General features: G+C 61.9%; 42 protein-coding genes and 3 pseudogenes (1 of these 45 only partly in view). 23 read left to right on the forward strand and 22 right to left on the reverse strand.

What is annotated here, in order from left to right:
• Positions 1–58: 58 nt before the first annotated feature.
• The 7 genes and pseudogenes from purU to LOY31_RS26810 form a co-directional block, all read right to left on the reverse strand.
• Positions 59–916 carry a formyltetrahydrofolate deformylase gene (gene purU / locus LOY31_RS26780; protein ID WP_007959808.1) on the reverse strand — a complete coding sequence of 286 codons (858 nt, stop codon included), beginning with the start codon at positions 914–916 and terminating at the stop codon, positions 59–61.
• Between the two features lie 13 nt (positions 917–929).
• Positions 930–1,562 carry a sarcosine oxidase subunit gamma gene (locus LOY31_RS26785; RefSeq protein WP_064599941.1) on the reverse strand — a complete coding sequence of 211 codons (633 nt, stop codon included), beginning with the start codon at positions 1,560–1,562 and terminating at the stop codon, positions 930–932.
• Positions 1,563–1,709: 147 nt separating this feature from the next.
• Positions 1,710–4,727 carry a sarcosine oxidase subunit alpha gene (locus LOY31_RS26790; RefSeq protein WP_221534087.1) on the reverse strand — a complete coding sequence of 1,006 codons (3,018 nt, stop codon included), beginning with the start codon at positions 4,725–4,727 and terminating at the stop codon, positions 1,710–1,712.
• Complete coding sequence (locus LOY31_RS26795) at positions 4,724–5,053, reverse strand: sarcosine oxidase subunit delta (RefSeq protein WP_007959805.1); 330 nt, start codon at positions 5,051–5,053, stop codon at positions 4,724–4,726. The genes LOY31_RS26790 and LOY31_RS26795 overlap by 4 nt, the downstream gene beginning before the upstream one ends.
• Before the next feature lie 13 nt (positions 5,054–5,066).
• The gene (locus LOY31_RS26800; RefSeq protein WP_003206307.1) at positions 5,067–6,317 is read right to left on the reverse strand and encodes a sarcosine oxidase subunit beta; all 1,251 of its coding nucleotides are present in this window, start codon (positions 6,315–6,317) and stop codon (positions 5,067–5,069) included.
• 20 nt (positions 6,318–6,337) lie between these two features.
• On the reverse strand, positions 6,338–7,591 hold the full coding sequence (gene glyA / locus LOY31_RS26805; RefSeq protein ID WP_007959804.1) for a serine hydroxymethyltransferase: 1,254 nt from the start codon (positions 7,589–7,591) through the stop codon (positions 6,338–6,340).
• A 156-nt stretch (positions 7,592–7,747) separates the two neighbouring features.
• Positions 7,748–8,458 (reverse strand): annotated as a pseudogene (locus tag LOY31_RS26810) (TraX family protein).
• A 128-nt stretch (positions 8,459–8,586) separates the two neighbouring features.
• Between LOY31_RS26810 and LOY31_RS26815 the strand changes: the two are divergent.
• From LOY31_RS26815 to LOY31_RS26825, 3 genes are all read left to right on the forward strand, one after another.
• Complete coding sequence (locus LOY31_RS26815) at positions 8,587–9,627, forward strand: low specificity L-threonine aldolase (protein ID WP_007959802.1); 1,041 nt, start codon at positions 8,587–8,589, stop codon at positions 9,625–9,627.
• 330 nt (positions 9,628–9,957) lie between these two features.
• A complete protein-coding gene (locus LOY31_RS26820; protein WP_258712465.1) occupies positions 9,958–10,491 on the forward strand; it encodes an REP-associated tyrosine transposase in 534 nt (177 codons plus the stop codon).
• A gap of 237 nt (positions 10,492–10,728) precedes the next feature.
• Positions 10,729–11,553 (forward strand): NAD(P)-dependent oxidoreductase, encoded by an 825-nt coding sequence (locus LOY31_RS26825; protein ID WP_007959799.1) that lies wholly within the window; start codon positions 10,729–10,731, stop codon positions 11,551–11,553.
• A 53-nt stretch (positions 11,554–11,606) separates the two neighbouring features.
• On the opposite strand, the gene gbcB is transcribed toward LOY31_RS26825, so the two are convergent.
• Positions 11,607–12,707: a glycine-betaine demethylase subunit GbcB gene (gene gbcB / locus LOY31_RS26830; RefSeq protein WP_011336281.1), complete on the reverse strand. Its 1,101-nt coding sequence runs from the start codon at positions 12,705–12,707 to the stop codon at positions 11,607–11,609.
• Between the two features lie 281 nt (positions 12,708–12,988).
• Here gbcB and gbcA point away from each other — a divergent pair, with 281 nt between their 5' ends.
• Positions 12,989–14,281: a glycine-betaine demethylase subunit GbcA gene (gbcA, locus tag LOY31_RS26835; RefSeq protein ID WP_127800304.1), complete on the forward strand. Its 1,293-nt coding sequence runs from the start codon at positions 12,989–12,991 to the stop codon at positions 14,279–14,281.
• A 106-nt stretch (positions 14,282–14,387) separates the two neighbouring features.
• Here gbcA and LOY31_RS26840 read toward each other — a convergent pair whose 3' ends face one another.
• From LOY31_RS26840 to LOY31_RS26880, 9 genes are all read right to left on the reverse strand, one after another.
• A complete protein-coding gene (locus LOY31_RS26840) occupies positions 14,388–15,632 on the reverse strand; it encodes a metallophosphoesterase (protein WP_207984170.1) in 1,245 nt (414 codons plus the stop codon).
• A 25-nt stretch (positions 15,633–15,657) separates the two neighbouring features.
• Entirely contained in the window at positions 15,658–17,526 is a 1,869-nt protein-coding gene (locus tag LOY31_RS26845) for a hypothetical protein (protein ID WP_221534081.1), read from the reverse strand.
• Between the two features lie 140 nt (positions 17,527–17,666).
• Entirely contained in the window at positions 17,667–21,119 is a 3,453-nt protein-coding gene (locus LOY31_RS26850) for a GMC family oxidoreductase N-terminal domain-containing protein (protein ID WP_258712473.1), read from the reverse strand.
• Between the two features lie 994 nt (positions 21,120–22,113).
• Positions 22,114–22,884, reverse strand: a complete 771-nt coding sequence (locus LOY31_RS26855; RefSeq protein ID WP_064380237.1) for an electron transfer flavoprotein subunit beta — start codon at positions 22,882–22,884, stop codon at positions 22,114–22,116.
• 9 nt (positions 22,885–22,893) lie between these two features.
• On the reverse strand, positions 22,894–24,114 hold the full coding sequence (locus LOY31_RS26860) for an electron transfer flavoprotein subunit alpha/FixB family protein (RefSeq protein WP_258712474.1): 1,221 nt from the start codon (positions 24,112–24,114) through the stop codon (positions 22,894–22,896).
• The gene (gene dgcB / locus LOY31_RS26865) at positions 24,114–26,063 is read right to left on the reverse strand and encodes a dimethylglycine demethylation protein DgcB (protein ID WP_085608911.1); all 1,950 of its coding nucleotides are present in this window, start codon (positions 26,061–26,063) and stop codon (positions 24,114–24,116) included. The genes LOY31_RS26860 and dgcB overlap by 1 nt, the downstream gene beginning before the upstream one ends.
• Before the next feature lie 159 nt (positions 26,064–26,222).
• Entirely contained in the window at positions 26,223–28,283 is a 2,061-nt protein-coding gene (gene dgcA, locus LOY31_RS26870) for a dimethylglycine demethylation protein DgcA (RefSeq protein WP_011336289.1), read from the reverse strand.
• A 15-nt stretch (positions 28,284–28,298) separates the two neighbouring features.
• Entirely contained in the window at positions 28,299–28,829 is a 531-nt protein-coding gene (locus LOY31_RS26875; RefSeq protein WP_253417936.1) for a DUF5943 domain-containing protein, read from the reverse strand.
• Positions 28,830–28,906: 77 nt separating this feature from the next.
• On the reverse strand, positions 28,907–29,884 hold the full coding sequence (locus tag LOY31_RS26880) for a dipeptidase (RefSeq protein WP_007959776.1): 978 nt from the start codon (positions 29,882–29,884) through the stop codon (positions 28,907–28,909).
• Between the two features lie 234 nt (positions 29,885–30,118).
• On the opposite strand from LOY31_RS26880, the gene LOY31_RS26885 reads away from it, so the two are divergent.
• The 3 genes and pseudogenes from LOY31_RS26885 (at position 30,119) to LOY31_RS26895 (ending at position 31,204) form a co-directional block, all read left to right on the forward strand.
• Positions 30,119–30,520: a lysozyme inhibitor LprI family protein gene (locus LOY31_RS26885; RefSeq protein ID WP_039768003.1), complete on the forward strand. Its 402-nt coding sequence runs from the start codon at positions 30,119–30,121 to the stop codon at positions 30,518–30,520.
• A 16-nt stretch (positions 30,521–30,536) separates the two neighbouring features.
• Positions 30,537–30,755: pseudogene (locus tag LOY31_RS26890) on the forward strand (helix-turn-helix domain-containing protein); the annotation flags it as partial.
• 32 nt (positions 30,756–30,787) lie between these two features.
• Entirely contained in the window at positions 30,788–31,204 is a 417-nt protein-coding gene (locus tag LOY31_RS26895; RefSeq protein WP_258712475.1) for a DUF3010 family protein, read from the forward strand.
• On the opposite strand, the gene LOY31_RS26900 is transcribed toward LOY31_RS26895, so the two are convergent.
• Entirely contained in the window at positions 31,205–32,377 is a 1,173-nt protein-coding gene (locus LOY31_RS26900; RefSeq protein WP_258712476.1) for an ATP-binding protein, read from the reverse strand. It abuts the gene before it with no gap.
• Positions 32,378–32,445: 68 nt separating this feature from the next.
• A complete protein-coding gene (locus tag LOY31_RS26905; protein ID WP_011336294.1) occupies positions 32,446–33,390 on the reverse strand; it encodes a GlxA family transcriptional regulator in 945 nt (314 codons plus the stop codon).
• Positions 33,391–33,583: 193 nt separating this feature from the next.
• On the opposite strand from LOY31_RS26905, the gene choX reads away from it, so the two are divergent.
• From choX to LOY31_RS26935, 6 genes are all read left to right on the forward strand, one after another.
• The gene (gene choX, locus LOY31_RS26910; RefSeq protein WP_169432236.1) at positions 33,584–34,528 is read left to right on the forward strand and encodes a choline ABC transporter substrate-binding protein; all 945 of its coding nucleotides are present in this window, start codon (positions 33,584–33,586) and stop codon (positions 34,526–34,528) included.
• Between the two features lie 75 nt (positions 34,529–34,603).
• Positions 34,604–35,491: a 3-keto-5-aminohexanoate cleavage protein gene (locus LOY31_RS26915; protein WP_064380223.1), complete on the forward strand. Its 888-nt coding sequence runs from the start codon at positions 34,604–34,606 to the stop codon at positions 35,489–35,491.
• Positions 35,492–35,632: 141 nt separating this feature from the next.
• Positions 35,633–36,598, forward strand: coding sequence for an L-carnitine dehydrogenase (locus LOY31_RS26920; protein ID WP_007959763.1), 966 nt, complete (start codon positions 35,633–35,635; stop codon positions 36,596–36,598).
• A 125-nt stretch (positions 36,599–36,723) separates the two neighbouring features.
• Positions 36,724–37,200 (forward strand): thioesterase family protein, encoded by a 477-nt coding sequence (locus LOY31_RS26925; protein ID WP_064380221.1) that lies wholly within the window; start codon positions 36,724–36,726, stop codon positions 37,198–37,200.
• A gap of 24 nt (positions 37,201–37,224) precedes the next feature.
• A complete protein-coding gene (locus LOY31_RS26930) occupies positions 37,225–38,388 on the forward strand; it encodes a gamma-butyrobetaine dioxygenase (RefSeq protein WP_258712477.1) in 1,164 nt (387 codons plus the stop codon).
• Between the two features lie 358 nt (positions 38,389–38,746).
• Positions 38,747–39,007 (forward strand): hypothetical protein, encoded by a 261-nt coding sequence (locus tag LOY31_RS26935; RefSeq protein ID WP_007959758.1) that lies wholly within the window; start codon positions 38,747–38,749, stop codon positions 39,005–39,007.
• Positions 39,008–39,085: 78 nt separating this feature from the next.
• Here the strand turns inward: LOY31_RS26935 and LOY31_RS26940 are convergent, their stop codons facing one another.
• Complete coding sequence (locus LOY31_RS26940) at positions 39,086–40,189, reverse strand: GlxA family transcriptional regulator (protein ID WP_007959756.1); 1,104 nt, start codon at positions 40,187–40,189, stop codon at positions 39,086–39,088.
• Positions 40,190–40,713: 524 nt separating this feature from the next.
• Positions 40,714–42,090, reverse strand: a complete 1,377-nt coding sequence (locus LOY31_RS26945) for an L-serine ammonia-lyase (protein WP_007959754.1) — start codon at positions 42,088–42,090, stop codon at positions 40,714–40,716.
• 434 nt (positions 42,091–42,524) lie between these two features.
• On the opposite strand from LOY31_RS26945, the gene LOY31_RS26950 reads away from it, so the two are divergent.
• From LOY31_RS26950 to choV, 3 genes are all read left to right on the forward strand, one after another.
• Complete coding sequence (locus tag LOY31_RS26950) at positions 42,525–43,475, forward strand: choline ABC transporter substrate-binding protein (RefSeq protein ID WP_127800322.1); 951 nt, start codon at positions 42,525–42,527, stop codon at positions 43,473–43,475.
• A gap of 76 nt (positions 43,476–43,551) precedes the next feature.
• Positions 43,552–44,397, forward strand: a complete 846-nt coding sequence (gene choW, locus LOY31_RS26955; protein WP_007959749.1) for a choline ABC transporter permease subunit — start codon at positions 43,552–43,554, stop codon at positions 44,395–44,397.
• Positions 44,394–45,572: a choline ABC transporter ATP-binding protein gene (choV, locus tag LOY31_RS26960; RefSeq protein WP_007959747.1), complete on the forward strand. Its 1,179-nt coding sequence runs from the start codon at positions 44,394–44,396 to the stop codon at positions 45,570–45,572. The genes choW and choV overlap by 4 nt, the downstream gene beginning before the upstream one ends.
• Before the next feature lie 226 nt (positions 45,573–45,798).
• Here the strand turns inward: choV and LOY31_RS26965 are convergent, their stop codons facing one another.
• The gene (locus LOY31_RS26965; protein WP_223290698.1) at positions 45,799–47,739 is read right to left on the reverse strand and encodes a BCCT family transporter; all 1,941 of its coding nucleotides are present in this window, start codon (positions 47,737–47,739) and stop codon (positions 45,799–45,801) included.
• Between the two features lie 482 nt (positions 47,740–48,221).
• On the opposite strand from LOY31_RS26965, the gene betI reads away from it, so the two are divergent.
• From betI to dbpA, 7 genes and pseudogenes are all read left to right on the forward strand, one after another.
• Entirely contained in the window at positions 48,222–48,815 is a 594-nt protein-coding gene (gene betI / locus LOY31_RS26970) for a transcriptional regulator BetI (RefSeq protein ID WP_007959743.1), read from the forward strand.
• Positions 48,816–48,923: 108 nt separating this feature from the next.
• Positions 48,924–50,396, forward strand: a complete 1,473-nt coding sequence (gene betB / locus LOY31_RS26975) for a betaine-aldehyde dehydrogenase (RefSeq protein WP_258712478.1) — start codon at positions 48,924–48,926, stop codon at positions 50,394–50,396.
• A gap of 178 nt (positions 50,397–50,574) precedes the next feature.
• The gene (gene betA / locus LOY31_RS26980; protein WP_258712479.1) at positions 50,575–52,278 is read left to right on the forward strand and encodes a choline dehydrogenase; all 1,704 of its coding nucleotides are present in this window, start codon (positions 50,575–50,577) and stop codon (positions 52,276–52,278) included.
• Positions 52,279–52,541: 263 nt separating this feature from the next.
• Complete coding sequence (locus LOY31_RS26985; RefSeq protein ID WP_258712480.1) at positions 52,542–53,984, forward strand: TldD/PmbA family protein; 1,443 nt, start codon at positions 52,542–52,544, stop codon at positions 53,982–53,984.
• Positions 53,984–55,320, forward strand: a pseudogene (locus LOY31_RS26990) (TldD/PmbA family protein). The gene LOY31_RS26985 and the pseudogene LOY31_RS26990 overlap by 1 nt, the downstream one beginning before the upstream one ends.
• Before the next feature lie 143 nt (positions 55,321–55,463).
• Positions 55,464–56,891 carry a multidrug transporter subunit MdtD gene (mdtD, locus tag LOY31_RS26995; RefSeq protein WP_236188362.1) on the forward strand — a complete coding sequence of 476 codons (1,428 nt, stop codon included), beginning with the start codon at positions 55,464–55,466 and terminating at the stop codon, positions 56,889–56,891.
• A gap of 57 nt (positions 56,892–56,948) precedes the next feature.
• Positions 56,949–57,671, forward strand: partial view of an ATP-dependent RNA helicase DbpA gene (gene dbpA, locus LOY31_RS27000; protein ID WP_007959732.1) — the 5' portion only. The gene runs 663 nt beyond the window's last position; only the first 723 of its 1,386 coding nucleotides appear in the window; the start codon lies at positions 56,949–56,951; its stop codon lies beyond the right edge, outside the window.

Consider the following 57,671-nt stretch of genomic DNA (forward strand, 5'->3'; position numbering starts at 1 on the left):
AGGCAGGCAGCGCGTTAAGTGCTCGGGTTATTGCTTGTTGGTTTTGCGTTGTTATGACTTAAAGAACGACGGTGCGATTGGCGTTCAAAAACACCCTCCGCTCAATGTGATACCCGACGGCCCTGGCCAGGGTCAGGCCTTCGATGTCGCGGCCCTTGGCGATCAGGTCTTCGGGGTAATGACTGTGATCCACCGCCTCGACGCCCTGGGCGATGATCGGCCCCTCGTCGAGGTCGTTGTTGATGTAGTGCGCGGTGGCGCCCACCAGTTTCACGCCCTTGTTGTAGGCCTGGTGATACGGCTTGGCGCCCTTGAAGCCCGGCAGCAGCGAGTGATGAATGTTGATCGCCTTGCCATCGAGCTTGCGGCACAGCTCCGGCGACAGCACCTGCATATAGCGGGCGAGGATCACCAGTTCGGCGCCGGCCTCCTCGATCACCTGCCACACCTGCCGCTCCTGGGCCGGTTTGTCGTTGGGGTCGAGGGGGAAATGGTAGTAGGGAATCTGGTGCCAGTCGGCCAGCGGCTTGAGGTCCGGGTGGTTCGACACCACCGCCGCCACGTCCATCGACAACTGGCCGATGCGCTGGCGGTAGAGCAAGTCGTTGAGGCAGTGATCGGCCTTGGAGACCATGATCACCACTTTTGGCCGGTAGTTCGGCGCGGTCAGCTCGAAGATCATGCCGAACGCCTGCCCGCGTTCGGCGAGGCCGGCGCGGAAGGATTGCTCGTCAAAACCGTCGGGCTGACGGAATTCCACGCGAATGAAGAAACGCCCCGAGAGGCGGTCATCGAACGAGTGGTGCTCGGTCACGTAGCAACCCTGCTCGAACAGAAAACGCGTCACCGCGTCCACGGTGCCGAGAACGCTGGGGCAGTCGGCGGTCAGAATCCATGTATCCGGGGCGCGGCTCATCGTTTTCTCCTGATCAGGCCTGAACGCTAAGGCCGTATTCGGCGGACGCATCCTGCAACCACAACCACCAGTAATCCGAGAAGCTGCGACGGATCAGCAGTTCCCAGGTGTCTTCGGCGGTGTGGCGGATCATCAGCTGCGACTTGGCGAACACCGTGCCGACAGCCTTGCCGACCGGGAAGTTGTTCGGGTGCACGTCGTAGCTGGTGGATTTCATCAGCACCTGACGCACGTTCGGGCCGCTCAACTCCAGCACCTGCTGGCCGCCGCTGACGTTGACGATTGCGATGTGCAGATCGCCCAGCGCTTCGCGCAGTTTCTGCTCGGCAGCGAACTCTTCACCGCTCGGCACGATCAGCAGCCACTCGTCAGGGCCCATCCATTGCAGGCTGGTTTCGCCTTTGACGATCACGCTCAGGGCGCCCGGCAATTCAATGCCCAGCGCCTTGTGCACACCGGCGGCGAATGCGGCATCGTGGCCGTCGCCACGGATGGTCAGATGGCCGAGGAGTTTCTTTTCGCGCACGGTCACGCCGGCGGTCTTGCGGCCCTTGCCGACCAGGCTGGCGAGGTCGGCGTGATGCAGCGACGACTCGGCCTTGGCCCCGGTGGTCGGGCGTTGTTGGTAAACGTTGGCTGCGGTCATAAAGCACCTATTCTTTTGTTTGATCGTTCCCACGCTCTGCGTGGGAATGCCGCCATGGACGCTCTGCGTCCGCTCTTGGGACGCGGAGCGTCCCGGGATGCATTCCCACGCAGACGGTTCGACGCCTCGACGTGGGAACGATCAGTGTCAAATGTTCTGGCGATCGCCTTTCGGATCGAAGAACACCGAAGAAACGATTTCCGCCTCGATCACGCTGCCATCCGCCAGCGGTGCGAACACCCGCTCGCCCAGACGCTTCAGACCGCCCTTCACCACGCCCATGGCAAACGAATAGCCGAGGGAGTTGTGCGCGTAGCTGGAGGTCACGTGGCCGACCATGGTCATCGGGATCGACTGCTTGGTGTTGAACACCAGCTGTGCACCTTCCGGCAGCCATACGTTCGGATCGATCGGCTTCAGGCCGACCAGCTGCTTACGCTGGTCACGCACGCAGTCTTCACGGTTCATGCCGCGCTGGCCGATCCACGAGAACGGTTTGGTGCGACCGACACACCAGCCCATGTTCAGATCGTCCGGGGTCATCGAGCCATCGGTGTCCTGGCCGACGATGATGAAGCCCTTCTCGGCCCGCAGGACGTGCATGGTTTCAGTGCCGTACGGCGTCAGGTTGTACTGCTTGCCCGCCTCGACGATTTTTTCCAGCACGCCCATCGCGTAGTCAGCCTGGACGTTGACTTCGTACGACAGCTCACCGGTGAACGAGATGCGGAACACCCGCGCCGGCACACCGCCGACCAGACCTTCTTTCCAGGTCATGAACGGGAACGCTTCGTTGGCCAGGTCGATGTCGGTCACGGCGCTGAGCAGCTTGCGGCTGTTCGGGCCGGACAGGGTCATGGTCGCCCAGTGGTCGGTGACGGAGGTGAAGTAGACCTTCATGTCCGGCCATTCGGTCTGGTGGTACAGCTCCAGCCACTGCAGGACGCGAGCCGCGCCGCCGGTGGTGGTGGTCATGACGAAATGGTTGTCGGCCAGACACGCCGTCACACCGTCGTCGAAGACCATGCCGTCTTCCTTGCACATCAGGCCGTAACGGGCCTTGCCCACGTCGAGCTTGGTCCAGGCGTTGGTGTACACGCGGTTGAGAAACTCGCGGGCGTCCGGGCCCTGGATGTCGATCTTGCCCAGGGTCGAAGCGTCGAGCAGACCGACGCTGTCACGCACGGCCTTGCATTCGCGTTTGACGGCGGCATGCATGTCTTCGCCGTTTTTCGGGAAGTACCACGGACGTTTCCACTGACCGACGTCTTCGAACTCGGCGCCGTTTTTCAGGTGCCATTGATGCAGTGCGGTGTAACGCACCGGTTCGAAGATGTGCCCGCAGTGACGGCCGGCTACCGCGCCGAAAGTCACCGGCGTGTAGTTCGGACGGAACATCGTGGTGCCCATCTGCGGGATGGTCACGTTCAGCGAACGGGCGGCAATCGCCAGGCCGTTGACGTTGCCGAGCTTGCCCTGATCGGTGCCGAAGCCCAGCGCGGTGTAGCGTTTGACGTGCTCGACCGACTCGAAACCTTCGCGGGTCGCCAGTTCGATGGCGGCGGCGGTCACGTCGTTCTGCAGGTCGACGAATTGCTTCGGCGCCCGTGCAGTGGCTTTTTCGTGCGGCACCTGGAACAGCGCCAGCGTCGGTTCTTCCAGACGGCTCAAGGCTTTCGGCAGGACCGCTTCGACGCTCTGGAACCCGGCTTCGGACGCAGCGCGCACGCCGCCTTCAAAACCGTCGGCCAGGGAATCGCCGAGACCGTAGACGCCGTTGATGCCACCGACGCACACGCGTTTCTGCGGTGCTTCGCCCGGTACGAAACCGAGGATGTCTTCGCGCCAGATCGGCTTGCCGCCGAGGTGCGACGCCAGGTGAACCACCGGGCTGTAACCGCCGGAGCTGGCGATCAGGTCGCAGTCGAGCCATTCGCCCGGGCTGGTGACCTTGTGGCCTTTGACATCGATCGCCGCCACGCGGGCAGCGGTGACGTGCTTGCTGCCACGGGCCTCGATCACGGCGCTGCCGGTGAGGATGCGAATGCCTTTGGCGCGCGCTTCTTCCACCAGCGCACCACGCGGGTTGCTGCGGGCGTCGGCGATGGCGACGACTTGCAGACTTGCGTCGAGCCAGTCCAGCGCCACGCGATAGGCGTGATCGTTGTTGGTCGACAGCACCAGTTTTTTGCCCGGTGCCACACCATAACGGCGCACGTAAGTCGATACCGCGCCGGCGAGCATGTTGCCCGGCACGTCGTTGTTGCCGTAGACCAGCGGACGCTCGTGAGCACCGGTGGCCAGCACCACACGCTTGGCGCGGACGCGGTGGATGCGCTGACGCACCTGACCGATCGGAGCGCGGTCGCCGAGGTGATCGGTGAGGCGTTCGTGAATGGTCAGGAAGTTGTGGTCGTGGTAACCGTTGACCGTGGCGCGCGGCAACAGCAGCACGTCCGGAGTGTTCTTCAATTCGGCAACGACACTGGCAACCCACTCCACGGCTGGCTTGCCGTCGAGGCTTTCGCGGGAGTCGAGCAGGCTGCCGCCGAACTCTTCCTGTTCATCGGCGATGATCACCCGGGCACCGCTGCGCGCAGCGGCCAGTGCAGCGGCCAGACCGGCCGGGCCGGCGCCGACGATCAGCACGTCGCAGTGCTGGTTCATGTAGTCGTAGGTGTCCGGATCGTTCTCGGTCGGCGAACGACCTAAACCTGCGGCCTTACGAATGTACTTCTCGTAAGTCATCCAGAACGATTGCGGATACATGAAGGTTTTGTAGTAGAAGCCCGGCGGCATCAGCTTGCCGCCGACCTTGCCGAGAATCCCCATCATGTCGTTGTTGACGCTCGGCCAGCCGTTGGTGCTGGTGGCGACCAGGCCCTGGTACAACGCCTGTTGCGTGGCGCGCACGTTAGGGATCTGAGTGGCTTCGGTCGCACCGATCTGCAACACCGCGTTCGGCTCCTCGGCACCGGCGGCGAAGATGCCGCGCGGACGCGAATACTTGAAGCTGCGGCCAATGATGTCGACACCGTTGGCCAGCAGGGCTGCGGCCAGCGAGTCGCCTTCAAACCCTTTGTAGGTCTGACCGTTGAAGGTGAAGCTCAGCACTTTGTTGCGGTCGATCCGTCCACCGTTGGACAGGCGATTGGTCTGGCTCATACCTTCTCTCCCAGCGCCGTCGTGGCTGTTTTCGCAGTGTCAGCCTTGTCGGTGAATTGCGGCTTGGTGCCGATCTTGTAGGTTTCGAGAATCTCGTAGGTCACGGTGTCGCGGGTGACGTTGAAGTACTGGCGGCAACCGGCGACGTGATCCCACAACTCGTGGTGCAGACCGCGCGGGTTGTCGCGGAAGAACATGTAGTCGCCCCACTCCTCGTCGGTGCAGCTTGCAGGGTCCAGCGGGCGCGGGATGTGCGCCTGGCCGGATGCGTGGAATTCCTCTTCGGAGCGCAGTTCGCCGCAGTGAGGACAGAAGATATGCAACATGGGATTTCTCCTGTTAGTGGGCGACAGCCGCAGCGCCGTGTTCGTCGATCAACGCACCGTTGTGGAAACGGTCGATGGAGAAAGGTGCGGCCAGCGGGTGCATTTCACCCTTGGCCAGGCTTGCGGCAAACACGTTGCCCGAGCCAGGTGTTGCCTTGAAGCCACCGGTGCCCCAACCACAGTTGAAGAACATGTTCGGCACCGGGGTTTTCGAAATGATCGGGCAGGCGTCCGGCGTGGTGTCGACGATGCCGCCCCACTGACGGTTCATGCGCACCCGAGACAGCACCGGGAACATCTCGACGATGGCCTGAATGGTGTGCTCGATCACCGGGTAGGAACCGCGCTGACCGTAGCCGTTGTAGCCGTCGATACCGGCGCCGATCACCAGGTCGCCCTTGTCGGACTGGCTGATGTAGCCGTGCACGGCGTTGGACATGATCACGCTGTCGATGATCGGCTTGATCGGCTCGGACACCAGCGCCTGCAGCGGGTGGGATTCGATCGGCAGACGGAAACCGGCGAGCTTGGCCATGTGCCCGGAGTTACCGGCGGTGACCACGCCGACGCGCTTGGCGCCGATAAAGCCCTTGTTGGTTTCGACACCGATGCACACGCCGTTTTCCTTGCGGAAACCGATCACTTCGGTCTGCTGGATCAAGTCCACGCCGAGGGCGTCGGCGGCACGGGCAAAGCCCCACGCCACGGCATCGTGACGGGCCACGCCGCCGCGACGCTGAACGGTTGCGCCCATCACCGGGTAGCGGGTGTTTTTCGAGCAGTCGAGGTACGGAATTTCGTCCGCGACCTGCTTGGCGTTGAGCAGTTCGCCGTCGACGCCGTTGAGGCGGTTGGCGCTGACCCGACGCTCGGAATCACGAATGTCCTGCAGGGTGTGGCACAGGTTGTAGACGCCACGCTGGGAGAACATCACGTTGTAGTTCAGGTCCTGAGACAGGCCTTCCCACAGTTTCATCGCGTGTTCGTACAGGTGCGCCGACTCGTCCCACAGGTAGTTGGAGCGAACGATGGTGGTGTTGCGCGCGGTGTTACCGCCGCCCAGCCAGCCCTTCTCGACCACGGCCACGTTGGTGATGCCGTGCTCTTTGGCCAGATAGTAGGCCGTCGCCAGACCGTGCCCGCCGCCGCCGACGATGACCACGTCGTAGACCTTTTTCGGGGTCGGCGTGCGCCACATGCGCTGCCAGTTTTCGTGGTGGCTGAGGGAGTGTTTGAAGAGGCCGAAGCCCGAATAGCGTTGCATAGTCATGTACTCCAGAACGCTCAGCGATAAACCGGGAAGTCAGCGCACAGGGCAGAAACCTGCTGGGCGACGTTGGCCTCGACATCGGCATCGCCGAGGTTGTCGAGGATGTCGCAGATCCAGCCGGCCAGCGTCACGCACTGGGTCACCTTGAAGCCGCGAGTGGTCACCGCCGGGGTGCCGATGCGCAGGCCGGAGGTCACGAACGGCGACTGCGGGTCGTTCGGTACGGCGTTCTTGTTGACGGTGATGTGCGCGCGACCGAGCGCAGCGTCTGCGTCCTTACCGGTGAGGCCCTGACGGATCAGGCTGACCAGGAACAGGTGGTTGTCGGTGCCGCCGGACACTACATCGTAGCCACGTTTGATAAATACGCTCGCCATCGCCTGGGCGTTGTCGATCACTTGTTGCTGATAGGCCTTGAAGCCAGGCTCCAGCGCTTCCTTGAAGCACACGGCTTTACCGGCGATGACGTGCATCAGCGGGCCGCCCTGGGCGCCGGGGAATACTGCGGCGTTGAGCTTCTTCTCGATTTCTTCGTTGGACTTGGCCAGGATCAGCCCGCCACGCGGACCGCGCAGGGTCTTGTGGGTGGTGGTGGTGACCACGTCGGCATACGGCAGCGGGTTCGGGTACAGACCGGCAGCCACCAGACCGGCGACGTGGGCCATGTCGACGAACAGCAGCGCACCGACCTTGTCGGCGATCTGACGGAAGCGCGGGAAGTCGAGGGTTTTCGAGTAGGCCGAGAAACCGGCGACGATCATCTTCGGCTTGCACTCGACAGCCAGACGCTCGACTTCGTCGTAATCGATCAGGCCAGTCTTGGTGTCGATGCCGTACTGCACGGCGTTGTACAGCTTGCCCGAGGACGAGACCTTGGCGCCGTGGGTCAGGTGACCACCGTGGGCCAGGCTCATGCCGAGGATGGTGTCGCCTGCTTGCAGCAGGGCCAGGTACACGGCGCTGTTGGCCGAAGAACCGGAGTGCGGCTGGACGTTGGCATAATCGGCGCCGAACAGTTGCTTGGCGCGTTCGATGGCCAGCGCTTCAACCTTGTCGACGTGCTCGCAGCCACCGTAGTAGCGCTTGCCCGGATAGCCTTCGGCGTATTTGTTGGTCAGGCCGCTGCCTTGCGCTTCCATCACGCGTTTGCTGGTGTAGTTCTCCGACGCGATCAGCTCGATGTGATCTTCCTGACGTTGCTCCTCGGCATTCATCGCCGCCAGCAGTGCATCGTCGTAACCCTGGATCTGGTCTTGCTTGCTGAACATCGCGTCTCTCCCAGCGGCATCTGTGCGCCATTCGTCTCGGTAAGGCACGGCGTTCAGCCAATGCCCTTTGATGCGATGGTATGGCCGGCGCAGGGAGGTCAAATGCCTACGGACGCCACGCAAAGGTGCGTTTACGACATGACGGGGACGACGGACTCAAACAAGCAGCTGGCGCAAGGCCAGAAGAACCACGAAATGCGCGGGATAGAGCGCATACGCCCAGCGCCGCATGGGTGGCGCGTGGAGGTAAGTGGCGTGTCGCAACAGGAACATTCCGAGCAGTGGCGCGATCAGGCAGGTCGCAATCCCGAGGATTGCGACAATGTTGCCGAACTGCGCGGATTCGTAGAGCACCCGCCACTGATTCGCCGCCAGACACACCAGCCCCGGCAGCAGGCTGAAAAACCAGGGTTTGCGAAACACCAGCAACATCGCCAGCGGCAGCAGGACGCCGAACAGACCGAACATCAGTCGCTACGGGAACAGCGCGGCGACCAGCAAAGCACTGACACCCAGCAGTCGCGAAATCAGCGTTGGGTCCTGCCAGCCCCGCGCCACCAGCAAGCCCAGCGCCAGCGTGGGCATCACGTTCAAGGTGTCGGGCTCGGGAATGTACAAACGATAGGGAATCTCGCTGAGCAGGCTGAACAGTAACAACCAGCCCAGATAGCGCCATTCGGTCTTGCGCGCGCCGTCCCGTGCCAGATTCGCCGCCATCGCCAGGCAGAACCACGGGAACGCCAGCCGCCCCGGCACATACAGCCAATCGGCGCCGATCCCGACATATCGCAGGTGATCGAGCAGCATGCTCAGCAGCGCCAGCCACTTGAGCAGATCGAGTGCGCCGTCGCGCTGGCTCAGGTGCATAATCGGCTCGCATCCTTGTAAAGTTCTGACAGCGACATCCCGTGTGCTCCCCGGATGATCTTCGGTACAGTGCGCACCATCATTGACCCCACGAAGCGCCACAAGCGCCTCGATCACGGAAGCCGGCCATGACCGACAAGAGCCAACAATTCGCCAGCGACAACTACTCCGGTATCTGCCCCGAAGCCTGGGCTGCCATGGAACAGGCCAACCACGGCCACCAGCGCGCCTATGGCGACGATGAGTGGACAGCACGCGCCTCCGATTATTTCCGCAAGCTGTTCGAGACCGACTGCGAAGTGTTCTTCGCCTTCAACGGCACCGCCGCCAACTCCCTCGCGCTGTCGTCGCTGTGCCAGAGTTACCACAGCGTGATCTGCTCGGAAACCGCCCACGTCGAAACCGACGAATGCGGCGCCCCGGAATTCTTCTCCAACGGTTCGAAACTGCTGATCGCCGGCACCGAAAACGGCAAGATCACCCCGGCCTCGATCCGCGAAGTCGCACTCAAGCGCCAGGACATTCACTACCCGAAACCGCGCGTCGTGACCCTGACCCAGGCCACCGAGGTCGGCAGCGTCTACACCCCGGAAGAAGTCCGGGCCATCAGCGACACCTGCAAGGAGCTGGGCCTGAACCTGCACATGGACGGCGCGCGTTTCTCCAACGCCTGCGCATTCCTCGGCTGCTCGCCGGCGGACCTGACCTGGAAGGCCGGCGTCGACGTGCTGTGCTTCGGCGGCACGAAAAACGGCATGGCGGTGGGTGAGGCGATCCTGTTCTTCAACCACAAACTGGCCGAAGACTTCGACTACCGCTGCAAACAGGCCGGGCAACTGGCCTCGAAGATGCGCTTCCTGTCGGCCCCGTGGGTCGGCATCCTGGAAAACGACGCCTGGCTCAAATACGCCCGCCACGCCAACCACTGCGCGCAACTGCTGGCCGAACTGGTCAGCGACATCCCGGGCGTGGAGCTGATGTTCCCGGTCCAGGCCAACGGCGTGTTCCTGCAACTCTCGGAACCGGCCATCGCCGCCCTGACCGCGCGCGGCTGGCGCTTCTACACCTTCATCGGCAAGGGCGGCGCCCGCTTCATGTGCTCGTGGGACACCGAAGAAGAACGCGTCCGCGAACTGGCACGCGACATCCGCGAAGTCATGTCGGCCTGATCGCCTCCTCCTTGATCGTTCCCACGCTCCGCGTGGGAATGCCTCCCGGGACGCTCCGCGTTCCTGCCGCACCGCCGATGCAACGCCGAACACCGTCATGACGCGGAGCGTCAAGGGCCGCATTCCCACGCAGAGCGTGGGAACGATCTCAACTAAAAGCTACAAATGACTTTTCCCACCGCCGCTACAGACTTCGCCTCTAGCGCGATCACTCCGGCCACCTCACTCTGATCGTTCCCACGTCGAGGCGTCGAACCGTCTGCGTCGGAGTGCATCAGGGGACGCTCCGCGCTCCTCTCAGCAGCACCGCAAGATTCAAGGATGAATCCCATGGGCCGAAGCCGCTACACCATCACCGAACCCGACAAGCCTCACTTCCTGACCTGCACGCTGGTGGAGTGGCTGCCACTGTTCGTCCGCCCTCATCTCGTCGACCACCTGCTCAACTGTTGGCGCTATCAACAAACCCACCAGCAACTGAAGCTCTACGGTTACGTGATCCTGGAAAACCACCTGCATTTCGTCGCCCAGGCGCCTGACCTGAGTAAATGCCTGAGCCAGTTCAAATCCTTCACAGCCCGACAGATCATTGATGACCTGCAAAACAGGGGTGCAGAAAGAGCATTGAAGCGCCTTCGCTTCAGCAAACGGACACACAAGGAAGATCGGGTGTATCAGATGTGGCAGGAAGGTGCTCACGCGGAGATGGTCTACAGCGAAGAAGTCATGCGCCAGAAACTCGATTACATCCACAACAACCCGGTAAAGCGTGGTTATGTGGAGCTGCCGGAGCACTGGCGGTATTCGAGCGCCCGAAACTATGCAGGGCTGGACGGGCTGATCGAGGTTCAACGCTGGTACTGAAGCTCCCGCTATCCCACACGCAGATCGTTCCCACGCTCTGCGTGGGAATGCATACCGGGACGCTCCGCGTTCCTGCCGCACCACCGATGCAACGCCAGGCATCGTCATGACGCGGAGCGTCACAGGCTGCATTCCCACGCGGAGCGTGGGAACGATCTGGCTCCCTCCCGTTTCAGCTCCATCGTCTACATTGTCTGTCGAGCCATCGCTCACATAACAATAAGCAGGAGCTTGCGCATGTCGCTAAAAGGCAAAACCTTGTTCATCACCGGCGCCAGCCGTGGCATCGGGCGCGAGATTGCGCTGCGGGCTGCACAGGACGGGGCCAATATCGTGATCGCGGCCAAGAGCGCCGAGCCGCACGCCAAGTTGCCCGGCACCATCCACAGCGTCGCCGCTGAAGTCGAAGCGGCCGGCGGCAAGGCCCTGGCGCTGCAACTGGATGTGCGTGATGAAGACGCGGTGCGTCAGGCGCTGGCTCAGGCCAATGAACATTTCGGTGGGATTGATGCGCTGGTGAACAACGCCGGGGCGATCAAGTTGACCGGTGTGCAGCACATAGAACTCAAGCGTTTCGACCTGATGCATCAGATCAACACCCGCGCGGTGTTGCTGTGCAGCCAGGCGGCGCTGCCCTATCTGAAGAAATCCTCCGGGCACATTCTCAACCTGTCACCGCCGCTGAATCTGGCCAGTAAATGGTTCGCGCAGTACAGCCCCTACACCGTGACCAAGTACGGCATGAGCATGCTGACTGTCGGGATGAGCGAGGAGTTCGCCAACTATGGGATCAGCGTCAATTCGCTGTGGCCGCAGACCATGATCGCCACGGCGGCGATTGAGTTTCAGCTGGGCAATCGGGAGTCGTTCAAACATGCGAGGACGCCGGCGATCATGGCGGATGCGGCGCATGTGATTCTAAGTAGCAGCGAGCGGCGGATTACCGGGCGGTTGTTGATTGATGAGGAGATTTTGCGTGAGAGCGGCGTGACCGAGTTTGATCATTACCGCTTTGAGCCGGGGAGTGATGCGAAGTTGATGACGGATTTGTTCGTCGATTGAACGACAAACCTGTGGGACCGAGCCTGTTCGCTCCCACAGGTTTCATGCCGGCATCAGTACTCGATACGAACATCCCCCTTCGGCACGCTGCAGCAAGAAAGGATGTACCCCTCCGCCTCGTCGTCCTCGGTGATCCCGCCGTTGTGATCCATCTCCACTTCGCCGCCCAGCTTGAGCACCTTGCACGTCCCGCAGATCCCCATGCCGCAGGCTTTCGGGATCATCAGGCCGACCTTCGCGGCCGCCGCATGCACGGTCTCGCCCGGGGCAACGCGGATGCTCTTGTCCGATGAGGTGAATTCCACCAGGTGCAGATCCGCCGCCGGCACTTCCGGTGCTTCCGCTGCCTGTTCCGCCTGCTCCACCGCATCGGCGCGGGCTTCCGGTGGCGTGGCGCCGAAGGATTCCTCGTGATAGCGCTTCATGTCGTAGCCGGCGTTTTCCAGCAGGCGCTTGACCGCCGTCATGTACGGCGTCGGGCCGCAGCAGAAGACTTCGCGCTCGAGGAAGTCCGGCACCATCAGTTCCAGCATCTTGTGGTTGAGGTAGCCGCGATAGCCGGCCCACGGCTCGCCCAGCCCGTGTTTCTCGCAGATCAGGTGCAGGCTGAAGTTGTCGATCCGCGACGCCATGTGTTCCAGCTCGCGGTGGTAAATGATGTCTTTCGGCGAGCGGGCGCTGTGGATAAACGTCATGTCGACGTTGCCGTTGGTGTCGTAGAACCAGCGCGCCATCGACATCACTGGGGTGATACCGACACCGCCGCTCAGGTACAGCACTTTCGGGCTCGGGAAGTCGATGGCGTTGAACAGCCCGACCGGCCCGTGCACCGCCAGCTCCTGGCCTTCGTGCAACGTGTCGTGCAGCCAGTTGGACACCTTGCCCCCCGGCACCCGCTTGATGGTCACCGAAAAGCTGTACGGCACCGACGGCGAACTGGAGATGGTGTACGAGCGCATGATCGGCTGGCCTTCGATTTCCAGCTCCAGGGTCACGAACTGCCCAGGCTTGAAGAAGAACAGGATCGGCTGGTCGGCCATGAAACAGAAGGTGCGCACATCCCAGGTTTCCTGGATGACTTTGACGCAACGGACGATGTGTCGGCCATTGGCCCAGGTCTGGGTGGTGACCGGATTCAGGAAGCTGTTCGACATGCTGTTCTCCACGGCCGACTGTCGGCCTTCATGTGGCGATTCTGCGTATAGCGCAGACGCCCCGTTTACCTATCCGCGACATTGACATACTTATCGCGACCAGCCCCCAACCACCGGGGGTTGCGCGTCGGGAACAGATTGCACCATGTCGCCCATGGATAAGGTTCCGGGCAGCGGCGGCCCCACACTCGCCCCCAACACAAACAGATTCTTTACACCTTGCGCTGCAACCCTGATCAGCCACTTTCGCGGCCACGCAGATGGCCTTGAGGATTACATCGATGGACACCGCAAAAATCAGCCTGGGCGACCCGCTGGAACCCGCACGCAAGGCCACCGCACAAATGCTGCAGGAGCGCGAGCGCACCTACTCCCTGCCGCAGCCGTTCTACAGTGACGAGCGCCTGTTCGATATCGACATGCAGGAGATCTTCCAGAAAGAGTGGTTGATCGCCGGCATGACCTGCGAAATCCCGGCCAAGGGCAACTACATCACCCTGCAGATCGGCAAGAACCCGATCATCGTGATTCGCGGTGCCGAAGGCGTGGTGCACGCGTTTCACAACGTCTGCCGCCACCGTGGCTCGCGCCTGTGCACCAGCGACAAGGGCAAGGTCGCCAAACTGGTCTGCCACTACCACCAGTGGACGTATGAGCTGGACGGGCGCCTGCTGTTCGCCGGCACCGAGATGGGCGCCGACTTCGACATGAAGCAGTACGGCCTCAAACCGGTGAACGTGAAGACCGCCGGCGGCTACATCTTCATCAGCCTGGCGGAGAACCCGCCGGCCATCGATGACTTCCTGTCGACCCTGAACCACTACATGGAACCGTACGACATGGAGAACACCAAGGTGGCGATTACCACCACCTTGATGGAGAAGGCCAACTGGAAACTGGTGCTGGAAAACAATCGCGAGTGCTACCACTGCGGCGGCTCGCACCCTGAGTTGCTGAAAACCCTGCTGGAATGGGACGACGTCACCGACCCGCGCGCCGATCAGGCGTTCAAGGATCACGTCGCCGCCTCCGCCGCTGCCTGGGAAGCCGAGAAGATTCCTTACGCTCACGCCAGTTTCGGCCTGCGTAACCGCATCGTGCGCATGCCGCTGCTCAAGGGCACCGTGTCGATGACCATGGACGGCAAACAGGGCTGCGCCAAGCTGATGGGCCGGATCAAGAACCCGGACCTGGGCTCGATGCGCATCCTGCACTTGCCGCACTCGTGGAACCACTGCATGGGCGACCACATCATCGTGTTCACCGTGTGGCCGATCAGCGCCCAGGAAACCATGGTCACCACCAAGTGGCTGGTGCACAAGGATGCGGTCGAAGGCGTGGACTACGACGTCGAGCGCATGCGCCAGGTGTGGGACGCGACCAACGATCAGGACCGTCGTCTGGCCGAAGAAAACCAGCGCGGGATCAACTCCACCGCGTACCAGCCGGGCCCGTATTCCAAAACCTATGAATTTGGCGTGGTCAACTTCGTCGACTGGTACAGCGAGCGGATGCTGAGCAACCTGGGGGCCGAGCCGGCGCCATACCTCAAAGGCGTGCCAGTCCAAGGCTAACAGCAAAAGCATCGTCAGCAGGCTGGCTCCCACAGGGGATTTCTGTGCACCGGAGATCCAGTGTGGGAGCTAGCCTGCTAGCGATGGCGTCATCACTGTCATCGCATCACTTGGATGACCACCTCACACTGCCATCCTCACCAATAAACTCCTCGAAAATCTCCTCCCCCACCAACCTGATCTTCGCGTAGCCGTTCAACACCCGCAGCGGATAGTCCGGATCGTTCGCATCCTTCGTCTCCGAAAACAGCACCCGCGAATGTCCGTTCAGCTCGCTGGTGGTGCCGTAGGGAATCGCTCCGTGGCCGGCACAACGCGCATGCAGCCCGCCCTGGGTCGCGTAGACGATGCCGTTGTGCAGATGCCCCCAATACCAGTAATCCGGCTCACGCCCCAGCGCATCGCACACCGGTTGATACAGCGCGGTCTTGTTGTGCCCGGTGATGTCGAAGCCCTGATGGTGGCTGAGCACCATGAGTTTCTTGCGTTTCGGCAGGCCCTTCATCCACTCGATCTGCGGCTTGTTCAGCGTTCCGTCCATGTACAGGTTCATGACGTCCGAGGCGTACGCCGTGTCCAGCCCGACTATCAGCCAGTCGTCGTTGATCAGGGCGAAGTAGCTGGTGCCCTGCTGCCCCGGAAAACGCGCGGCCAGTTCCTTGAAATAACCGTGGGCGCCGCTGTACATCTCGTGGTTGGAATTGAGGGTGAACGAGCCGTGGGTGCCCATCGGCCAGCCCGCCATGTCGGTGTCTTCCTGAGAGTGGGTGCCGGCGTAATAAACATCCCCCAAATGAATGGTGAAGTCGGCATTGGCCAGTTGCATCTGGTTCGCCACCGACACCGCCGGCGCATGGCTGTTGAACGGCCCGGTGCCCCAGTCGCCGGCAATCGCCAGCGTCACTTCACGCTCCATTTTCACCAGCGCCGGATCGGTGCCGAAGGTCGCGTGATGGCGCAGGTTTTCAATCCACTTGAGCAGCGCCTCGCTCCACAGCAGATCCAGCAGCTCCCATTTGCGGCAGCCCAGCAGCGTGCCGTCCTTGAGCACCTTGGTCTGCAGTTGATCGGGCGATTGCGGCAGCGGCGTCGCGTTGCCGATGCGCAGGATCGACAAGCCGTGGGACAACTCCCACGGCACCGCCGGCTCGTCGTCAGGCAGCTCGCCATGCTTGAGCACGTATTGCGCCTGGTCGTGACCGCGCTGGAGCAGCTTGATGATGGCCTCGAACTCCTTGGGTTCGAGTTCGCTGATGAGTTTCATCCAGGCCATTTCGATGCGCGTGAACAAGCCGTGCAGGCGCACCTTGACCTTGTCGTATTCGTGCTTCAGATGTCCGACCGCTGACATGACGTAATCCTCTATCCGTAAGGGTTCACAGGGTTTTCATGAATTCGATCAGCGCACGCTTGTCGTCGTCCGACAGCGTCGTGCCGTACAGGTGACCGCTGTTGTGGTTGCCTTCCAGGCGCGTGTCGTAGGTGAAATCCGCCGAAGCTTTGGCCTGGGCGCCACTGGTCACGAAGCCGACGTTGACCGGGTCGTAGACATCGGAGCCGGTGATGAACACCTGCGGACGTTTTTCCGGCGGTTGCAGCAAGTCCCACAACGTCGGCACCGAGCCGTTGTGCAGGTACGGCGCACGCAGCCAGATGCCGTCGGTGGGCGTGTTGCTGTAGCTCTGGGTCTTGCGATAGGCGCCGAAATCGAACGGCGGTTTCTTGAAGGTGTGAAACGCCGCCACCAGCCCGGTGGTGAACGAGTTCAGCCGGTGCGGATCGGTGCCGAGCTGGTCGATGTTGGTGGTGACCTGCCCGGTATCGACGCGACCGAAATCGTGACAACCGGCGCAGTTAGCCTCCCACACCGGTTTGCCCTGGGCGACTTTTGCCTGATCCAGTGCCCACGGCCACGCCGGCGCCTTGTGCCCGAGCAGCCAGTTGGTCACCCGGTTGAAACTCGGCGGCAGCACCGATTCCGGCGTCGCGCCCACGGCCATCGCAGCGGCGTAGTTGCGCTCGTGGATCTTGTTGTTATTGCCGTCCCAGTGCAGGTACATCGATTCCCGGGGTTTCTGGTTCCACACTTGCGGCAGGTCGACGGTGCCAATGGTCGAGTCATCCGGGAAGCCGAACACCACCATTTTCGTCGGGTTGAAGGTGTCGGTGCGCCCCGGCCCCTGTTGCGGGCGCAGTTTCTGCCAAGCGTAGGCCTGCTTCTGTTTGAGCAGCGCGGTCTTGGCCATCGGGATGATCAGGTAACGGTTGTAGATCTTCTCGAAGAAGCCGAGCTGGAACTTGCTGTTGATCGCCGCCATCACCGCGTCGGTGGTGAATTTCGGATCGCTGGCGCAATCGTAGGCAAACCACTGGAAAGCCTGCAGTTGCAGGGTATTGGCCGGTGCGCTCGGCACATTCACCGCGACGTCGCTGGCATTGGCCCGGTAGGAACCGGTGTGGCACAGCGCGCAGTTCGGCTCGACGGTCGGGTAACCGATCTGTCGCTTGGCCATGCCGATCGGCAGGTCCTTACCGTTCTCGAACAGGAACCCGAAGACTTCCCAGCCACCAGGTTTCGGCAGTTTTTCCGGGCACATCTGCGGCAATACCGAGAACAGGTAATAGGGAATCCGCGCTTCGATGCCCAAGCCAATCGCGGCGTATTTGTAGTGATCTTCGTCGGAGGCGTAATCCTGCTCCGGCACCACGCGCAGCATCTGATACCAGGTCTGGTAACCGATGAACGCCAGTAGCGCCACAACAACCAGCGTGCCGACCTTGAACGCGTGACTCTGCCACTGCCGCGCCCACGCTGCGCGCCATTCGCGCCAGCCGTCACAGAGCAGCGCCAAGGGTCGGTTTTCAGGCGTGGTGCCGAGGTACAGCAGGATGCCGAGGATCAGGAAAAAGCTCAGGTCGCCCATCAGCATCGGCACGAACACCGAGCCCTGGCTGCTGGTGTTGATCAGGTAGATCCAGAACGCCACCGCGATCAACCGCGTCAGCACGCACAGCCAGGAATGCACCACGTAGCGCGGCGCGTTGAAGCCCGACGGCATGTAGAACACGCTGATGCCGACCAGCAGCATCCCGGCGTTTTCCAGCCACGGGTCGGAGAGTTGCGGCGGCAGGCCGACCACCGATGTCAGCAACCCCGGCGCAAACAGCGCCGGAATCGCGAACACCATGTTCATCGCAATGCCGAGCCAGATGAAGCGTTGAAACCAGCGGATGTAGCTGTCCATATCAGTTCCCCAGATCCTACCCACGTCGAAGCGTCGAACCGTCCGCGTGGGAATGCCGCCATGGACGCTCTGCGTCCGCTCTTGGGACGCAGAGCGTCCCGGTATGCATTCCCACGCAGAGCGTGGGAACGATCGGGGGGCTATCCGAGGGCTGTTTTCTCCAGATGCTCAAGGATGATCGGATACACATCGACCACCGCGTTCTTGCCGAACATGCAATCGATATGGCCGTAACCCGGCACCACATGCCGGCTGTAGCGTTCCGGCCCGTGTTTCTCGCAAACCCGCTGATAAGTCTTGAGCGTGCTTTCCGGCAGATAACACTGGTTGTCGGCGCCGCTGATAAAACAGATCGGCATGGTCAGCCGATCAAAGTGCGGCATGTATACGTCGTGCCCTTTGAAATCCACCAGATGCCCTTTGCGCACGATCAGCGCCAGGTGCTCGAAGGTCTCGATGTTCGACTCGCCGAACAGCTCGTGCAGGTTGTCGTGCAGGGTCTCGTTGAGGGTGTCGTGGCGATACAGCGAGGCGTACATGAAGGTGATGCGGTGGCACACCGGGTTGGTGCAATAGCCCTGGGCTTCGATCCGCGCGTAGCCGTTGAGCGCCTTGTCGTAGAGCCGGTTGAACCAGTTCTCCTTGCTGTCGGCGTAGGCGGTCATGGATTTGATGCCGATCGCGTCAAGCATTCCCGGCAAGTGCAGACCGGCCTTCAACCCCGTTGCCGTCGCGACCACCGTGTCGGCGGCAATCTGCGAGCAGACCACCGAACGCACGCCCTGCAAACCGGCGAGCAGCGACATGAAGAAGGTCGTGGCGCCGTAGCAATGCACCACGCACTGCACGTCCCTGGCTTGGGTTTCCTGCTGGATCTGTGCGATGGCGGCCTTGAAGTCGTATTGGGCGATCTGGTCGCCGTTCCATTCCTTCTTGCTCGCCGGCAACAGGATGCTCACCCGGAAATCCAGCAGCCACACGTCGTAGTCGTGCTTGCACAGAAATTCGAGCAGGTTGGTCTGGATGGTGTCGGTGGAAAAGATATTCGAGCCCACCCCCAGACCATGCACCAGCATCACCGGGCCTTTGCTGCCGGCCTGATAACGGGTCAGGCGCAGCTGGACGCCGTCTTCGGTGGAGAAGAAATGCACGGCCGGCGTCGGCGCATCCAATGGCCGTTTCAGCCGTGGCGGCGCGTCGGGGTTGAAGTACTTGTCACCGGCAAACACCCCGCCATAACTCTCCCAGAGAATCCCGGCGAAGAACTTGCCGAACCGCGCCAGCCCTTCGATGCGCTCACGCTCGTTGCGCGCATTGAGGACTTTCATGGTGGTCATCTGCTTGGCGAAATCGGCCGGTTTGATGTGCATCACCCCGGAGCCGATCACCTCGCCGGTCTTGTCCGGCCCGCGATACAGCGTCACGTAGAGGGTGCTGGTGTCGTGCCAGATATTCAGCACGCCGTTGTCTTCCGGCACGGTCTTGAAGGCGCTGAAGAAATAGTCGTGGCCGTCCTCGGCGGTCAGTTTCATGTCGTATTTCATGTGGCGCGTATCGACCTGCTGCTCGAACTGCTCGAACAGGTTGAACACACCGTTGCTGGCGGTCAGCGGTTCTGGCGACAGCGCCGGGGCGATCACCGTGCCGACGATGGTCGCGGCGTGTTCGGGCTCCTTAATCATCCGGTTGAGGTCGTTGGCGGTGATGGTCAGGGTGAAGTCGATCGGCGAGTTGTCCGCCTCGCCACGTTTGGCTGCCGCCTCGTAAACCTTCAGGTCGGTGCTTTGCGCGGCGGTGAAAGCGCGGGAGAAGTAGCCCTTCATGGTTTCGGTGAACTGCACGCCGAGGGTCGGCGGCGCGGTCTGTTTACGCGGGGCCGACGGCAACGTGTAGTCGATCGTCCAGCCACGATCGGCGGCCAGCAGGCCCATGTTGCGCTCGCTCACGGCGGAGATGGTCAGCAGCGGGTTGACCGCCAGTGACGTCGGGATCACCGCGCCGTCGGTCACGTACAGGTTGGCGTAGACATCGGTGCCACTGGCACCGCTGAACACCTGGCCCTTGTGGTTGACCACGCCTTGCGCGGCGTCTTCGCCCATCACGCAACCGCCCAGCGGATGCACCGAGACGATGCTGTGCTTGAGCAGCTTGGTCCAGATCGGATTCTCGACCCAGATCCCGCCCAGGGCTTTGGTGCTCTGGTACAGGCGTTCGTTGCCGATCTTGAAGTTTTCCTGCTCGCCGACGCCCGGCCAGTCGATGCGCAGCTGATCCTTGCTGTCGAGGACCATGCGTCCCTGACCGCTGTCGTGGCTCATGATCAGGTAGGTCTGCATGTTGTGCAGCGCGCCGTGATACGGGCCGCGCAGGAAGCTTTCGGCTTCACGCTCCTTGTACTTCACTTTGCCGCTGAAGCTGTCGTCGGTGGGCTTGCCGATCATCTCGGCGAACCCGGCCATCGCCGGCACCATCGGCCGGCCGAGCGCGCCGGGGATCGAACCTTCCTCGATGACCATGCGACTGCTGCGGTCACCCTCGGTGCGCATGTCGATGATCGAAGTGATGCAGGGGCCGACCGGTTGCATTTCCTTGGCCGAATGCGCGCCGAAACCGATGCCGTTGATGGTCTGCTCGCAGTTGTGGCCGAAGCCGAGGATGTCGCCGTTGCCGCTCATGTTCTCGCCGAGCTGCCCGGACATCACCAGGCCTTTGTCCCGCGAGCGCAGCAGAATCTCGGTGGAGCCGAGGGTGCCCGCAGAAACCACGACGATGTCGGCCTTCACGAACAGCGTCGGCGCGTCGAACTTCTCGCGGCCGCTGTCGAGATACTGGAAGTGCACGATCCAGCCATTGCCGTCGCGCTCCAGATGCCGCACCTGGGCCTGGCAGAAAATCTCCGCGCCGTGATTGGTGGCGTCCGGCAGGTAGTTCATCAGCGTGGTGTTCTTGGCCTTGTTGTTACAGCCCGATACGCAGTCACCGCAGTGGTTGCACGGTAGTTGCTCGACGCCGACGTGATTGAGGTTGTTGGGCAGTTTGTCGAAGGTCACGTTGATCGGCGGCTTGTAGAAGTGCGCGCCTTGCTTGAGGAAGTCTGCGGATTTTTTGTTGGCATCAAGCTTCGGCAGGTTCGGCGCGGTGCTCGGGTAGGGATTGGGTTTGAGCATCTCCCGGGCTTTTTCGTAACCCGCCTTGAGCAAGCCGTCGTGATCCTCGCGCACCGCCAGTGGCCAGCGTGGATCCTTGAACACATCGGCTGTCGGTTCCAGCGAGACGTTGGCATTGATCAGCGACGTGCCGCCGAGGCCGCAACCGACCACCACGTTCTGCTGCGCGTTGACATGCAGATCGAACAACCCGGTACGCGAGCCGATGTGGCCGTCCGGATCGTGTACCTGCAATTCCTCGGTCGCGGCGATCATGGTGTTGGGGTATTCGCCGGGCTGGATCTCCCGACCGCGTTCCAGCAGACAGACCTTTTTACCGGCCCGGGACAGGCGCGACGCGGCAATGCCGCCGCCGTACCCGGAGCCAATGACGATCACGTCGTAATGTTCCTTGATGTCGCTGATGGGCGTTGCGATCCGTGTCATGAGGGGGTTCCTCTCTCAGGCAGATGGGGCAACTCTGCGGTTGCCTGCAATCGATGGGCGAACGGGCACCTGGCCTCCGGGAAATCCCGACGGCAGTACAACGGTTTAGGCAGGAATCAAGCGCTACAGGCGGGCGTGCTGATTGGCGGCACGACGCAACGTGCGCTTTCGCGGCGAAGGTGCCGGCAGCGCGCGGAGCGTGCAGGGACTGAGGGGTAAGCGGTGTGGCTGGGTATCCATCACGCGTTCTCCCTGAACCAGATGTGGATAAGTGACGGCTGTCCTTGTGCCATTGCAGTGAAGACAGGCACCGGATCGAAGTCAAGGCAGCCTCTTAGAACTGTATGAAATCTGATCAATTGCCTTTTGGACTAAGCCCGCCGGGGGCTGCAGAGTTTGGCGAACAAGTTATCCACATAGACACCCACAGCTAATGGGGACAACTGTGGATGACCTGGAAAAATAATCGGGATTTTGCGAAGAAAAACCGTGACTTATCCAGAAGCAGGGTTTTCATTAGCGATTGATTGTTTTTTGATCAACACTCTATACGGCACGGATTACGTGGCTTGCAGAGGATGGCGAACACCTTATCCACAGAAGCGCCAACAGAGTTCGGGGGTAACTTGGCGGGCGCTGTGGAAAAACGCTGGAGGCGTTGATAAATGGGGGTTTGCGTGGGGATTAGCGGGTTAAAAGGCTGAATTGAGCGTTTTTTGATCAAATCTTTGTAAGCCACGGTTTATATGGCTCTTAGCGGATAGCGAACATCTTATCCACAGAAGCGCCAACAGAGATTGGGGGCAAGTCCGGGAATTGTTCTGGGGAAAAAGCTCGTAAAAACCGAGAGTTAGGCTGGTTGTTTTTTGATCTGAGGGCTGGAGGGCTTGATTGGCGTGGGATTCAGGGAGGGGCGAACACGTTATCCACAGATCCGCCAACAGGGATTGTGGGTAAAGCGCCCTCTCCCGAAGGGAGAGGGTCAACAAAGGTTTCAGCGGACAACACCTTCTTCGATCAGCAGCTTGAGAATGGCTTCCGCACCGGCCTGCGCCGTCACGCCTTTTAGGACTTGCCCACCACCCCCACTGGCCTTGGCCGTAGCCGCCTTCATCCGGTCCGCCCCGCTCTTGGCCTTGATCACCTTCAAGCGTTTCGGCCGAGGCTTGGCCGGTTGCAGGGTCGCCACCGCCAGCAATTCGTCATCCACCACTTCCACGTCTTTAGCCTGAAGAGCTCCACGCCGCGCCGGGCCGTAAGCACTCTGCCGAGGCTTGGGCGCAGCGTTATCCACAGTCGCCAGAAACGGCAGGCGCACCTTCAACCGGCGGCGCTGCCCACGGGGCAACGCTTGCAGCACCAGTGCCGAACCGTCGTTGATCGACTCGACCTGCGCCAGACCCACCACCAGCGGCCAACCCAGCCCTTCGGCCAGCAGGAACGGCAGCATCCCCGAACCCTCGCCGGTTTCCGCCTGGCTGCCGGTCAACACGACCTGTGCGCCGGCATCACGCAGATACTCGGTCAACGCCGGCAACGCGTCGGCACCGGCCGGTTGTTCCAGCACATGCATCTGCGCAAGCCCCATGCCCAGATAGGCGCGCAGCGCCGGTTCCGCGATATCGCCGGCGTGCAGCACTTGCAGGTTATCCCCTGCCAGTTGCAGGCCGAGTTCCACCGCGCGGGCGTCCTGATCGGCGCGGCGCGGGCGGCCGGAGGTCGGGTGGGCGCCGATTGAAACCAGACTGATGATCTTTGTGCTCATAACCGTTCCTTAAGCCGCATCGCGCTTGGCTTCGTTGCGGTAAGCCTCTACCGCCGCGATCAAGGCCTGAAGAATTTCCGCGCTTTCGCCGATCACCGACAGGTCGGCACGCTTGATCATGTCGCAACCCGGATCGAGGTTGATCGCCACCACCTTGTCGCAGGCACCGATGCCTTGCAGGTGCTGGATCGCCCCGGAAATCCCCACGGCCACGTAAACCCGCGCGGTGACCCAGGTGCCGGACGCGCCGACCTGACGGTCGCGGGCCATGAAGCCATCGTCCACCGCCACCCGCGAAGCGCCTTCGGTGGCACCGAGGGCGCCGGCGGTCCTGTGGAAAAGCTCCCAGTCCTTGACCCCGTTGCCGCCGGAGAAAATGAACTCGGCTTCGGCCATCGGAATCGCTGCAGGGTCCACCGCCACCGCACCCAGATCCTCGATCCGCGACAGGCTGCGCGCGACAGGTGTGGATAACTCCACCGGCAGCGCTTCGTGACGGGTTTCGCTGACCGGTTCCGCGCATTCGGCGGACGCCAGAATCAAACGCGCCACCGGGCGGGCAAGATCCTGCAACCCGGCACCGGCGCGGCCGATGCACTCCTGATCCTTGACCTGCCACACCCGCGTCGCCGGGCGCTCGCCCAATGCAGCAGCAAAGCGTCGACCGAGTTCGCCGCCACCGCTGCGGCTGTCCGGCAGCAGCCAGTGACGCGGGTTGAACTGGTTATCCACAGCCCGCAGGCCCTGGATCCGTTGTTCCGGTGCATAACCACTGAATTCTTCACCTTCCAGCACCAGCAAGCGGTCAACGCCTGCGGTGGCGAAAGCGTTTTCCTTGTGCTCGCCGAACACCACAGCCAATACCGCGCCGTCGCTGCCGGCCAGTTGATGAGCAAGGCCAAGCAGATCGCGGTCGTGGCTGCTCAAGCGGCCGCCGACCATGTCCGGCACCACGCTGATATAGAACGCCGGGGCCGGCACCTGATGCAGCGGCAATTGCACTTCGACCGCAGCCGAGCGCTTGACCGCCCCGCCCTGCTGGGCGCCGCTACGGTCGATGCGCTTGAGGCCGTTCGGCCCGATGAAACCGATGCCGTGCAGGTTCTTGCGGATGATCCCGTTAGGGCCCATCCAGCTGTGTTGCGCCGGTTGCATGGCCGCGTGCAGCGGGTGCAGGCGGTTGCGTGCGATCCATTCGGCGCGGGGGTCGCGGCGGATAATGTCGCTCATCAGTGGGCCTCCGCAGGTTCACGTTTGGCCGGGGTGGCAGGCTTGTTCGGCGCGGCGTCTTCGAGCAGCGCGTCGGCCACCAGTTCGGCGATGTCCTTGATCAGCGGACGCGGTTCGACCACGCCTTCGAGCATCGCCGTGCACTGTGGACAACCGACGGCCACCAGTTCGGCACCGGTCTCGCGGATGTCCTCCATGCGCATGTCGGGGATCCGCTGCTTGCCCGGAATGTCGGTGATCGGCGCCCCGCCACCGCCGCCGCAGCAGCGTGAACGGAAGCCGGAACGTTGCATTTCCTTGATCTCGATGCCGAGGGCGCGCAGCACTTCGCGCGGCGCCTCGTACTCGCCGTTGTAACGGCCGAGGTAGCAAGGATCGTGATAGGTCACGCTGTTGCCTTTGTGCTGACCGAGGTTCAGCGCGCCGGCCTGGATGATTTCCGCCAGGTAAGTGCTGTGGTGCTGCACGAGGTAGTTGCCATCGAACGCGCCGTACTCGTTTTTCAGCACGTGGAAACTGTGCGGATCGCAGGTGACGATGCGGTTGAAGCTGTATTTGGCCAGGGTCTGGATGTTGCGTTTGGCGAGCAACTGGAAAGTCGCTTCGTCACCCAGACGTCGGGCCACGTCGCCGCTGTCGCGTTCTTCCAGACCGAGCACCGCGAAGTCGACCTTGGCCGCTTTCAGCACTTTGACGAACGCGCGCAGAGTGCGCTGGTTGCGCATGTCGAAGGCACCGTCGCCAACCCAGAACAGCACGTCGGTGGACTTCTTCTCGCTGAGCAGATTGAGGTTCAGGTCCGCCGCCCAGTTCATCCGCCCGCCCGGAGCGAAACCGCCAGGGTTGTCGGTGGCAATCAGGTTTTCCAGGACTTCGGCGCCCTTGTTCGGGGTCGCACCTTTTTCCAGGGTCAGGTGCCGGCGCATGTCGACGATGGCATCGACGTGCTCGATCATCATCGGGCATTCCTCGACGCAGGCGCGGCAGGTGGTGCACGACCACAAGGTTTCGGCGTCGACCAGGCCGTTGACAATCGGTTGATGCGGATTGCCGCTGTGCTCACCCACAGGTTTCCCCGGATAAGGGCTGCCGGCGAACTTGGCATCGGTGCCGCCGGCGAGGCCGACGACCATGTCCTGAATCAGCTTTTTCGGGTTCAGCGGCTGGCCGGCGGCGAATGCCGGGCACGCGGCTTCGCACTTGCCGCACTGCACGCAGGCGTCGAAGCCGAGCAACTGGTTCCAGGTGAAATCCTTGGGTTTCTCCACGCCCAGCGGCGCGGTCGGATCATTCAGGTCCAGCGGTTTCAAACCGGTGGAACGGCCGCCACCAAAACGTTCGGCGCGACGGTGCCAGGCCAGGTGCAGGGCACCGGCGAAGGCGTGTTTCATCGGGCCGCCCCAGGTCATGCCGAAGAACAGTTCCGACACGCCCCACAGCACACCGATACCGAGAATCGCTGCAAGCATCCAGCCGCCGAAGTTCTCCGGCAGGATCCCGGCCACCGGCAAGGTCACCAGGAAGAACGAGGCCGAGAACGCCAGCAGGCTTTTCGGCAGGCGCATCCACGGGCCTTTCGACAGCCGCGACGGCGGGTTGAGCCGGCGCCGATAAACGAAGATCGCCCCGACGAACATCACCGCCGTCATCAGCAGTAACGCGTAGCCGAGGATCCGGTTATGCAGGCCGAAACCGTGCACCAGAATCGCCAGCACGATCGACGCCACCGCACCGCCCGCCGTGGCGACGTGGGTGTTGGCGATGTATTTGTCCCGCGCCACCACGTGGTGCAGATCGACCATGTAACGCTTGGGCATGGCGAACAGGCCGCCGATCAGATCGACCTTCGAGGCCCGGCCCCGGCGCCACATGGCCACCCGCCGCAACGCCCCCAGCACCGCGAGGGCCAGGGCTGCGAACAACAGGATTGGAAGAAGGGTGTTCAACATGGTGAAGCTCCCACCAGTACAGCCTGGAGAAACACGTGACGATCGTTCCCACGCTCTGCGTGGGAATGCCTCAATGGACGCTCTGCGTCCGCTTTGGGACGCGGAGCGTCCCGGGCTGCATTCCCACGCAGAGCGTGGGAACGATCAGTCCATCAGCGTTTAGAAGTCTTTGCACAACCGCAGGGCGTCATAGATCGCAGCATGGGTATTACGCTGCGCCACGCAGTCACCGATGCGGAACAGCAAGTAACCGTCGCCGGTGCTGCTCAACGAAGGTTGCGGCTGGATCGCGAACAGCGCCTCGACGTCGATCTGGCCCTTGTTGCGCGAGCCGTCCTTGAGGGCGTAGTAGATTTCTTCATCCGGGCGCACGCCGTTCTCGACGACCACCTGATCCACCACCCGCTCCTCTTTGGCGCCGGTGTATTCGTTCTCCAGCACGGCGACGAGTTTGTCGCCTTCGCGGTAGACCTTCTCCAGCATCATGTCGCCGGTCATGATCACTTCTTTCGGGTACATGCTGCGGTAGTAGGTCGGGAACGACGTACCGCCGATGGCCACGCCCGGCTTGATGTCGTCGGTGACGATCTCGACCTGGCTGCCCTTGTCGGCGAGGAAGTCGGCCACCGACATCCCGGTGAACTCGCAGATGGTGTCGTAGACCAGCACGTTCTTGCCCGGCGCAACCTTGCCGTCGAGCACGTCCCAGCTGCTGACCACCAGCCCTTCGGCGGCGCCCCAGTGTTCGTTCTGTTCCAGGTACGGGTGACCGCCGACCGCCAGCACCACGATGTCCGGACGCAGATCCATGATGGTGTCGGCGTCCGCCGCAGTGCCCAGACGCAGGTCGACTTTCAGCCGCGCCAGCTCCAGCTGGAACCAGCGAGTGATACCGGCAATCTGGTCACGCTGCGGCGCTTTCGATGCGGTGGTGATCTGCCCGCCGATGAACTCCTTCTTCTCAAACAGGGTCACGTCGTGGCCACGTTCGGCTGCCACACGGGCCGCTTCCATCCCCGCCGGGCCGGCACCGACGATCACCACCTTGCGTTTCGGCCCGGTGGATTTCTCGATGATGTGCGGCACGCCCATGTATTCACGGGAGGTCGCGGCGTTCTGGATGCACAGCACGTCCAGACCTTGATACTGACGGTCGATGCAGTAGTTGGCGCCGACGCACTGCTTGATCTGGTCGATCTGGCCCATCTTGATCTTGGCGATCAGGTGCGGGTCGGCGATGTGGGCGCGGGTCATGCCGACCATGTCGACGTAACCGCCCTCCAGAATCCGCGTGGCCTGGTTCGGGTCCTTGATGTTCTGCGCGTGCAGCACCGGAACCTTGACCACTTCCTTGATCCCCGCCGCCAGGTGCAGGAACGGCTCCGGCGGATAACTCATGTTCGGAATCACGTTGGCCAGGGTGTTGTGGGTGTCGCAACCCGAGCCGACGACGCCGATGAAATCGAGCATGCCGGTGTCGTCGTAATATTTGGCGATCTGCTTCATGTCTTCGTGGGACAGACCGTCCGGGTGGAACTCGTCGCCGCAGATGCGCATGCCGACACAGAAGTCGTCACCGACCTCGGCGCGCACGGCTTTCAAAACTTCCAGACCGAACTTCATCCGGCCCTCGAAAGTGCCGCCCCATTCGTCGGTCCGCTTGTTGACGCGCGGGCTCCAGAACTGGTCGATCATGTGCTGGTGCACGGCCGACAGTTCAACACCGTCCAGGCCACCGGCCTTGGCGCGGCGCGCGGCTTGCGCGTAGTTGCCGATCACCCGCCAGATCTCTTCCGGCTCGATGGTCTTGCAGGTGGCGCGGTGCACCGGTTCGCGGATGCCCGACGGCGACATCAGGGTCGGCCAGTGGAAACCGTCCCAACGGGAGCGACGGCCCATGTGGGTAATCTGGATCATGATCTTGGCGCCGTGCTTGTGCATGGCGTCGGCGAGATTCTGGAAGTGCGGGATGATCCGGTCGGTGGACAGGTTCACCGAACTCCACCATTGCTGCGGGCTGTCGATCGCCACCACGGACGAACCGCCACAGATCGCCAGGCCGATGCCGCCCTTGGCTTTCTCTTCGTAATATTTGACGTACCGTTCGGTGGTCATGCCGCCGTCGGTCGCGTAGACCTCGGCGTGCGCGGTGCTGAGCACGCGGTTGCGGATGGTCAGTTTGCCGATCTGGATCGGCTGGAACATTGCTTCGAAAGCCATGGCGGGTTCCTCGACTTACAACGGCTTGACGGTGAACAGGCCGTCGTCGTGGCCTTCTTCGGAGCCACCGTAGACCTGCTCGGCCACGGTGCGGATCTTGCTGCCGCGAGCGGCGAGGATCTGGTCCATGGCACCGGCAAACCAGCCGGTGAACATGTAGTCGACCTTGCGCCCGACTTTGCCGTAGACGTAGACGAACGCCGAGTGTTCGAGCTTGACGCTGGCGGTGCCTTTGTAGAGGTCGATGTCCTGGATCTTGAACAGGCCCCAGCCGCGCTGCGACAGGCGCTTCATGTAGTGCTCGAACACCGCGACGCCTTCCAGGCCGTGGCACTCGGCTTCTTTTTCACACCAGTGCCAGGCGGATTTGTAGCCGGCCTTGTAGAGGATCTCGGCATAGGCGTCAGCGCCCAGCACTTCCTCGATGCCCATGTGGTTGTTGACGAAGAAATGCCGTGGCACGTACAGCATCGGCAGGGCGTCGGAGGTCCAGACACCGGTCTCGCTGTCGACTTCGATTGGCAATTGCGGGGCGATCTTGGCCATGGAAACTTAACTCCAGAAAAATTTTGGTGTTGCCCCCGGCGCGGACGGCCGGGGGAAAGTATTCGGGAAGCGGCGGCTTACTCGCCCCAGACGTCCTTGAGGACGTTGACCCAGTTCTCGCCCATGATCTTGCGCACGACTCGTTCGGAGTGGCCGCGCTTGAGCAGGGTTTCGGTCAGGTTCGGGAACTCGCCGACGGTGCGGATGCCCAGCGGGTTGATGATCTTGCCGAAGTTGGTCAGACGGCGGGCGTAGCCCTTGTCGTGGGTCAGGTATTCGAAGAAGTCCTGACCGTGACCCTGGGTGAAGTCGGTGCCGATGCCGATGGCGTCTTCGCCGACGATGTTCATGGTGTATTCGATGGCTTCGGCGTAGTCGTCGATGGTCGAATCGATGCCCTTGGCCAGGAACGGCGCGAACATGGTCACGCCGACGAAACCGCCGTGGTCAGCAATAAACTTAAGCTCTTCATCGGACTTGTTGCGCGGGTGTTCTTTCAGCCCCGACGGCAGGCAGTGGGAATAGCAGACCGGTTTTTTCGATTCGAGGATGACTTCTTCGGAAGTCTTGGAGCCGACGTGGGACAGGTCGCACATGACACCGACGCGGTTCATCTCGGCGACGATTTCGCGACCGAAACCCGACAGGCCGCCGTCTCGTTCGTAGCAACCGGTGCCCACCAGATTCTGGGTGTTGTAGCACATCTGCACGATGCCGACGCCGAGCTGCTTGAACACCTCGACATAGCCGATCTGGTCTTCGAACGCGTGGGCGTTCTGGAAGCCGAAGAGGATGCCGGTCTTGCCCTGCTCCTTGGCCTTGCGGATGTCGGCGGTGGTGCGGACGGGGATCACCAGGTCGCTGTTTTCACGAATCAGTTTCTGGCTGGCGGCGATGTTGTTGACCGTGGCCTGAAAGCCCTCCCACACCGACACGGTGCAGTTGGCCGCCGTCAGACCGCCCTTGCGCATGTCTTCGAACAGCTCGCGGTTCCATTTGGCAATGATCAGACCGTCGATAACGATGCTGTCGGCGTGTAATTCGGCTGGGCTCATCAGGCGTCCCCTTATTGGCGATTCATGCGCCGAATCGTCTGCCGGCGCTTTGGGGCCAGCATATGCCTCGGTGCGCGACCAGCCGGGTGCAAAAACGACAGGGGAATTGCCGAAAGCGTCAATCCGCGACAAAGGGTCGCCAACCGGTCCGACCGGCCACCTGTTCAAGCCCGCGAGCTTGAGCCAGAATCTGCCGCATCCCGGAAACACCACTGGATTAGAGCGGCGACATCAATGAAATCGATCTTCCTGGCCCTGGCCCTGATTGCGACCGGCGTACACGCCGCCGAAGAGTCCGACAACAACCCGTGCGACGCGGTGGAAAACGACATCCAGACCCTGGAATGCTCGACCTACAGCCGCACCACCGCCGAGGACCTGCTCAAGGACAACTACGCCAGCCTGAACGAGCGCATGCAGACGGCCTACGGCAAGAACCCGGCACAACTGGCCGACATCACCGCCAAACTCAAGGCCGCCCAGCAACAATGGCTGAAAACCCGCGACGCCGACTGCGCCGTCGAAGCCTTCCCGGCGACGGACGGCAGCAAGGCGTTCAAGATTGCGCAGAATGACTGCGTGGCGCGGATGAGTGACGAGCGGTCGGAGTTTTTGGAGTCGATCGGACAGGAGTGAGTTGAAGATGGAAAGCATGATTCCGCACGAAGTCGTTAGCCGCATCGTTGACGGCGCCCTCCCGGTTCGCGCCTGGCGCGAACATCTCAACCTGACTCAGGAAGAAGTGGCGAAACGCATGGGCATTTCGCAGCCAGCCTTCGCCCAGCAGGAAACCGTTGCAAAGCCGCGCAAGGCCACTCGCGAAAAGATTGCAGCGGCGCTTGGTATCACCGCCAACCAGCTTGAGCTGTAAGCTGCACCTCTTCAGCCAATCAAGGGATTCACATGAACATCTGCGGTATCGAAATCAAAGGCAGTGAAGCGATCATCGCCGTGGCGTCCCTCGACGGTTCGGTGCTGAGCCATGTCGCTCTGAACACCAAGAAAATCGCGCTGGACGATGACGACGAGGCGGCCAACGTGAAGCTGTTCGCCGCTCAAGTGGCGTCGTTCATACGGGAAAACTCGATTGATCGCATCGCGATAAAGAAGCGCAGCAAGAAGGGCGAGTTTGCCGGTGGGCCGACCACGTTCAAGATCGAGGGCGTGTTTCAGTTGCTGGACGGTTGCGAGGTGACGCTGCTGTCGCCGCAGACGATCAATGCCCAGGCCAAGAAGCACAACTTTGAGCTGCCGGGCACGCTGAACAAGTATCAGCATGAAGCCTACAAGGCAGCGTGCTCGGCATTGGTGAAGAAGTAACTAGCGCGCTTTGCGTGCGCTCAGCCAGTCGCCGAAGGACTTGTCTTCCAGCGCATAGCCCCCACGGCTCGACTTCCACACCAGCTCCTTGTCACGCAGGGCATCGATGCAGGCCTGAATGGTCTGGGTGCCCGGCACCACGTCGCTGCCCAGGTTTTCCAGCGCCTTGCTGACCGCCGTGAGCGTGCTGTCAGTGAACGGTGCAAAAGGCTCGTTGTTCTGTGAGCGCTCCACCATCACTTCCAGCACAGCGCGCTGAGGGATGGTCAGCGCGTTCCAGGCGCTTTCGAACTCGGTCCACACGCCTGCGCGCAACAATTCGGCACGGCTTTGCAGCAGCTGCCCCAGATTGCTGGCCTCACCCAGCTCCAGCGCGACTTCGCCGATGATGGTGCGCAACATTTCCGGGCGCCGCCCCACCAACTCAAAGGCGTCGTCGATATCGGCCGCACTGAACTGATTGGTTTCGGCCAGATGGGCGTTGAGGTGCAAGGTGTACGCCTGGGTGAACTCTTTTCCCAACAGCGGAAAGGGCGTGATGCTCGAGCCGAAGAACGGTTGGCTCTTGCCCAGCACCAGGTGCGCGAGTTTGTCGCGATTGGAACCGGTGAACACCAGATGCAAACCGCTGCCCTCGCCTTCACGCCCCTGGTTGAGCTGATCCCGCGCTGCCTTAAGGGCAAACATCGCGTTGATCCCCGCGGCGGTGGTGAGCGCGTGCTGGGCCTCATCGATCACCAGCACTACGGATTTTTCAGCGGCACTGTGGAGCAGTTCCAGCGCTTGCGTCAGGGTCGCGCCCGCCGGCAGTTGCGGCTTGGTGAAATCCCAGGACAAGGTGCGCAGAAAGCTGAGTTTTTCGATGCCGATATTCTTCGCCAGTTTGCGGATGCCCTTTTCAAAGGGGACCAACGCGCCTGCAATGGCACTGGCGATCAAGTCAGCAGGGTCTTTTTCCTTGTCGGCCCACAGGTCGACGTAGACCGTCAGCCAGCCTCGGGACTGGCATTCCGGGATCAGATCCTCGCGCAGAAAGGTACTTTTGCCGGTGCGACGCGGCGCTGCCAGAAAAAGGCCGGAGGTGAAATCCTGCAGACCCGCACCCACCAGACCATCGGCAACGCTGCGGGCCAGAGCGGGGCGGCGGAAGACGAAGCCGTTGTTTCTGGACATGGTTTTACACTCAATTATTCAAACGACTGTAATTTATACCGCAAAGTATAATTAACTATAATCGTCCGTCAAACGGCCTCCCGTCGCCGATCCTCTCGCGGACACCGGGCAAACTTCGCCCGGTAGCTTCGGGTGAAATACGACGGTGATTCAAACCCGCAGGCGATGCTGACTTCGAGCACGCTCATGTCGGTCTGGCGCAACAGCTGCCGGGCCTTTTCCAGTCTCAAGCGCAGATAGAAATTGCTCGGCGTGTCGTTCAGGTGCAGGCGAAACAGGCGCTCCAGTTGCCGCCGCGTCACCTTGATCGACTCCGCCAGTTCCAGGGTAGTCAGCGGCGGTTCGCTGTGCTGTTCCATCTCGCCAATCACATGCACCAGCTTCTTGTTGCTGATGCCGTAACGCGTGGCGACTTCCATGCGCTGGTGGTCCTTGCGCGGACGAATCCGCCCCAATACAAACTGCTCGCTGACCTGGATCGCCAGTTGCGGGCCGTGGGCCTGGGCGATCAGGTCGAGCATCAGGTCGATGGACGCGGTGCCGCCGGCAGACGTGATGCGTCGACGGTCGATCTCGAACAGCTCCTGGGTGACGCTGAGCTGTGGATAAGATTCCTTGAAGGCGTCGATGGCTTCCCAGTGCAGGGTCAGGCGATGACCATCGAGCAGGCCTGCCTCGGCAAGGACGAAGCTGCCGGTGTCGATGGCGCCGAGGGTCACGCCTTCGTTGTCCAGCCGTCGCAGCCAGTGCTCCAGCGCCGGGGTGGCGAACTTCAGTGGTTCGAAGCCGGCGACCACCAGCAGCGTCGCCCCTTTTTTCAGCGGCTCCAGCGCCGCGTCGGCGTTGACCGACATCCCGTTACTCGCCAGCACCGCCCCGCCATCGGCGCTCAAGACGTGCCAGCGGTACAGCTCGCCGCGAAAGCGGTTGGCCACTCGCAGCGGTTCGATCGCAGAGATGAAACCGATGGCGGAAAAACCCGGCATCAACAGAAAGTAGAAATCCTGGGACATGGCGCGCACTCGGTTAGCGGGTAGCGTGCAACGTTGATACGCCAGTTGTCGGCGGCATTCAAGAGCACAGGTCGCTGCAGTGCAAGAGCTGGTCGCCGCAGTGCGTTTTTGCGGGGGCATTGCTGCGTAATTTGAGCATCACCGGCACGACAGATGCCGGAACCCACAATAACGACCTGCCGAGGAACCCGACATGAAACGACTGATCAGCAGCTGTGTTCTCGCACTCAGCGGTACCGCGTTTTTAAGCGCCAGTGTCATGGCGGCCGATTCCGCATCGTGTCAGAACGTGCGCATGGGCGTGGTGAACTGGACCGACGTGATCGCCACCAGTGCGATGGCCCAGGTTCTGCTCGATGGCCTCGGGTACAGCACCAAACAGACCAGCGCCTCTCAGCAAATCGTCTTCGCCGGCATCCGCGACCAGCGCCTGGATCTGTTCCTCGGCTACTGGAACCCGCTGATGACCCAGACCATCACCCCGTTCGTCGACGCCAACCAGGTCAAGGTACTCCAGGCCCCGAGCCTCAAGGACGCCCGCGCTACCCTCGCCGTGCCGACTTATCTGGCGGACAAGGGTCTGAAAACCTTCGCCGATATCGCCAAGTTCGAGAAAGAACTGGGCGGCAAGATCTACGGCATCGAGCCAGGCTCGGGCGCCAACACCCAGATCAAGGCGATGATCGCCAAAAACCAGTTCGGCCTCGGCAAGTTCCAGCTCGTCGAATCCAGCGAGGCCGGCATGCTCGCCGCCGTCGATCGCGCCGTGCGCCGCAAGGAAGCCGTGGTGTTCTTCGGCTGGGCACCGCACCCGATGAACGTCAACGTGCAGATGACCTATCTGACCGGCAGCGATGACGCCCTCGGCCCGAACGAAGGCATGGCTACCGTGTGGACCGTCACCGCGCCGAAATACGCCGAACAATGCCCGAACGTCAGCCGCCTGCTGAGCAACCTGACGTTCACCGCCGAAGACGAGAGCCGGATGATGCAGCCGCTGCTCGATCACAAGGATGCTTTCGAATCGGCCAAACAATGGCTCAAGGATCACCCGCAGGACAAACAGCGCTGGCTCGAAGGCGTCACCACTTTCGATGGCAAACCGGCGGCTGAAAACCTCCAGCTCACCAGCAAATAAACCGCATCGAACGAACCACTTCGCAGCCCGCCACGGGCTGCGAACAGACCCATCACGCCTGAAGGAAAACGCACCATGAACCACGACGTCATCATCACCTGCGCACTCACCGGTGCTGGCGACACGACCGCCAAGAGCCCTCACGTGCCGGTCACCCCGAAACAGATCGCCGCAGCCGCAGTAGAAGCGGCCAAGGCCGGCGCCACGGTCGTGCACTGCCACGTCCGTGACCCGCAGACCGGCAAGTTCAGCCGCGACGTGGCGCTGTACCGCGAAGTCATGGAGCGCATCCGCGAAGCCGACGTCGACATCATCGTCAACCTCACCGCCGGCATGGGCGGCGACCTGGAAATCGGCCCGGGCGAGAACCCGATGGAGTTCGGCCCGAACACCGATCTGGTCGGCCCGCTGACCCGCCTCGCCCATGTCGAAGAATTGCTGCCGGAAATCTGCACCCTGGATTGCGGCACCCTGAACTTCGGCGACGGCGACACCATTTACGTCTCCACCCCGGCCCAGCTGCGGGCTGGTGCCAAGCGCATCACCGAGCTGGGCGTGAAGGCGGAGCTGGAGATTTTCGACACCGGCCACCTGTGGTTCGCCAAACAGATGATCAAGGAAGGCTTGCTCGACAACCCACTGTTCCAGCTGTGCCTGGGCATCCCGTGGGGCGCGCCGGCCGACACTACCACCATGAAAGCCATGGTCGACAACCTGCCTGCCGACGCGGTGTGGGCGGGTTTCGGCATCGGCCGGATGCAGATGCCGATGGCCGCGCAAGCGGTGCTGCTTGGCGGCAACGTGCGGGTCGGCCTGGAAGACAACCTGTGGCTGGACAAAGGCGTGCTCGCGACCAACGGCCAACTGGTCGAACGCGCCACCGAGATCCTCAGCCGCCTCGGCGCCCGCGTGCTGACCCCGGCTGAAGGTCGCAAGAAAATGGGCCTGACCCAGCGCGGCTGACGGCCACACATCAAACCCTGTGGGAGCGAGCTTGCTCGCGAAGAGGCTGGTACATCCGAAGCATCTTCATCAGCAATGCCGCCGCATTCGCGAGCAAGCTCGCTCCCACAGGGAATCACCGAATTTGCCTAGGAAATCACCATGAGCTTTATCACCGAAATCAAAACCTTCGCAGCACTGGGCAGCGGCGTCATCGGCAGCGGCTGGGTCGCCCGCGCCCTCGCCCACGGCCTTGACGTGGTGGCCTGGGACCCGGCGCCGGGTGCCGAAGCGGCGCTGCGCAAACGCGTGGCCAACGCCTGGGGCGCACTGGAGAAAAACGGTCTGGCGCCGGGCGCTTCGCAGGATCGCCTGCGCTTTGTCGCGACCATTGAAGAATGCGTGCGCGATGCGGACTTCATCCAGGAAAGCGCCCCGGAACGCCTCGAACTGAAACTGGAGCTGCACAGCAAAATCAGCGCGGCGGCCAAACCGAATGCGTTGATCGGTTCCAGCACTTCCGGCCTGTTGCCGAGTGAGTTCTACGAGAGTTCGACCCACCCGGAACGCTGCGTGGTCGGTCACCCGTTCAACCCGGTTTACCTGCTGCCATTGGTGGAAGTGGTCGGCGGCAAGAACACCGCGCCGGAAGCGGTTCAAGCGGCGATGAAAGTCTACGAATCCCTCGGCATGCGCCCGCTGCATGTGCGCAAGGAAGTGCCGGGCTTCATCGCCGACCGCCTGCTCGAAGCGCTGTGGCGTGAGGCGCTGCATCTGGTCAACGACGGCGTGGCGACCACGGGTGAGATCGATGATGCAATCCGCTTTGGCGCCGGTCTGCGCTGGTCGTTCATGGGAACGTTCTTGACCTACACCCTGGCCGGTGGCGATGCCGGTATGCGCCACTTCATGTCGCAGTTCGGCCCGGCGCTGCAGTTGCCGTGGACGTACCTGCCGGCACCGGAACTGACCGACAAGTTGATCGACGATGTGGTGGATGGCACCAGCGATCAACTGGGCCGGCACAGTATTTCGGCGCTGGAGCGCTATCGTGATGATTGCTTGCTGGCGGTGCTTGAGGCGGTGAAGACCACGAAAGAAAAGCATGGAATGAGTTTCAGCGAGTAATCGATCGTTCCCACGCTTTGCGTGGGAATGCAGCCCGGGACGCTCTGCGTCCCAGAAGCGTGACGCAGAGCGTCACAGGAGGCGTTCCCACGCAGAGCGTGGGAACGATCGCATCAGGAGAAAATATGCCCACCCTCACCACCTACCAAACCCGCATCATCCCCGACTGGGTCGACTACAACGGCCACCTACGCGACGCCTTCTATCTGCTGATTTTCAGCTACGCCACCGACGCCCTGATGGATCGTCTCGGCATGGACAGCAACAATCGCGAAGCCAGCGGTCACTCGCTGTTCACCCTCGAACTGCACCTCAACTATCTGCACGAAGTGAAGCTCGATGCCGAAGTCGAAGTGCGCACGCAGATCATCGGCCACGACCAGAAACGCCTGCACCTCTATCACAGCCTGCACCTGGCTGGCGGTGACAAGGAACTGGCCGGCAATGAACAGATGCTGCTGCACGTCGACCTCGCCGGGCCGCGTTCCGCGCCGTTTACCCCGGACACCCTGGGCCGTCTGCAAGCCATCGTCGCCGAGCAGGCCGACCTGCCCGCACCTGCTTACATCGGCCGGGTCATCGCCCTGCCCCCAGCCCGGTAAATTCATCCATCGCAAGGAGCCGCCATGCACACCGCCGCTGCAGTTGCCGATTTCCGTACTTATCCGTTGATCAGCGCGCTGAACGGCGTGCAGAACCTGGCGGATCGCGTCCTGATCGAATGGGCCGACGGGCGTGTCAGCCCGTTTCACCACGTGTGGCTGCGCGACAACTGTCCGTGTCCGCACTGCGTCTACAGCGTCACCCGCGAGCAGGTGTTCGAGATCGTCGATGCGGCGCAGGATCTGTCGCCCTCCGCCGCGCACATCGACACCGATGGCTGCCTGCGCATCGACTGGCAGGACAGCCACCTCAGCCGCTTCGACGCAGGCTGGCTGCGAGCCCATGCCTATGACGACGAATCCCGCGCCGAGCGCCTCGCCGCCAAGCCGAAACCCTTCCTGTGGCGCAGCGATTTGCAGTTGCCGGTGTTCGACTATTCAGCCCTGATGAACGACAACGCCGCACTGCTGCAATGGTTGCTCGCGGTACGCGACATCGGCCTGACCCAGGTGCGCGGCGTACCCACCGAACCCGGTTCGCTGAAGCTGATCGCCCAGCGTATTTCGTTCATCCGCGAGAGCAACTTCGGCGTGCTGTTCAACGTGCAATCCAAGGCCGACGCCGACAGCAATGCCTACACCGCTTTCAACCTGCCCTTGCACTCGGATCTGCCGACCCGCGAGCTGCAACCGGGGCTGCAATTTCTGCATTGCCTGGTGAACGACGCCGAGGGTGGCGAGAGCATTTTCGTCGACGGTTTTGCGATTGCCGAAGCGTTGCGTCAGGAAGATCCATCGTCGTTTCAGGCGCTGTGCGAGATCCCGGTGGAGTTTCGCAACAAGGACCGCCACAGCGACTACCGCTGCCTGGCGCCGGTCATCGCCCTGGACGCGTTGGGCCGGGTCGCGGAAATCCGCATGGCCAACTTTCTGCGCGGGGCGTTCGACACGTCTGTGGAGCAAATGCCCTTGCTGTATCGCGCTTACCGGCGCTTCATCGCCATGACCCGCGAGCCACGCTTCCGGGTGATGCAGCGGCTCAATCCGGGCGAGCTGTGGTGCTTCGACAACCGCCGCACCCTGCACGCGCGCAATGCGTTCGACCCGGCCACCGGGGCCCGGCATTTTCAGGGCTGCTACATCGACCGGGATGAGTTGTTGTCGCGGATTCTAGTGTTGCAGCGCTAAACCGCGTCATCGTTCATCGCCAGCAGGCTGGCTCCCACAAAGAGCGCATTTCAATGTGGGAGCCAGCCTGCTGGCGATGAATGCACCTCGATTTACCTGACACACAGGCAAAAAAAGCCCCGATACAAGCCGTGACAGGATCGGGGCGAGGGTACTGTTGAGGAGCTGCCGTGGCGAGGGTGACCAAACCTTCGTGAAGCGAGCTGGGTCCAGTGTGCCCACTCCCCTTGCCGGCAAGTTAGCCGAAAACGACATGCTCATAGCCAATGTGGACACTGCGACAAATCGCCCTTGCCGTGCCTGGGCATGCCTACCAGAATCGAGCCACGACCTCCGTTGCCGAAGAAGGACTCGCGTCATGATGTATGCCGATTTGATCGATCAGGAAGACCTGTTGGGCCAGCTCAAGTCGTTGGGATTCGAAGTACCGTCGGGCTCCACCGCCCAGCAGGCCTGCGAGTGCGCGGTGCGGGGGCTGGACGATGTGCGGGCCAACACGCTGCGCACCATGGTCAAGCAGATGTACACCAGCAGCGCGAGCATTCAGCCGACCGTGCGCGAAGCCATCGACAAGCAGTTGCTGCCGGCCCTGGCGCAGTATCAGCAAACCCGCGCCTGACATCTGACCGAAAAAAAAGATCGCAGCCTGCGACAGTGCCTTTCCTGAAGGCGCTGTCGCAGGCTGCGATCTTTCGTTTTAGAGACGCACGCTGGCGAAAGTCGACTCGTTGCGTGCCTGGCTCAACGCCGACATCGGCCCTGACAACGGCGACATCACGATGGCTTGCGGCAGCGGCATCATCGCCACCTGCTGGGTGGTGTTGGAGCCCACGCGCTCGTCACGCGGCGGAATGCCGAAGTATTCGCGGTAGCACTTGGAGAAGTGCGGTGTCGACACGAACCCGCAGACCGACGCCACTTCGATGATCGACATTGGCGTCTGCTTCAGCAGCTGTCGCGCGCGGATCAGGCGCAACTTGAGGTAGTAGCGCGACGGCGAACAGTGCAGGTATTTCTGGAACAGGCGCTCGAGCTGGCGACGGGACACGGCGACGTACACCGCCAGTTCGTCGAGGTCGATCGGCTCTTCCAGGTTGGCTTCCATCAGCGCGACGATTTCCTGCAGTTTCGGCTGGTTGGTGCCGAGCATGTGCTTGAGCGGCACACGCTGGTGATCCTGCTCGTTGCGGATGCGTTCGTAGACGAACATCTCGGAGATCGCGGCGGACAGTTCACGACCATGATCGCGGCTGATCAGGTGCAGCATCATGTCCAGTGGCGCAGTACCGCCGGAGCTGGTGAAACGGTTACGGTCCAGGGTGAACAGACGGGTGCTCATCGCGACGCGCGGGAAAGCTTCCTGCATCGCTGCCAGACATTCCCAGTGCACGCTGCAATCGAAGCCGTCGAGCAGGCCGGCGCAGGCCAGGGCCCAGCTGCCGGTGCACACGGCGCCGAGGCGTCGCGACTGACGCGCCTGGCTTTGCAGCCACGAGACGTGTTCACGGGTAACGGTGCGTTGAATGCCGATCCCGCCGCACACGATGATGGTGTCGAGGGCCGGGGCTTTGTGCATGGAGGCGTCGGGGGTGATCTGCAGACCGTCACTGGCCCAGACCTGGCCGCCATCAACGGTGAGGGTGGTCCAGCGATACAGCTCGCGACCGGACAACTGGTTGGCCATGCGCAGCGGTTCGACTGCGGAAGCCAGGGAAATCAGCGTGAAATTGTCCAGCAGCAGAAAGCCGATGGATTGAGGCGCACGGTTCTGGGGTTGAGCCCCGGAGTTGAACGACGTCATCGCGGTATCTCCTCACACAAAGCGGGTGATGGCCTCAGGCGGAGGCTCTTGTTATTGCCATCGTTCTCTTGCGTGAGACGGGCTTTGTTATGACAGAGCAATTGCCATGCCTAAATTTGAATGGCTGTTCAATAACTCCTGAAAACGACGTCGCGACGCGTCTATACAAGCGCCCCGACCAAAGGTAATTCGAAGTGCCATCAGCGGCCGCGAATGCCCTGCTCCGATGCGTGTGAGCAAATCGGTAGCACTTGTGGGAACTGGCCTGCGCACGATTGTCCTACAGTGTCACCGCAGGCACGGGTGACGGACGGTAGCGCCTGCAAATCAGGCGCTGGAGGTGGGAAAGACTCTTATCTGATAGCGACGCGCCAAAAGGTGGCGCGTTTTGATTCCGGTGTGCACTTAACGCGCAGTTTTGACTGGTCCGGCTTCATCGCCAGCAGGCTGGCTCCCACAGTTTTTGCGAACGCCGCAAATCCAGTGTGGGAGCCAGCCTGCTGGCGATAGGAGGCAACTGGGTATCAGCACTCCACCGCGCTGACCGCCAACCCGCCCCGCGATGTCTCTTTATATTTGTCATGCATGTCGGCGCCGGTATCGCGCATGGTGCGGATCACCCGGTCCAGCGAAATAAAGTGCTGACCGTCCCCGCGCAAGGCCATCTGCGCCGCGTTGATCGCCTTCACCGCCGCAATCGCATTGCGCTCGATGCACGGCACTTGCACCAGGCCGCCCACCGGGTCGCAGGTCAGACCCAGGTTGTGTTCCAGGCCGATTTCCGCCGCGTTGCACAACTGCTCGGGACTCGCGCCAAGGATTTCCGCTAGCCCTGCCGCCGCCATCGCACAAGCCGAACCGACTTCACCCTGACAGCCGACTTCAGCGCCGGAAATCGAAGCGTTCTTCTTGCACAGAATCCCCACCGCCGCCGCCCCGAGGAAGTAATCGACCACGTTGGCGTCGGTCACTGCCTCGCTGAATTTCATGAAGTAATGCAGCACCGCCGGAATGATCCCCGCCGCGCCATTGGTGGGCGCCGTGACCATGCGTCCGCCAGCAGCGTTTTCCTCGTTCACCGCGAGGGCGAACAGGTTGACCCACTCCATCGCGCTGAGGGTCGAGCCGATCACATTGGGCTTGTTCAATTCCTGAAGGCTGCGGTGCAACTTCGCCGCGCGGCGGCGCACGTTGAGGCCGCCGGGCAGGATGCCTTCGTGCTTGAGGCCCTGCTCGACGCAATCCTGCATCGCCCGCCAGAGTTTCATCAGGCCGGCGCGGATTTCTTCCTCGCTGCGCCAGACCTTCTCGTTGGCCATCATCAATTCGGCCACGCGCAGGTTGTGGGTCTTGCACAGCTCCAGCAGCTCCACCGCGCTGGAAAAGTCGTAAGGCAACTCGGTGCGATCCAGATCCACCACGCCGCTGGAGGCCTGCGCCTCGTCCACCACAAAACCACCGCCGACCGAATAGTAGGTGTCGCGATGCAGCTCGCCGTGATCGCCTTCGGCAACCAGGGTCATGGCGTTGGGATGGAACGGCAGGTTCTCGTCGATCAGGCGCATGTCGCGGCCCCATATAAAGGGCACCGACAAACGACCGTCGAGCAACAGCGTGTGGGTTTCACGCAGGGCCTGGATCCGCGGGCCGATCTGCGACGGGTCGATCGCGTCCGGCCACTCGCCCATCAGACCCATGATCACCGCGTTGTCGCTGCCATGACCGACACCAGTGGCCGACAGCGAACCGAACAACTGCACCTCGATGCGACGCACCTGCTCCAGTAGATGTTTGTCGCGCAACGACTCGACGAACAGGGCGGCGGCGCGCATGGGCCCGACGGTGTGGGAACTGGAAGGGCCAATGCCGATTTTGAACAGGTCGAAAACGCTGATAGCCATTGCTGCAGAGCTCCTGAGAGTGCCGGTCCGGGGCGTGAAGCGCCCGCTGGCGGAGCTGCTACGCTCAAGCTGCGATCCGCCGGAATGCCCGCATCATCGGGCTTTTCCCGGGTCGCTCGGCGTCTGACACCGACGCACTCATGCCCACTAACGCCGTGCCGGTTTCAGCCCGTGTTTTCGCCGTTTTTATGCGGTTCAGATGGCCAGACAGGGCAGAAAAAAGCTGTAAACGACGTCACTGACACTGGATGCGACCATCCCTGTACTGGATACGACGCACCCTGTAGGCGTCAGATTTTCACTGGTACATGATCGTATCGACTCGATTGCAAGGCGCTGCGGTAGAGCTGTCTCCAGAACGCCATCCAACCGCAACCCATAAGTGCGGTGGTCCAATCGGAACACTGCCAAAAAAAACACCAAGGAGTCCATTCATGAAAGGTTCCCCGTCGTTGTTGTTGGCCGCCATGCTGAGTCTGCCGTTACTGGCTCAAGCCGCAGAACCGGCGCAGTGCAGTACCGTGAACTTCTCCGATGTCGGCTGGACCGACATCACCGCAACCACCGCCACCACCTCCGTCGTGCTTCAGGCCCTCGGCTACAAGACCAAGACCACCATGATCTCCGTACCCGTGACCTACAAGTCGCTGGCCGACGGCAAGAACATGGACGTGTTCCTCGGCAACTGGATGCCGACCATGGAAAACGACATCAAGGCCTACCGCGACGCCGGCACCGTGGAAACCGTGCGCACCAACCTCAAGGGCGCCAAGTACACCCTCGCCGTTCCGCAGGCCTTGTATGACAAGGGTCTGCACGACTTCGCCGACATCGCCAAATTCAAGAAAGAGCTCGACGGCAAGATCTACGGGATCGAGCCGGGCAACGACGGCAACCGCCTGATCCAGAGCATGATCGACAAGGACGCCTTCGGCCTCAAAACCGCCGGCTTCAAGGTCGTCGAGTCCAGCGAAGCGGGCATGCTGTCGCAGGTCGACCGCGCACAGAAACGCGACACCGCCGTGGTGTTCCTCGGCTGGGCACCGCACCCGATGAACAAGCGCTTCAAGATTCAGTACCTGACCGGTGGTGACGATTTCTTCGGCCCGGATTTCGGCGCCGCCACCGTGGCGACCAACACCCGCAAGGGCTACGCCGAGGAATGCAGCAACGTTGGCCAACTGCTGAAAAACCTGGAGTTCACCGTCGACATGGAAAGCGAACTGATGGGCAACATCCTGGACGACAAGATGAAGCCTGACGCGGCCGCCAAGGCCTGGCTCAAAAAGAATCCACAGGTGCTCGATACCTGGCTCGCTGGCGTGACCACCATTGACGGTAAACCAGGCCTGGAGGCCGTGAAAGCCAAACTCGCACAGCCTTGAATTAAAGAGGCATCGCTTATGCCGGGCGGGCTAACCGCCCGGGCTGTTTATTCCTTGCATGCGGACGTTCACTACCATGCTGATTGATCAGAAAATCCCTTTAGGCCAGTACATCGCGGGCTTCGTTGAATGGTTGACGCAACACGGCGCCAACACTTTCGACGCAATCGCCGTGACCCTGGAAACGATGATCCACGGCGTGACGTTTGCGCTGACCTGGTTCAACCCGCTGGTGCTGATCGGCCTCATCGCCCTGCTGGCCCACTTCATTCAACGCAAATGGGGCCTGACCGCGTTCGTGGTCGCCTCCTTCCTGCTGATCCTCAACCTGGGGTACTGGCAGGAAACCATGGAAACCCTCGCCCAGGTCATGTTCGCGACCCTGGTCTGCGTGGTCATCGGCGTGCCGCTGGGCATCGTCGCCGCGCACAAACCGATGTTCTACACTTTGATGAGGCCGGTACTCGATCTGATGCAGACCGTACCGACCTTCGTTTACCTCATTCCTACCCTGACCCTCTTCGGGCTGGGCGTGGTACCGGGCCTGATCTCGACGGTGGTGTTCGCCATCGCCGCGCCGATCCGCCTGACCTACCTGGGCATCCGCGATGTCCCGCAAGAACTGATGGACGCCGGCAAGGCCTTCGGCTGCTCGCGTCGCCAACTGCTTTCACGGATCGAACTGCCTCACGCCATGCCGAGCATCGCGGCCGGCATCACCCAGTGCATCATGCTGTCGCTATCGATGGTGGTGATCGCGGCACTGGTGGGCGCCGACGGACTCGGCAAACCGGTGGTCAACGCACTGAACACTGCTGATATCGCCCTGGGCTTCGAAGCGGGCCTGGCGATCGTACTGCTGGCGATCATGCTCGACCGTATCTGCAAACAACCCGACGCCAAAGTAGGGGGTGACGCATGAGCATAATTCGCTTCGATAACGTTGACGTGATCTTCACCAAGGATCCGCGCGAAGCACTGAAACTTCTCGATCAAGGCCTGACCCGCAGTGAGATCCTGAAAAAGACCGGGCAGATCGTCGGCGTTGAAAAAGCCAGCCTCGACATCAACAAAGGCGAGATCTGCGTGCTGATGGGCCTGTCCGGTTCCGGCAAGTCGAGCCTGTTGCGCTGCATCAACGGCCTCAACACCGTGAGCCGCGGCAAGCTGTTCGTCGAACACGAAGGCAAGCAGATCGACATCGCGTCCTGCACCCCGGCCGAGCTGAAAATGATGCGCACCAAACGCATCGCGATGGTGTTCCAGAAGTTCGCCCTGATGCCCTGGCTGACGGTGCGCGAGAACATCAGTTTCGGTCTGGAAATGCAGGGCCGCCCGGAGAAGGAGCGGCGCAAGCTGGTCGATGAAAAACTCGAACTGGTGGGCCTGACCCAATGGCGCAACAAGAAGCCCGACGAGCTGTCCGGCGGCATGCAGCAGCGTGTCGGCCTGGCCCGCGCGCTGGCGATGGACGCCGACATTCTGTTGATGGACGAACCGTTCTCGGCCCTCGATCCGCTGATCCGTCAGGGCCTGCAAGATGAGCTGCTGGAACTGCAACGCAAGCTGAGCAAGACCATCGTGTTCGTGAGCCACGACCTCGACGAGGCGCTGAAACTCGGTAGCCGCATCGCGATCATGAAAGACGGCCGGATCATCCAGTACAGCGTGCCGGAAGAGATCGTGCTCAACCCGGCGGACGATTACGTGCGCACCTTCGTCGCCCATACCAACCCGCTGAACGTGCTGTGCGGTCGCAGCCTGATGCGCACCCTGGACAACTGCAAACGCATCAACGGTTCGGTATGCCTGGATCCGGGCGGCGATTCGTGGCTGGACCTGGCCGAAGGCAACACCATCAAGGGTGCGCGGCAGAACGGTTCGGTGCTGAACCTGCAGAACTGGGCACCGGGGCAAGCCGTGGAAGGGCTGGAGCGCAAACCGACGCTGGTGGATTCGAACATCGGCATGCGCGACGCGTTGCAGATCCGTTACCAGACCGGCAACAAACTGGTGCTGCACGACAACAACCATGTGGTGGGGATTCTTGGGGACAGCGAGCTGTATCACGCGCTGCTCGGCAAGAACCTGGGGTAAAGAGAGCAGACACAAAAACGCCGCGAGAGGATCGCGGCGTGATCGTTCCCACGCTCCGCGTGGGAATGCAGCCCGGGACGCTCCGCGTCCCAAATCAAAAGCCGAACGCGGAGCGTCCGTTGAGGCATTCCCACGCAGAGCGTGGGAACGATCAGACACAAAAAAGGGGCTCAACTTGAGCCCCTTTGTATTCCCGCACAACGTGCAGGAAAGATCACTTCACAACTCAGCTATAGACCCGGCCAAGGAGCTGCCGATGGCTTTCAAACTGATCGAGCACATCACGCGTGATCTGATCCTGTGTGAAGCCCATCAGGTCGTAGTCCTGGCTGCCGTTGTGCAGGTACACCTCGGCGCGGTAGAAACGCTGGCGCGCTTCATCGGACTGAACCGACTCGCTCGGGGTCGCCAGGTAGCCGTCCAGGCTCACTTCGTAGACAAAAGGGTTGCCCTCTTCCATCTCGACCCGCACGCCCATGCAGCGCTTGGACTTGCCCAGCAGCGTCTGCACTTCCAGACCCTGTGCACGCATTTGCGCAGCGGCATCTTCCAGCGCCGGGCTGACGTGTTTGTCCATGAAGCGCTGAACCACCGACTGGCTCGGTTGCAGATCCAGCTGGGTCAGGCGCTCGCTGAAACCACGACGACCGCGTTCAGCCAGTTGCGCCTGCTCCTGTTCGATCTGCATGTCCTGGCGCATCGCCTTGTGCAGGCCGAACATGAAGCACACCAACACCACCGAGAACGGCAGACCGGCCAGCACCACCATGGTCTGCATGGCTTCGAAGTTACCGGCGAACAGCAGGCCGATGGTCACCAGCGTGATCACGACCGACCAGAAGATCCGCAGCCAGTGCGGGGCGTCTTCGTCGACGTTGCCGCCCTTGCAGGACAGGTTCGCCATCATCACCGCGCCGGAGTCGGCCGGGGTCAGGAACAGTACGAAACCAACAAAGATCGACACACCGATGACGACTTTCGACGCCGGGTAGTGTTCAAGCAACTGATAGATCGCCATCGACGGCTGTTCCAGCGCCGTCTTGCCGAGTTCCACCGCACCCTGGTTCATCACCAGATCCAGCGCCGAGTTACCGAAGATCGACAGCCACGCCAGGGTGAAACCCAGCGGAATCAGCAGCACGCCAGCCACCAGTTCACGCACGGTACGACCACGGGAAATACGCGCGATGAACATGCCGACAAATGGGGCCCAGGAAATCCACCACGCCCAGTAGAACAGAGTCCACAGGCCCAGCCAGCGGTCGGACTTCTCGCTGTCGCCTTCATAGACGTACAGGTCGAAAGTCTTCAGCACCACCCCGTTGAGGTAGTCGCCGATGTTCTGCACGAAGCCGTTGAGCAGGTGCAGGGTCGGGCCGAACAGCAGGACGAAAATCAGCAGGCCGCTGAACAGGATGATGTTGAGGTTGGACAGACGACGGATGCCGTTTTCCACGCCGGACACGGCAGCGATGGTCGCCACCGTGCTCATCACGATGATCACGATCAGCAGGTTGGTGTTGCTGTGTTCCATGCCGAACAGGTTTTCCAGGCCCGAAGACACTTGCAGCGAGCCGATCCCCAGGTTGGTCACCAGACCCAGCAGGGTCACGAACATGCCGAAGCCGTCCACCGCATGACCGGCAGCGCCCTTGACCCAACGCTCGCCCACCAGCGGATACAGCGCCGAACGCAGTGCCAGCGGCTGGTTATGACGGTAAGCGAAATAGGCCACAGCCAAACCGACCAATGCGTAGATCGCCCAGCCGTGCAGGCCCCAGTGCAGGAAGGTCAGCTGAACAGCCTGACGTGCCGCCATGTTGGTAGCGGACGCGCCTTCCGGTGGATTGAAGTAGTGATCCAGCGGCTCGGACGCACCGAAGTACAGCAGCGAAATACCGATACCCGACGAGAACAGCATCCCCGCCCAGGCGCCGTAGCTGAAATCCGGGGTATCGTCCTTGCTACCCAGTTTGAGTTTGCCGTAGGAGGAAAACGCCAGGCCCACCACGAAAACCAGGTAAGCGGCGATCACCACCATGTAGTACCAGCCGAAGCTGCGGGACAACCAGGCCTGAGCCACTCCCAGCATTCTGCCGGCCTCTTGCGGGGCGATGATCAGAATGGCGGTCAACAACAGAATCAGCGCGGTAGAGGTGTAGAACACCCAACCGTTGACCGTCACCTTCTCGGGCGGGGTCTTTATAAGCGAGGCAGAACTCATGGCACAAATGCTCCAGGCAGTGCGAGAGAAGAACACAAGGCAACACGGAACCCGACCAATCGGTTAGTTGGCAGCCGACCGGCGGGTGATATAAAGACACCCCGAAAAAAGCCCGAACCTGCAGAGATGGCATCGCGAATCGCCGTCGTGGCCGAGGCATGGACGTTCATCCGAAACCTGGCCTTGAGCGTCTTGCCCATTCAACACGTCCATCGAACGTCGAACCGCGCCTTGCCCCGCGCAGGTTTCGAGCATTTTCGGATGTCGGTTTATCGCCACTTACACGTAGGAAAAATCTGTAGGCAGCGACGATTTGTCGCAGATCTTATTCTTTGTTGATTGAACGTTCAATCAAAACAAAATAGACTGGCCCTCAATCCGATAGGCGTCATTCGCCCGTCGGAAGGCCTAAGGAGATGTGCAAGATGCCCAAGGTCGGTATGCAACCCATCCGCCGCCAACAACTGATCGAAGCCACTTTGCAGGCGGTTGATCAGGTCGGAATGGGGGACGCCAGCATTGCGCTGATCGCCCGTTTGGCCGGTGTCTCGAATGGCATCATCAGTCACTATTTTCAGGACAAGAATGGCCTGATCGCCGCCACGATGCGGTATCTGATGACCGCCCTCAGCGAGAGCGTCACCGCGCGCCGTCAGGCGCTGGCAGACAGCAGCCCCCGGGCGCATCTGCAGGTGATCATCGAAGGCAACTTCGACGCCAGCCAGGTCAATGGCCCGGCAATGAAAACCTGGCTGGCCTTCTGGGCCACCAGCATGCACCAGCCGTCTTTGCACAGGTTGCAGCGGATCAACGATCACCGTCTGTATTCCAACCTGTGCTGCGAGTTCCGCCGTGTGTTGCCGCTCGAAGATGCGCGCACCGCCGCCCGTGGACTGGCAGCTCTGATCGACGGTTTGTGGTTGCGCGGCGCGCTGTCGGGAGACGCTTTCGACACTGCGCAGGCGCAACAGATCGCTTACGAATACATGGATTTCCAATTGGCCAAGCAGGTGAGCTAGAGCACAGAGAAAACGCTCGGCCCCTGAACTGTCACCGACCAGTGATGCCACAGCTATATGGCTCACCCGGTGACCAACGCCAACCACTAATGCACTTGCGAGGACACTATGGCCCGTTTCGAACTGCAAAAACTCTACATCGATGGCGCGTACTCCGACGCCGGCAGCGATGCCACCTTCGAAGCCATCAACCCGGCTAACGGTGAAGTCCTCGCACAAGTGCAACGTGCGACCAAGGAAGACGTCGAGCGTGCTGTGGTCAGCGCTGAAAAGGGCCAGAAAATCTGGGCCGCGATGACCGCCATGGAGCGTTCGCGCATCCTGCGTCGCGCCGTCGACATCCTGCGCGAGCGCAACGATGAACTGGCTGCCCTGGAAACCCTGGACACCGGTAAAGCCTTCTCCGAAACCAAGTACGTCGACATCGTCACCGGCGCCGACGTGCTGGAATACTACGCAGGCCTGGTACCCGCCATCGAAGGCGAGCAGATCCCGCTGCGTGACACCGCATTCGTCTACACCCGTCGCGAGCCGCTGGGCGTTGTCGCCGGTATCGGCGCGTGGAACTACCCGATCCAGATCGCTCTGTGGAAGTCCGCTCCAGCCCTGGCGGCCGGTAACGCGATGATCTTCAAGCCAAGCGAAGTCACCTCGCTGACCACCCTGAAACTGGCCGAGATCTACACCGAAGCCGGCGTTCCGAACGGTGTGTTCAACGTACTGACCGGCAGCGGCCGTGAAGTCGGCACCTGGCTGACCGAGCACCCACGCATCGAGAAAATCTCCTTCACCGGCGGCACCGACACCGGCAAAAAAGTAATGGCCAGCGCTTCGGCTTCGTCGCTCAAAGACGTGACCATGGAACTGGGCGGCAAGTCCCCGCTGATCATCTGCGACGACGCCGACCTGGATCGCGCCGCCGACACCGCCATGATGGCCAACTTCTACAGCTCCGGTCAGGTCTGCACCAACGGCACTCGCGTGTTCGTGCCGAGCCACCTGAAAGCCGCTTTCGAAGCCAAGATCGTCGAGCGTGTTGCGCGCATCCGCGTTGGCAACCCGGAAGACGAAAACACCAACTTCGGCCCGCTGGTCAGCTTCCCGCACATGGAAAGCGTGCTGGGCTACATCGCCAAGGGTAAAGAAGAAGGCGCCCGCGTTCTGTGCGGCGGCGAACGTCTGACCGACGGCGAATTCGCCAAGGGCGCGTTCGTGGCTCCGACCGTGTTCACCGACTGCACCGACGACATGACCATCGTCCGTGAAGAAATCTTCGGCCCGGTGATGGCGATCCTGACCTACGAAACCGAAGAAGAAGTGATCCGTCGCGCCAACGACACCGACTTCGGCCTGGCCGCCGGTATCGTCACCTGCGACCTGAACCGCGCCCACCGCGTGATTCATCAACTGGAAGCCGGTATCTGCTGGATCAACGCCTGGGGCGAGTCCGACGCAAAAATGCCGGTTGGCGGTTACAAGCAGTCGGGCGTCGGCCGTGAGAACGGCATCAGCTCGCTGAACAACTTCACTCGCATCAAATCGGTACAGGTCGAGCTGGGCGATTACGTCTCGGTGTTCTAAGACCCGAGTCATTTATTGCTCGCGAGGCCGCCTTCGCTGGCAAGCCAGCTCCCACAGATTGGATGTCGTCCACCCAATCTGTGGCAGCCCCGATCCCTGTGGGAGCGGGCTTGCCCGCGAATCGAGTGCAAAGCACTCGCCAGGCCTGACCTGACCAACTTCAAAGAGGGTGCATTCAATGTCCCAAGAATTCGATTACATCATCGTCGGTGCCGGCTCTGCCGGTAACACCCTGGCGACCCGTCTGACTGAAGACGAAGGCGTCACCGTCCTGCTGCTCGAAGCCGGTGGCCCGGACTACCGTCTCGACTTCCGCACGCAAATGCCGGCAGCCCTGGCATTCCCGCTGCAAGGCCGTCGCTACAACTGGGCGTACGAAACCGATCCAGAGCCACACATGGACGGTCGCCGGATGGAATGCGGTCGCGGCAAGGGCCTCGGCGGTTCCTCGCTGATCAACGGCATGTGCTACATCCGTGGCAACGCGATGGACTACGACGGCTGGGCGAAACTGCCAGGCCTGGAAGACTGGACCTACCTCGACTGCCTGCCGTACTTCCGTAAAGCGGAAACCCGCGACATCGGCCCGAACGACTACCACGGTGGCGACGGCCCGGTCAGCGTGACCACGCCGAAAGCCGGCAACAACCCGCTGTTCCACGCCATGGTTGAAGCCGGCGTGCAGGCTGGTTACCCGCGCACCGAAGACTTGAACGGCTACCAGCAGGAAGGCTTCGGCCCGATGGACCGCACCGTGACGCCGAACGGCCGTCGTGCTTCCACCGCCCGCGGTTACCTGGACGTGGCCAAGAAGCGTTCGACCCTGACCATCGTCACCCACGCCTTGACTGACAAGGTTCTGTTCGAAGGCAAGCGTGCCGTTGGCGTGCGTTACCTGGTCGGCGCCGCTGAAGAGCGCGTCGAAGCCCGTGCCCGCAAAGAAGTCATCGTCTGCTCCGGCGCGATCGCTTCGCCGCAACTGCTGCAACGCTCCGGCGTCGGCCCGGCAAAACTGCTGGAAAGCCTCGACATCCCGGTCGTTCACGATCTGCCGGGCGTCGGCGAAAACCTGCAGGATCACCTCGAGCTGTACTTGCAATATGCTTGCACCCAACCGGTCTCGCTGTACCCGTCGCTGCTCTGGTACAACCAGCCGGCCATCGGCGCCGAGTGGCTGTTCAACGGCACCGGCATCGGCGCCAGCAACCAGTTCGAAGCCGGCGGTTTCATCCGTACTCGCGAAGAGTTCGAATGGCCGAACATCCAGTACCACTTCCTGCCGGTGGCGATTAACTACAACGGCAGCAACGGTGTGAAAGAGCACGGCTTCCAGGCGCACATGGGTTCCATGCGTTCGCCGAGCCGCGGTCGCATCCAGGTCAAATCCAAGGATCCGCGCCAGCACCCGAGCATCCTGTTCAACTACATGGCCACCGAGCAGGACTGGCAGGAATTCCGCGACGGCATCCGCCTGACCCGTGAAATCATGCAACAGCCTGCACTGGACGCTTTCCGTGGCCGCGAAATCAGCCCGGGCATCGAAGTGCAAACCGATGAGCAGCTGGACAAGTTCATCCGCGAGCACGCCGAAACCGCGTTCCACCCGTCCTGCTCGTGCAAGATGGGCACCGACGACATGGCCGTAGTGGATGGCGAAGGCCGCGTGCATGGCATGCAGGGTCTGCGTGTGGTCGATGCCTCGATCATGCCGATCATCACCACCGGCAACCTGAACGCGCCGACGATCATGATGGCCGAGAAAATCGCCGACAAGATCCGTGGCCGCCAGCCGCTGCCGCGCAGCAAGGCGCCGTACTATGTCGCTGGCGATGCGCCGGTGAAAGGCAAGGCGCTGCGTGATGTGAGTGCTGTTGCTCAGTAATTCAGCTACACCGCATCAAGGCTAATCGCGAGCAGGCTCGCTCCCACATTTGGAATGCATTTCAACTGTGGGAGCGAGCCTGCTCGCGATGAGGCCCTACCGATCACCACCTATCTCCCTGCTTCCTACAGTAAATCCCCCTACACCCCCTCTTCACTTGATCCTACCCCCTCGCAGGCCTACTCTAGTCCTCGCCCAATCGTTTCACCCCCTCCCCGCCGAATCCGCTTCGCCGTTTCTCCCATAACAAGGAGGTTTCCCTGATGTTCGATTTCCACCCCCAGCTCAAGCAGCGCTTCGCTGCCTTGCGCACGGGCGCCGAGTTTTTTTCCTTGCGGTATGTGCGCGAGTCCGGCCAGTACCTGTCGGTGCGCAAGAACGTCGCCGAACCGCCGAGCCTGAGCCGCGACGAAGGCGCGATGCTCACCGTTCGCGTCAACGGCGTCGAAGCCTACGCTGCGACCAATGACCTGTCGCAACAAGGCCTGCAAGCCGCCCTTGAGCGTGCCGAGCAACAGGCCCGGCGGATCAAGCCCCACGCCCTGCTCGACCTGAGCCAGCAGCCGGTGTCCAGCGACCGCGCCGACTACTTTTCACCCAATCTCGAACAACCCTTTCCGTCCCTGAGCGAATGCTTCGAGCTGCTCGGCGCGGAATCCGCCTCGGTGCCAAAGGATGAGCGCCTGGTGAATTGGGAAGTGAGCATCGGCATCACCCACGTCGAACAGATCTACCTGAGCAGCGCCGGCGCCGAATTGCGACAGGCCCAGCGCTTCGTCTACCCGGGCCTCGACGTCACCGCGTACGACGGCAACGACAGCCAGACCCGCAGCCTCGGCCGTGAGAACTTCGGCCAGCAGGGCGGCGCCGATGTGATCAGCCGTTGCGGCCTGATCGGCGCCGGCCCGCAAGTCGCCGATCAGGCGCTGCAATTGCTGCTCGCGCCGAACACCCCGCAAGGCCCGCGCGACCTGCTGCTGATGCCCGACCAGATGATGCTGCAGATCCACGAATCCATCGGCCACCCGCTGGAGCTCGACCGGATCCTCGGCGACGAGCGCAATTACGCCGGCACCAGTTTCGTCAAAGCCTCGGATTTCGGCAGCCTGCAATACGGCTCGAAACTGCTCAACGTGACGTTCGATCCGGGCATTCCCGAAGAACTCGCCAGCTACGGCCATGACGACGACGGCACAGCTGCCAGCAAGCAATTTTTGATTCGCGAAGGCCTGCTGGTCCGTCCGTTGGGCGGCGCACTGTCGCAGTTCCGCGCGGGCCTGGACGGCGTCGCCAACAGCCGCGCCTGCGGCTGGAACCGCCCACCGATCGACCGCATGGCCAACCTCAACATCGAGCCGGGCGACCAGCCGCTGGAACAACTGATCGGCGGCATCGAAAACGGCATCCTGATGAGCACCAACCGCTCATGGTCGATCGACGATGCCCGCAACAAATTCCAGTTTGGTTGCGAATGGGGCCAGTTGATTGAAAACGGCGAACTCAAGGGCGTGGTGAAAAACCCGAACTACCGGGGCATTTCCGCGCACTTCTGGAAAAGCCTGCGCGCCGTCGGCAATGCCGGCACCACCCAGGTGCTGGGCACGCCGAACTGCGGCAAGGGCGAACCGAACCAGGTGATCCGCGTCGGCCATGCGTCGCCGGCCTGCGTGTTCAGCAATGTTGATGTGTTTGGGGGAGACGCCTGATGAGTATTTCCAAGAACCCGTCCGAGGCGTTCAAGGTGCTGGTCAACTGGCTGCGCGATGCCGTGCGTGAGCCGGAACAGTTCACCCTGAGTTACGACGCCGAATCGTCGGCCTTTGTCCGTTTCAACCACGCCAAGGTGCGTCAGGCCGGGCAAGTGCAACAAGCCGGTATCGGTCTGAAACTGATCGACGACGGTCGCCATGCGGACCTGCACATCACCCTGTCCGGTGAGCAGGCCACCGACCTGCAACGCCTCGCAGAAGGTTTGCAGCAACTGCGCGAAACCCTGCCGCTGCTGCCACAGGATCCGTACCTGTTGCTCAACCACAACGGCTGGCAGAGCAAGAATGTGCAGGAACATCCGCTCCCGGACACCGAACAAGTGGTGGCTGAAATCGCCCAGGCGGCCGAAGGTCTGGATCTGGTCGGCTTCTACGCTGCCGGCCCGATCAGCCGTGGCTTCGCCAGTTCTTCCGGCGCATTCGGCTGGCATCAGGCCAACAGTTTCAACTTCGACTTCAGCCTGTTCCACGAGAACGGCGAAGCGGTGAAGGCCAGCTACGCCGGGCATGACTGGAACAGCGAAGACTTCGCCAAACGCATCCAGCAGGCCCGCGAACAACTCGAGTTTCTCGGTCGCCCGCTGCGCACCCTGCCGCCCGGCCAATACCGCGCCTATCTGGCGCCCGCAGCGCTGGAAGAAATCATGGGTATGCTGTGCTGGGGCGGTTTCTCGGCGCAGTCGATTGCCAGCAAAAGCAGCCCGCTGCAGAAGCTGTATGCCGGCGATCAGGCGTTCAGTCCGCTGGTGTCCCTCGACGAAAAAGTCAGCGACTCGCTGAGCCCGGCGTTCTCCGGCGAAGGTTACCCGCGCAGCGATCTGCGGTTGATCATCGAAGGCAAAGCGGGTGATCAGTTGGTGGGTTCGCGCAGTGCTGCCGAATACGGGCTGACGGCCAACGGTGCCGGCGGTGGCGAATCGCCGAGCGCGCTGAACATGGGCGCAGGCGATCTGCCGCAGGCCGAGATCCTCAAGCAGTTGGGCACCGGCCTGTACATCAGCAACCTGTGGTACCTGAATTTCTCCGATCAACCGGCGGCGCGACTGACCGGCATGACCCGGTTTGCCACGTTCTGGGTCGAGAATGGCGAGATTCAGGCGCCGGTCAGCACCATGCGTTTCGACGACAGCGCCTACAGCCTGCTCGGTTCGCAGCTGGAAGCGTTGACCGCCGAGCGGGAGTTGCTGCTGTCGGCGAGCACTTACAGCCAGCGCAATACCTCTTCGGCGCTGCTGCCGGGGCGCTGGTGAGCCGATTGACCCTCACTCTCTAACCCTTCGACCTGATCGTTCCCACGCTCTGCGTGGGAATGCAGCCCGGGACGCTCTGCGTCCCAGCCAAAAGCGGACGCGGAGCGTCCGATGAGGCATTCCCACGCAGAGCGTGGGAACGATCAATCAACCAACAAGAGGTTCCATGCCCAACCGCCCGCCTCTCGACGCCATCACCGCCCGCTGGTTGCCGTGGGTCGTCGCCATCGCTTTCTTCATGCAGTCCCTCGACGGGACCATCCTCAACACCGCCCTGCCGGCCATGGCCAGGGACCTGGCCGAAGACCCGCTGCGCATGCAGGGCGTGATCATCGCCTACATGCTCACCGTGGCCCTGCTGATTCCGGCCTCAGGCTGGATCGCCGACCGCTTCGGCACCAAGAAAATCTTCTTCGGTGCGATCCTGCTGTTCAGCCTTGGCTCGCTGCTCTGTGCCTTGTCGAGCAGCCTGAGCATGCTGATCGGCGCGCGCGTGATCCAGGGCCTCGGCGGTGCGCTGATGCTGCCGGTCGGGCGTTTGGTGGTGCTGCGCGCCTACCCGCGCTCGGAACTGGTGCGGATCATGGGTTTCATCACCATTCCCGGCCTGCTCGGCCCGCTGATCGGCCCGACCATGGGCGGCTGGATGGTGGAATACCTGACGTGGCACTGGATCTTCCTGATCAACCTGCCGGTCGGCGTCATCGGTTGCTACGCGGTGTGGAAATTCATCCCCGACCTGCGCGGTACCGAGCGCACGCGCTTCGATAGCCTGGGGTTCCTGCTGTTCGGCGCGGCGATGGTGCTGATCACTATCGCCATGGAAGGCCTCGGCGAACTGCACCTGCCGCACCTGCGCGTGATGCTGTTGCTGTTCGGCGGCATGGCGTGTCTGGCGGCGTACTGGCTGCGCGCCGGGCACATTGAAAACCCGCTGTTCGCGCCGTCGCTGTTCAAGACCCGCACCTTCGCGGTCGGCATCCTCGGCAACCTGTTCGCCCGCCTGGGCAGCGGCGCCCTGCCGTTTCTGGTGCCGTTGCTGCTGCAAGTGGCGCTGGGTTATTCGCCGTCCCAGGCCGGGATGAGCATGCTGCCGCTGGCGGCGGCCGCGATGGTTGCCAAGTGGGGCGCGCGGCCGCTGATCGAGCGTCTGGGCTATCGCATCGTGCTGACCGGCAACACCCTGTTTCTGGGGATCATGCTGGCGAGCATGGGGCTGGTCAGCGAGCAGACGCCGTACTGGCTGCTGCTGTGCCTGCTGGCGGTTCTCGGGGCGATCAACTCGCTGCAATTCACAGCGATGAACACCGTGACCCTGATCGACCTCGACGACGCCAGCGCCAGCAGCGGCAACAGTCTGCTGTCGGTGGTGGCGCAGTTGTCGCTGAGTCTTGGCGTGGCGTGCGCCGGGGCGTTGCTCGGCGGCTTTACGGCAGAGATCGGCAATGACGGCGTTGAGACCGTGTTGGGCGCGTTTCAACTCACGTTCGTGACCGTTGGGATCATGGCGATGCTCGCTGCGACCATTTTTTCTCAACTTTCAAAGAATGACGGACGGCGAGTCAGACGTCCGGAAGAGCACATCGAGTCTTAGGGCTATTGGCCACTGGACTGGTACACTGCGCGACATTTTGTTTTGCAGGCCAGTCCCGTGACCACCATCGCCACCGCTTTTAATACTTTGCCGCTGTCCGCCGCCATGCTGGCTAACCTCGACTCCCTCGGTTATGCCCAGATGACGCCGATCCAGGCGCAGAGCTTGCCGGTGATCCTCAAGGGGATGGACCTGATCGCCCAGGCCAAGACCGGCAGCGGCAAGACCGCCGCGTTCGGCATCGGCCTGCTGAACCCGATCAATCCGCGCTACTTCGGTTGCCAGGCACTGGTGATTTGCCCGACCCGCGAGCTGGCCGACCAGGTTGCCAAGGAAATCCGTCGTCTGGCCCGTGCCGAAGACAACATCAAGGTCCTGACCCTGTGCGGCGGCGTGTCCTTCGGCCCGCAGATCGGCTCGCTGGAGCACGGCGCGCACATCATCGTCGGCACCCCGGGCCGCATTCAGCAGCACCTGCGCAAGGGTTCGCTGGTCCTCGACGGCCTGAACACGCTGATCCTCGACGAAGCCGATCGCATGCTCGACATGGGTTTCTACGACGCCATCGAAGACATCATCGAGCAGACCCCGGCCCGCCGTCAGACCCTGCTGTTCTCGGCCACCTACCCGGTGGGCATCAAGCAGCTGGCGTCGAAGTTCATGCGCGATCCGCAAACGGTGAAAGCCGAAGCGTTCCACGACGACACCCAGATCGAACAGCGCTTCTACGAGATTTCCCCGGAAGAGCGCATGAGCGCGGTGACCAAGGTCCTGCACCAC

Origin of the sequence: Pseudomonas sp. B21-021 (assembly GCF_024749205.1) — a bacterium.
Taxonomy (GTDB): domain Bacteria; phylum Pseudomonadota; class Gammaproteobacteria; order Pseudomonadales; family Pseudomonadaceae; genus Aquipseudomonas; species Aquipseudomonas paraglycinae.

What these genes read in the sequence shown, in the direction of transcription:
- purU (WP_007959808.1), bottom strand. Translation starts at nt 916, where the DNA reads ATGAGCCGCGCCCCGGATACATGGATTCTGACCGCCGACTGCCCCAGC.
- LOY31_RS26785 (WP_064599941.1), bottom strand. Translation starts at nt 1,562, where the DNA reads ATGACCGCAGCCAACGTTTACCAACAACGCCCGACCACCGGGGCCAAG.
- LOY31_RS26790 (WP_221534087.1), bottom strand. Translation starts at nt 4,727, where the DNA reads ATGAGCCAGACCAATCGCCTGTCCAACGGTGGACGGATCGACCGCAAC.
- LOY31_RS26795 (WP_007959805.1), bottom strand. Translation starts at nt 5,053, where the DNA reads ATGTTGCATATCTTCTGTCCTCACTGCGGCGAACTGCGCTCCGAAGAG.
- LOY31_RS26800 (WP_003206307.1), bottom strand. Translation starts at nt 6,317, where the DNA reads ATGCAACGCTATTCGGGCTTCGGCCTCTTCAAACACTCCCTCAGCCAC.
- glyA (WP_007959804.1), bottom strand. Translation starts at nt 7,591, where the DNA reads ATGTTCAGCAAGCAAGACCAGATCCAGGGTTACGACGATGCACTGCTG.
- LOY31_RS26815 (WP_007959802.1), top strand. Translation starts at nt 8,587, where the DNA reads ATGACCGACAAGAGCCAACAATTCGCCAGCGACAACTACTCCGGTATC.
- LOY31_RS26820 (WP_258712465.1), top strand. Translation starts at nt 9,958, where the DNA reads ATGGGCCGAAGCCGCTACACCATCACCGAACCCGACAAGCCTCACTTC.
- LOY31_RS26825 (WP_007959799.1), top strand. Translation starts at nt 10,729, where the DNA reads ATGTCGCTAAAAGGCAAAACCTTGTTCATCACCGGCGCCAGCCGTGGC.
- gbcB (WP_011336281.1), bottom strand. Translation starts at nt 12,707, where the DNA reads ATGTCGAACAGCTTCCTGAATCCGGTCACCACCCAGACCTGGGCCAAT.
- gbcA (WP_127800304.1), top strand. Translation starts at nt 12,989, where the DNA reads ATGGACACCGCAAAAATCAGCCTGGGCGACCCGCTGGAACCCGCACGC.
- LOY31_RS26840 (WP_207984170.1), bottom strand. Translation starts at nt 15,632, where the DNA reads ATGTCAGCGGTCGGACATCTGAAGCACGAATACGACAAGGTCAAGGTG.
- LOY31_RS26845 (WP_221534081.1), bottom strand. Translation starts at nt 17,526, where the DNA reads ATGGACAGCTACATCCGCTGGTTTCAACGCTTCATCTGGCTCGGCATT.
- LOY31_RS26850 (WP_258712473.1), bottom strand. Translation starts at nt 21,119, where the DNA reads ATGACACGGATCGCAACGCCCATCAGCGACATCAAGGAACATTACGAC.
- LOY31_RS26855 (WP_064380237.1), bottom strand. Translation starts at nt 22,884, where the DNA reads ATGAGCACAAAGATCATCAGTCTGGTTTCAATCGGCGCCCACCCGACC.
- LOY31_RS26860 (WP_258712474.1), bottom strand. Translation starts at nt 24,114, where the DNA reads ATGAGCGACATTATCCGCCGCGACCCCCGCGCCGAATGGATCGCACGC.
- dgcB (WP_085608911.1), bottom strand. Translation starts at nt 26,063, where the DNA reads ATGTTGAACACCCTTCTTCCAATCCTGTTGTTCGCAGCCCTGGCCCTC.
- dgcA (WP_011336289.1), bottom strand. Translation starts at nt 28,283, where the DNA reads ATGGCTTTCGAAGCAATGTTCCAGCCGATCCAGATCGGCAAACTGACC.
- LOY31_RS26875 (WP_253417936.1), bottom strand. Translation starts at nt 28,829, where the DNA reads ATGGCCAAGATCGCCCCGCAATTGCCAATCGAAGTCGACAGCGAGACC.
- LOY31_RS26880 (WP_007959776.1), bottom strand. Translation starts at nt 29,884, where the DNA reads ATGAGCCCAGCCGAATTACACGCCGACAGCATCGTTATCGACGGTCTG.
- LOY31_RS26885 (WP_039768003.1), top strand. Translation starts at nt 30,119, where the DNA reads ATGAAATCGATCTTCCTGGCCCTGGCCCTGATTGCGACCGGCGTACAC.
- LOY31_RS26895 (WP_258712475.1), top strand. Translation starts at nt 30,788, where the DNA reads ATGAACATCTGCGGTATCGAAATCAAAGGCAGTGAAGCGATCATCGCC.
- LOY31_RS26900 (WP_258712476.1), bottom strand. Translation starts at nt 32,377, where the DNA reads ATGTCCAGAAACAACGGCTTCGTCTTCCGCCGCCCCGCTCTGGCCCGC.
- LOY31_RS26905 (WP_011336294.1), bottom strand. Translation starts at nt 33,390, where the DNA reads ATGTCCCAGGATTTCTACTTTCTGTTGATGCCGGGTTTTTCCGCCATC.
- choX (WP_169432236.1), top strand. Translation starts at nt 33,584, where the DNA reads ATGAAACGACTGATCAGCAGCTGTGTTCTCGCACTCAGCGGTACCGCG.
- LOY31_RS26915 (WP_064380223.1), top strand. Translation starts at nt 34,604, where the DNA reads ATGAACCACGACGTCATCATCACCTGCGCACTCACCGGTGCTGGCGAC.
- LOY31_RS26920 (WP_007959763.1), top strand. Translation starts at nt 35,633, where the DNA reads ATGAGCTTTATCACCGAAATCAAAACCTTCGCAGCACTGGGCAGCGGC.
- LOY31_RS26925 (WP_064380221.1), top strand. Translation starts at nt 36,724, where the DNA reads ATGCCCACCCTCACCACCTACCAAACCCGCATCATCCCCGACTGGGTC.
- LOY31_RS26930 (WP_258712477.1), top strand. Translation starts at nt 37,225, where the DNA reads ATGCACACCGCCGCTGCAGTTGCCGATTTCCGTACTTATCCGTTGATC.
- LOY31_RS26935 (WP_007959758.1), top strand. Translation starts at nt 38,747, where the DNA reads ATGATGTATGCCGATTTGATCGATCAGGAAGACCTGTTGGGCCAGCTC.
- LOY31_RS26940 (WP_007959756.1), bottom strand. Translation starts at nt 40,189, where the DNA reads ATGACGTCGTTCAACTCCGGGGCTCAACCCCAGAACCGTGCGCCTCAA.
- LOY31_RS26945 (WP_007959754.1), bottom strand. Translation starts at nt 42,090, where the DNA reads ATGGCTATCAGCGTTTTCGACCTGTTCAAAATCGGCATTGGCCCTTCC.
- LOY31_RS26950 (WP_127800322.1), top strand. Translation starts at nt 42,525, where the DNA reads ATGAAAGGTTCCCCGTCGTTGTTGTTGGCCGCCATGCTGAGTCTGCCG.
- choW (WP_007959749.1), top strand. Translation starts at nt 43,552, where the DNA reads ATGCTGATTGATCAGAAAATCCCTTTAGGCCAGTACATCGCGGGCTTC.
- choV (WP_007959747.1), top strand. Translation starts at nt 44,394, where the DNA reads ATGAGCATAATTCGCTTCGATAACGTTGACGTGATCTTCACCAAGGAT.
- betI (WP_007959743.1), top strand. Translation starts at nt 48,222, where the DNA reads ATGCCCAAGGTCGGTATGCAACCCATCCGCCGCCAACAACTGATCGAA.
- betB (WP_258712478.1), top strand. Translation starts at nt 48,924, where the DNA reads ATGGCCCGTTTCGAACTGCAAAAACTCTACATCGATGGCGCGTACTCC.
- betA (WP_258712479.1), top strand. Translation starts at nt 50,575, where the DNA reads ATGTCCCAAGAATTCGATTACATCATCGTCGGTGCCGGCTCTGCCGGT.
- LOY31_RS26985 (WP_258712480.1), top strand. Translation starts at nt 52,542, where the DNA reads ATGTTCGATTTCCACCCCCAGCTCAAGCAGCGCTTCGCTGCCTTGCGC.
- mdtD (WP_236188362.1), top strand. Translation starts at nt 55,464, where the DNA reads ATGCCCAACCGCCCGCCTCTCGACGCCATCACCGCCCGCTGGTTGCCG.